This window comes from Citrobacter sp. Cpo069, from assembly GCF_030332785.1.
GTDB lineage: Bacteria > Pseudomonadota > Gammaproteobacteria > Enterobacterales > Enterobacteriaceae > Citrobacter > Citrobacter portucalensis.
The window spans coordinates 230687-288179 of sequence record NZ_JAOWHD010000042.1 but is presented as its reverse complement, the minus strand read 5'-3'; the positions used below and the strand labels follow the sequence as shown (position 1 = coordinate 288179).

Annotated in this window: 53 protein-coding genes (2 of these 53 cut by a window edge); 33 read left to right on the top strand and 20 right to left on the bottom strand. The window is 53.2% G+C overall.

What is annotated here, in order from left to right; all coding sequences use genetic code 11:
* Positions 1-27, bottom strand: partial view of a GSH-dependent disulfide bond oxidoreductase gene (gene yfcG / locus OGY08_RS05830; protein ID WP_020996685.1) — the 5' end (the start) only. 609 nt of this gene lie to the left of the window's left edge; only the first 27 of its 636 coding nucleotides appear in the window; the start codon lies at positions 25-27; its stop codon lies off the left edge, out of view.
* A 134-nt stretch (positions 28-161) separates the two neighbouring features.
* On the opposite strand from yfcG, the gene yfcF reads away from it, so the two are divergent.
* The 3 genes from yfcF to yfcD are packed head-to-tail and all read left to right on the top strand — an operon-like array spanning position 162 to position 2024.
* On the top strand, positions 162-806 hold the full coding sequence (gene yfcF / locus OGY08_RS05825; protein ID WP_003834778.1) for a glutathione transferase: 645 nt from the start codon (positions 162-164) through the stop codon (positions 804-806).
* A 55-nt stretch (positions 807-861) separates the two neighbouring features.
* Positions 862-1413 carry a phosphodiesterase gene (gene yfcE / locus OGY08_RS05820; protein WP_125363378.1) on the top strand — a complete coding sequence of 184 codons (552 nt, stop codon included), beginning with the start codon at positions 862-864 and terminating at the stop codon, positions 1411-1413.
* Between the two features lie 56 nt (positions 1414-1469).
* On the top strand, positions 1470-2024 hold the full coding sequence (gene yfcD / locus OGY08_RS05815) for an NUDIX hydrolase YfcD (RefSeq protein WP_003834775.1): 555 nt from the start codon (positions 1470-1472) through the stop codon (positions 2022-2024).
* Between the two features lie 56 nt (positions 2025-2080).
* On the opposite strand, the gene yfcC is transcribed toward yfcD, so the two are convergent.
* The 3 genes from yfcC to ackA all read right to left on the bottom strand — a co-directional run bounded on the left by yfcC (position 2081) and on the right by ackA (position 7220).
* The gene (gene yfcC, locus OGY08_RS05810) at positions 2081-3601 is read right to left on the bottom strand and encodes a putative basic amino acid antiporter YfcC (RefSeq protein WP_125363377.1); all 1521 of its coding nucleotides are present in this window, start codon (positions 3599-3601) and stop codon (positions 2081-2083) included.
* A gap of 199 nt (positions 3602-3800) precedes the next feature.
* Complete coding sequence (gene pta / locus OGY08_RS05805) at positions 3801-5942, bottom strand: phosphate acetyltransferase (protein ID WP_003834771.1); 2142 nt, start codon at positions 5940-5942, stop codon at positions 3801-3803.
* Between the two features lie 75 nt (positions 5943-6017).
* Entirely contained in the window at positions 6018-7220 is a 1203-nt protein-coding gene (gene ackA, locus OGY08_RS05800) for an acetate kinase (protein ID WP_003834770.1), read from the bottom strand.
* 339 nt (positions 7221-7559) lie between these two features.
* On the opposite strand from ackA, the gene yfbV reads away from it, so the two are divergent.
* From yfbV to OGY08_RS05780, 4 genes are all read left to right on the top strand, one after another.
* Positions 7560-8015, top strand: a complete 456-nt coding sequence (gene yfbV / locus OGY08_RS05795; protein ID WP_003028087.1) for a terminus macrodomain insulation protein YfbV — start codon at positions 7560-7562, stop codon at positions 8013-8015.
* A gap of 83 nt (positions 8016-8098) precedes the next feature.
* Positions 8099-8593: a YfbU family protein gene (locus OGY08_RS05790; protein WP_003028086.1), complete on the top strand. Its 495-nt coding sequence runs from the start codon at positions 8099-8101 to the stop codon at positions 8591-8593.
* Positions 8586-9263: a sugar phosphatase gene (locus tag OGY08_RS05785; RefSeq protein ID WP_100247211.1), complete on the top strand. Its 678-nt coding sequence runs from the start codon at positions 8586-8588 to the stop codon at positions 9261-9263. The genes OGY08_RS05790 and OGY08_RS05785 overlap by 8 nt, the downstream gene beginning before the upstream one ends.
* Positions 9264-9340: 77 nt before the next feature.
* Positions 9341-11173 carry an SLC13 family permease gene (locus OGY08_RS05780; RefSeq protein ID WP_032944084.1) on the top strand — a complete coding sequence of 611 codons (1833 nt, stop codon included), beginning with the start codon at positions 9341-9343 and terminating at the stop codon, positions 11171-11173.
* Positions 11174-11236: 63 nt separating this feature from the next.
* On the opposite strand, the gene yfbR is transcribed toward OGY08_RS05780, so the two are convergent.
* On the bottom strand, positions 11237-11836 hold the full coding sequence (gene yfbR, locus OGY08_RS05775) for a 5'-deoxynucleotidase (RefSeq protein ID WP_003028083.1): 600 nt from the start codon (positions 11834-11836) through the stop codon (positions 11237-11239).
* Between the two features lie 83 nt (positions 11837-11919).
* Entirely contained in the window at positions 11920-13137 is a 1218-nt protein-coding gene (alaA, locus tag OGY08_RS05770) for an alanine transaminase AlaA (RefSeq protein ID WP_003028082.1), read from the bottom strand.
* 926 nt (positions 13138-14063) lie between these two features.
* Here alaA and lrhA point away from each other — a divergent pair.
* The 14 genes from lrhA to nuoN all read left to right on the top strand — a co-directional run bounded on the left by lrhA (position 14064) and on the right by nuoN (position 30762).
* On the top strand, positions 14064-15002 hold the full coding sequence (lrhA, locus tag OGY08_RS05765; RefSeq protein ID WP_003834760.1) for a transcriptional regulator LrhA: 939 nt from the start codon (positions 14064-14066) through the stop codon (positions 15000-15002).
* Positions 15003-15629: 627 nt separating this feature from the next.
* Positions 15630-16073: an NADH-quinone oxidoreductase subunit NuoA gene (gene nuoA, locus OGY08_RS05760; protein WP_003028077.1), complete on the top strand. Its 444-nt coding sequence runs from the start codon at positions 15630-15632 to the stop codon at positions 16071-16073.
* A gap of 15 nt (positions 16074-16088) precedes the next feature.
* Positions 16089-16751 carry an NADH-quinone oxidoreductase subunit NuoB gene (gene nuoB, locus OGY08_RS05755; protein ID WP_003028075.1) on the top strand — a complete coding sequence of 221 codons (663 nt, stop codon included), beginning with the start codon at positions 16089-16091 and terminating at the stop codon, positions 16749-16751.
* 85 nt (positions 16752-16836) lie between these two features.
* Complete coding sequence (gene nuoC / locus OGY08_RS05750) at positions 16837-18639, top strand: NADH-quinone oxidoreductase subunit C/D (RefSeq protein ID WP_003834757.1); 1803 nt, start codon at positions 16837-16839, stop codon at positions 18637-18639.
* A gap of 2 nt (positions 18640-18641) precedes the next feature.
* Entirely contained in the window at positions 18642-19142 is a 501-nt protein-coding gene (gene nuoE, locus OGY08_RS05745) for an NADH-quinone oxidoreductase subunit NuoE (protein ID WP_003028069.1), read from the top strand.
* Positions 19139-20476 (top strand): NADH-quinone oxidoreductase subunit NuoF, encoded by a 1338-nt coding sequence (gene nuoF / locus OGY08_RS05740; protein WP_003834753.1) that lies wholly within the window; start codon positions 19139-19141, stop codon positions 20474-20476. The genes nuoE and nuoF overlap by 4 nt, the downstream gene beginning before the upstream one ends.
* Before the next feature lie 80 nt (positions 20477-20556).
* Positions 20557-23283: an NADH-quinone oxidoreductase subunit NuoG gene (gene nuoG / locus OGY08_RS05735; protein ID WP_032941985.1), complete on the top strand. Its 2727-nt coding sequence runs from the start codon at positions 20557-20559 to the stop codon at positions 23281-23283.
* Positions 23280-24257: an NADH-quinone oxidoreductase subunit NuoH gene (gene nuoH, locus OGY08_RS05730; RefSeq protein WP_003028063.1), complete on the top strand. Its 978-nt coding sequence runs from the start codon at positions 23280-23282 to the stop codon at positions 24255-24257. Before nuoG ends, nuoH begins: the two co-directional genes overlap by 4 nt.
* 14 nt (positions 24258-24271) lie before the next feature.
* Positions 24272-24814 carry an NADH-quinone oxidoreductase subunit NuoI gene (gene nuoI, locus OGY08_RS05725; protein ID WP_003028062.1) on the top strand — a complete coding sequence of 181 codons (543 nt, stop codon included), beginning with the start codon at positions 24272-24274 and terminating at the stop codon, positions 24812-24814.
* Positions 24815-24825: 11 nt separating this feature from the next.
* On the top strand, positions 24826-25380 hold the full coding sequence (gene nuoJ, locus OGY08_RS05720) for an NADH-quinone oxidoreductase subunit J (protein ID WP_003028059.1): 555 nt from the start codon (positions 24826-24828) through the stop codon (positions 25378-25380).
* A complete protein-coding gene (gene nuoK / locus OGY08_RS05715; RefSeq protein ID WP_000612644.1) occupies positions 25377-25679 on the top strand; it encodes an NADH-quinone oxidoreductase subunit NuoK in 303 nt (100 codons plus the stop codon). The genes nuoJ and nuoK overlap by 4 nt, the downstream gene beginning before the upstream one ends.
* Positions 25676-27517: an NADH-quinone oxidoreductase subunit L gene (gene nuoL, locus OGY08_RS05710; protein WP_003834744.1), complete on the top strand. Its 1842-nt coding sequence runs from the start codon at positions 25676-25678 to the stop codon at positions 27515-27517. The genes nuoK and nuoL overlap by 4 nt, the downstream gene beginning before the upstream one ends.
* Before the next feature lie 251 nt (positions 27518-27768).
* Positions 27769-29298 carry an NADH-quinone oxidoreductase subunit M gene (nuoM, locus tag OGY08_RS05705; protein WP_003027692.1) on the top strand — a complete coding sequence of 510 codons (1530 nt, stop codon included), beginning with the start codon at positions 27769-27771 and terminating at the stop codon, positions 29296-29298.
* A gap of 6 nt (positions 29299-29304) precedes the next feature.
* Positions 29305-30762, top strand: coding sequence for an NADH-quinone oxidoreductase subunit NuoN (gene nuoN, locus OGY08_RS05700; RefSeq protein WP_003027689.1), 1458 nt, complete (start codon positions 29305-29307; stop codon positions 30760-30762).
* Between the two features lie 58 nt (positions 30763-30820).
* Here nuoN and OGY08_RS05695 read toward each other — a convergent pair whose 3' ends face one another.
* A complete protein-coding gene (locus OGY08_RS05695; protein ID WP_032944079.1) occupies positions 30821-31825 on the bottom strand; it encodes a chemotaxis protein in 1005 nt (334 codons plus the stop codon).
* A gap of 64 nt (positions 31826-31889) precedes the next feature.
* Complete coding sequence (rbn, locus tag OGY08_RS05690) at positions 31890-32807, bottom strand: ribonuclease BN (RefSeq protein WP_079934574.1); 918 nt, start codon at positions 32805-32807, stop codon at positions 31890-31892.
* Between the two features lie 67 nt (positions 32808-32874).
* On the opposite strand from rbn, the gene OGY08_RS05685 reads away from it, so the two are divergent.
* The 9 genes from OGY08_RS05685 to pmrD all read left to right on the top strand — a co-directional run bounded on the left by OGY08_RS05685 (position 32875) and on the right by pmrD (position 41235).
* A complete protein-coding gene (locus OGY08_RS05685; protein ID WP_008785342.1) occupies positions 32875-33336 on the top strand; it encodes a GNAT family N-acetyltransferase in 462 nt (153 codons plus the stop codon).
* 63 nt (positions 33337-33399) lie between these two features.
* Positions 33400-33705 (top strand): stress response protein ElaB, encoded by a 306-nt coding sequence (elaB, locus tag OGY08_RS05680; RefSeq protein ID WP_003027683.1) that lies wholly within the window; start codon positions 33400-33402, stop codon positions 33703-33705.
* Between the two features lie 104 nt (positions 33706-33809).
* Positions 33810-35108 (top strand): isochorismate synthase MenF, encoded by a 1299-nt coding sequence (gene menF, locus OGY08_RS05675; protein ID WP_008785341.1) that lies wholly within the window; start codon positions 33810-33812, stop codon positions 35106-35108.
* A gap of 87 nt (positions 35109-35195) precedes the next feature.
* The gene (gene menD, locus OGY08_RS05670; protein ID WP_125362704.1) at positions 35196-36866 is read left to right on the top strand and encodes a 2-succinyl-5-enolpyruvyl-6-hydroxy-3-cyclohexene-1-carboxylic-acid synthase; all 1671 of its coding nucleotides are present in this window, start codon (positions 35196-35198) and stop codon (positions 36864-36866) included.
* A complete protein-coding gene (gene menH / locus OGY08_RS05665; RefSeq protein ID WP_125362703.1) occupies positions 36863-37621 on the top strand; it encodes a 2-succinyl-6-hydroxy-2,4-cyclohexadiene-1-carboxylate synthase in 759 nt (252 codons plus the stop codon). The genes menD and menH overlap by 4 nt, the downstream gene beginning before the upstream one ends.
* Positions 37622-37635: 14 nt before the next feature.
* The gene (gene menB / locus OGY08_RS05660; protein ID WP_125362702.1) at positions 37636-38493 is read left to right on the top strand and encodes a 1,4-dihydroxy-2-naphthoyl-CoA synthase; all 858 of its coding nucleotides are present in this window, start codon (positions 37636-37638) and stop codon (positions 38491-38493) included.
* On the top strand, positions 38493-39455 hold the full coding sequence (gene menC / locus OGY08_RS05655; protein ID WP_125362701.1) for an o-succinylbenzoate synthase: 963 nt from the start codon (positions 38493-38495) through the stop codon (positions 39453-39455). The genes menB and menC overlap by 1 nt, the downstream gene beginning before the upstream one ends.
* Positions 39452-40876: an o-succinylbenzoate--CoA ligase gene (menE, locus tag OGY08_RS05650; RefSeq protein ID WP_185757607.1), complete on the top strand. Its 1425-nt coding sequence runs from the start codon at positions 39452-39454 to the stop codon at positions 40874-40876. The genes menC and menE overlap by 4 nt, the downstream gene beginning before the upstream one ends.
* A gap of 95 nt (positions 40877-40971) precedes the next feature.
* Positions 40972-41235, top strand: coding sequence for a signal transduction protein PmrD (gene pmrD, locus OGY08_RS05645; RefSeq protein WP_079934570.1), 264 nt, complete (start codon positions 40972-40974; stop codon positions 41233-41235).
* A 2-nt stretch (positions 41236-41237) separates the two neighbouring features.
* Here the strand turns inward: pmrD and arnF are convergent, their stop codons facing one another.
* From arnF to nudI, 8 genes are all read right to left on the bottom strand, one after another.
* On the bottom strand, positions 41238-41624 hold the full coding sequence (gene arnF, locus OGY08_RS05640) for a 4-amino-4-deoxy-L-arabinose-phosphoundecaprenol flippase subunit ArnF (RefSeq protein WP_008785335.1): 387 nt from the start codon (positions 41622-41624) through the stop codon (positions 41238-41240).
* Positions 41624-41959 carry a 4-amino-4-deoxy-L-arabinose-phosphoundecaprenol flippase subunit ArnE gene (gene arnE, locus OGY08_RS05635; RefSeq protein WP_003834709.1) on the bottom strand — a complete coding sequence of 112 codons (336 nt, stop codon included), beginning with the start codon at positions 41957-41959 and terminating at the stop codon, positions 41624-41626. The genes arnF and arnE overlap by 1 nt, the downstream gene beginning before the upstream one ends.
* The gene (gene arnT / locus OGY08_RS05630; RefSeq protein ID WP_125362707.1) at positions 41956-43614 is read right to left on the bottom strand and encodes a lipid IV(A) 4-amino-4-deoxy-L-arabinosyltransferase; all 1659 of its coding nucleotides are present in this window, start codon (positions 43612-43614) and stop codon (positions 41956-41958) included. The genes arnE and arnT overlap by 4 nt, the downstream gene beginning before the upstream one ends.
* Complete coding sequence (gene arnD / locus OGY08_RS05625; RefSeq protein WP_103285577.1) at positions 43611-44513, bottom strand: 4-deoxy-4-formamido-L-arabinose-phosphoundecaprenol deformylase; 903 nt, start codon at positions 44511-44513, stop codon at positions 43611-43613. Before arnD ends, arnT begins: the two co-directional genes overlap by 4 nt.
* The gene (gene arnA, locus OGY08_RS05620; RefSeq protein ID WP_125362700.1) at positions 44510-46492 is read right to left on the bottom strand and encodes a bifunctional UDP-4-amino-4-deoxy-L-arabinose formyltransferase/UDP-glucuronic acid oxidase ArnA; all 1983 of its coding nucleotides are present in this window, start codon (positions 46490-46492) and stop codon (positions 44510-44512) included. Before arnA ends, arnD begins: the two co-directional genes overlap by 4 nt.
* Positions 46489-47472 (bottom strand): undecaprenyl-phosphate 4-deoxy-4-formamido-L-arabinose transferase, encoded by a 984-nt coding sequence (gene arnC / locus OGY08_RS05615; protein WP_008785329.1) that lies wholly within the window; start codon positions 47470-47472, stop codon positions 46489-46491. Before arnC ends, arnA begins: the two co-directional genes overlap by 4 nt.
* A 2-nt stretch (positions 47473-47474) precedes the next feature.
* A complete protein-coding gene (gene arnB, locus OGY08_RS05610; protein ID WP_020996681.1) occupies positions 47475-48614 on the bottom strand; it encodes a UDP-4-amino-4-deoxy-L-arabinose aminotransferase in 1140 nt (379 codons plus the stop codon).
* A gap of 286 nt (positions 48615-48900) precedes the next feature.
* Positions 48901-49326 (bottom strand): nucleoside triphosphatase NudI, encoded by a 426-nt coding sequence (nudI, locus tag OGY08_RS05605; RefSeq protein WP_008785327.1) that lies wholly within the window; start codon positions 49324-49326, stop codon positions 48901-48903.
* Between the two features lie 316 nt (positions 49327-49642).
* Here nudI and OGY08_RS05600 point away from each other — a divergent pair, with 316 nt between their 5' ends.
* Complete coding sequence (locus OGY08_RS05600) at positions 49643-50185, top strand: YfaZ family outer membrane protein (protein WP_008785326.1); 543 nt, start codon at positions 49643-49645, stop codon at positions 50183-50185.
* A gap of 79 nt (positions 50186-50264) precedes the next feature.
* Entirely contained in the window at positions 50265-51461 is a 1197-nt protein-coding gene (locus OGY08_RS05595) for a nicotinamide mononucleotide deamidase-related protein YfaY (RefSeq protein ID WP_008785325.1), read from the top strand.
* Positions 51462-51499: 38 nt separating this feature from the next.
* Here OGY08_RS05595 and OGY08_RS05590 read toward each other — a convergent pair whose 3' ends face one another.
* The 4 genes from OGY08_RS05590 to glpA all read right to left on the bottom strand — a co-directional run bounded on the left by OGY08_RS05590 (position 51500) and on the right by glpA (position 56701).
* Entirely contained in the window at positions 51500-52453 is a 954-nt protein-coding gene (locus tag OGY08_RS05590) for an Rpn family recombination-promoting nuclease/putative transposase (RefSeq protein WP_032944058.1), read from the bottom strand.
* 183 nt (positions 52454-52636) lie between these two features.
* The gene (gene glpC, locus OGY08_RS05585) at positions 52637-53827 is read right to left on the bottom strand and encodes an anaerobic glycerol-3-phosphate dehydrogenase subunit GlpC (RefSeq protein ID WP_003834686.1); all 1191 of its coding nucleotides are present in this window, start codon (positions 53825-53827) and stop codon (positions 52637-52639) included.
* The gene (gene glpB / locus OGY08_RS05580; RefSeq protein WP_032944057.1) at positions 53824-55083 is read right to left on the bottom strand and encodes a glycerol-3-phosphate dehydrogenase subunit GlpB; all 1260 of its coding nucleotides are present in this window, start codon (positions 55081-55083) and stop codon (positions 53824-53826) included. The genes glpC and glpB overlap by 4 nt, the downstream gene beginning before the upstream one ends.
* Complete coding sequence (gene glpA, locus OGY08_RS05575; protein ID WP_125362699.1) at positions 55073-56701, bottom strand: anaerobic glycerol-3-phosphate dehydrogenase subunit A; 1629 nt, start codon at positions 56699-56701, stop codon at positions 55073-55075. The genes glpB and glpA overlap by 11 nt, the downstream gene beginning before the upstream one ends.
* A 270-nt stretch (positions 56702-56971) precedes the next feature.
* On the opposite strand from glpA, the gene glpT reads away from it, so the two are divergent.
* Positions 56972-57493, top strand: partial view of a glycerol-3-phosphate transporter gene (gene glpT / locus OGY08_RS05570; protein WP_057066393.1) — the beginning only. 837 nt of this gene lie beyond the right edge of the window; 522 of the gene's 1359 nt are visible here — the first part of the coding sequence; it begins with the start codon at positions 56972-56974; the stop codon falls past the right edge of the window.

The following is a 57493-nucleotide window of genomic DNA, read 5'->3' as shown; positions in this document are numbered from 1 at the left end:
CGATGGCGTGTAATAGAGATCGATCATTTTCAGCATCCGTTTTGTCATGAACCGGGTCATTACAAGTATAGAGCCTGTTGGCGTGCGTGAGTTTTCATCAAGTGACAGCGAGAGAAAGACTCTATATTTTGAAGGCAAGCCAATACACTTCAGAGGACATTATGAGCAAATCTGCAATTACGCTGTGGTCAGATGCCAATTTTTTCTCCCCCTACGTGCTGTCTGTTTATGTCGCTCTGCAAGAGAAGGGGCTACCTTTCACGCTGAAAACCGTTGATCTCAATAGTGGTGAACACTTGCATCCTTCATGGCAAGGTTACGCCTTGACGCGCCGCGTACCGGTTCTTGAGATCGATGGTTTTGAACTGAGCGAATCATCAGCGATTACGGAATTCCTGGAAGAGAGCTTTGCACCGCCACAGTGGGAGCGTATCTACCCACACGATGTACAAAAGCGCGCTCGGGCGCGCCAGGTTCAGGCGTGGATCCGCAGCGATTTAATGCCTATCCGTGAGGAACGATCAACAGATGTCGTTTTTGCTGGCGTGAAGAAAGGACCGTTAAGCGAAGCGGGAAAAGCCAGTGCGGAAAAACTGTTCGCTACTGCGAGCAGTTTACTGAGCCACGGTAAGCAGAATTTATTTGGCGAATGGTGTATCGCTGACTGTGATTTAGCGCTAATGCTTAATCGCCTGGTCCTGAATGGTGATGAGGTTCCAGAAGCGCTTGCGGAATACGCCACCTTCCAGTGGCAGCGCGCTTCAGTACAGCGTTTTATCGCGCTTTCAGCGAAGCGTTCCTGCTGAAAAACGGGCCGTAATCCAGTATCATTACAAGGTGATTTTCAGCGAGGAGTGAGTGATGAAACTGATGTTCGCATCGGACATTCATGGTTCGTTGCCAGCCACGGAACGCGTACTCGAACGGTTTGCTGCAAGCGGCGCGCAATGGCTGGTGATATTGGGTGATGTTTTAAACCACGGGCCGCGTAATGCGCTTCCAGAAGGCTATGCACCTGCGCAGGTTGCTGAACGGCTGAATGAGCTGGCATCGCGAATTATTGCGGTGCGTGGTAATTGCGACAGCGAAGTGGATCAGATGCTCCTGCATTTTCCGATGACTGCGCCGTGGCAGCAAATTCTGACAGAAAACCAGCGACTCTTTTTGACGCACGGACACCTTTTTGGCCCGCAAAATATGCCGATGCTCAATGCGGGCGATGTTCTGGTTTATGGGCATACTCATCTGCCGGTTGCTGAGCGGCGCGAGGGTATCTATCATTTCAATCCCGGCTCGGTAAGCATCCCGAAAGGGGGCTTTGCGGCAAGTTACGGGATTCTGGATGATAATGTTCTCAGCGTAATGGCATTCAATGATCAAAGTGTTATTGCACAGGTCGAGATTAATCCGTAATTTACCCCACAAACATAAACGCGCCGTAAGAGCGCCAGAAAAAAGAAGGTTTCCTGATGGTGGAACAGCGTCGTTTGGCAAGTACTGAATGGGTGGATATTGTGAATGAAGACAACGAAGTCATTGCACAGTCCAGCCGGGAACAAATGCGGGCGCAACGCTTACGCCATCGTGCAACGTATATCGTTGTGCATGATGGTATGGGCAAAATTCTGGTTCAACGTCGCACTGAGACAAAAGATTTTTTGCCCGGCATGCTGGATGCCACCGCAGGCGGTGTGGTTCAGGCTGACGAGCAGATGCTGGAATCAGCGCGTCGTGAAGCAGAAGAGGAACTGGGGATTGCGGGCGTGCCGTTTGCCGAGCATGGTCAGTTTTACTTTGAAGATCAGAACTGTCGCGTATGGGGCGGGTTGTTTAGCTGCGTTTCCCACGGACCGTTTGCGCTTCAGGAAGATGAGGTCAGTGAAGTTTGCTGGTTGACGCCGGAAGAAATTACCGCGCGCTGCGACGAATTTACACCGGACTCCCTGAAAGCCCTGGCGCTGTGGATGACCCGCAACGCCAAGAATGAAGGGGCGAAAGCCGAAAAGCAGGAAGAAGCTGAGTAAACTCTGTTCATCCGGCCTACTGCGTCGAGAAATCGAGTAGGCCGGACGCACACTTTTTAATGGTAACCCATCATCTTCGCGCCAATCACCACCACGCTGGACATAATAAACAGCAGTCCCAACAGCGTAGCACCTACCTTCAGCCAGTTACGAAAATCCACCCGACAAACGCCTAACGTAGCCATCAGAGATGCTGACGTCGGATAGATAATATGACTGAATCCGTCGCCAAACTGGAAGGCCAGGACTGTGACCTGACGGTTTACGCCAACCAGATCGCCCAGCGGTGCCAGTAGCGGCATGGTTAACGCAGCCTGACCAGAGCCGGAAGTGACGAAGAAATTAAATACTGCCTGGAACAATAGCATAAACCACGCCGCGATGGCGTTATCCAGCCCGCTGATGCCATTGGCAATGCTGTGCAGCAGAGTGTTTAACACGCTGGCTTCACCCGCCTCTCCATTACCGACCAGCAGTAAAATGCCTTTAGCAAAACCAACCAGCAGGGCAGGGGCAATCATCATTCGTGCGCCCTCAGTGAATGAGGAGGCCATGATGTTGAGCGTCATGCCGTTGAGCCGAAACACGACGCCGATAATGCCAATCACCAGACCCATCGTGAAGAACTGACTGGCGATCTCAGGAATAAACCACGCGTTGACGATAACGCCCCAGACAACCCAAATCATCACCGCGGTCAGCACCACTAGCACTAACCAGTCTCCCAGCGTGAAGCGTCGTTCCACGACTTCGTCCTGCTGCTCGCGAAAGAAGCGGTCGGATTCATGTACCCGGGACAAAAGCGGATTCTTTTTGATACGCGCCGCATAGGCCAGCGTGAAGGTCAGCCCGATTAACGTAGCGATCACCCAGACCACGATGCGTAGCCCGGAACCAGAGAGCACCGGTACCCCCGCAATACCTTGCGCGACCACCACGCAAAATGGGTTCATCCATGAGCTGGCGAAACCAATCTGAGTCGCGATATAGGTAACCAGCACGGTGGTGATACTGTCGTAACCTAGCCGTACCATCAAAGGCGCGATGATAATGGCAAAGGCAACAGCCTCTTCCCCCATGCCAAACACCGCGCCGCCTAAGGAGAAGAGAATAAACAGCACTGGGATAAACAGGACCTCGTTGCCCCGCGTATGGCGAATGAGCGCCAGGATGCCGTTATCAATGGTACCGGTACGCATAACGATGCCGAATGCGCCGCCAATGACCAGCATAAACATAATGATGCCGACAGCAGTGCCGAATTTCGAGCCGGAGGTTAATCCTTCAAACGGGAAATTCATCAGGCCTGGGCGTTCATCTCCGGTGGTGAATAACTGCACCCGGTGATACTGCTCTTCACCTGCGTCGTTGGTCAGAATACGAAAGGAATGGGGGTCAACCACCTTACGGGTTTTGGTTTGTCCATCAACCTGATACTGCACTTCCTGGCTGTCGAACATCCCGACGGGAACAACCCATGTCGCCAGACTGGTTAAAACGGCGACGAAAAAAATAATCACCAGCGTGTCGGGCATCGCCCATTTTTTAGCTGGCTGTGATTCTGTTACTGCTGACATGAAAGACTATCCCTGTTGCAACGCAAAAGAGAGTAAGTATGCGAACAGAAGAATAGTTATTCATTGATGCAGCGCATCCAGGCAAATGTTTCAGATTATGCCAAAGGGGAAAAAGACATAAAAAAACCGGAAATATCAGCTATTTCCGGTTTGATAAGCAGATGTGTTGCCGGATAAGAGATCCGGCACACTCGGCAGATTACTGCTGCTGGGAAGACTGGATCGCGGTCAGTGCGATGGTGTAGACGATATCGTCTACCAGCGCGCCACGAGACAGGTCGTTCACCGGCTTGCGCATACCCTGCAGCATTGGCCCGATGGAGATCAGGTCGGCAGAACGCTGTACCGCTTTGTAAGTGGTGTTACCGGTGTTCAGATCCGGGAAGATGAACACGGTAGCGCGACCTGCAACCGGAGAGTTCGGCGCTTTGGATTTCGCTACGTCAGCCATAACAGCGGCGTCGTACTGCAGCGGACCGTCGATCATCAGGTCAGGACGTTTTTCCTGTGCCAGACGGGTTGCTTCGCGAACTTTCTCTACGTCACTACCTGCACCAGAAGTACCGGTGGAGTAGGAGAGCATCGCTACGCGCGGTTCGATACCGAAGGCAATTGCGGAATCAGCGGACTGAATCGCGATTTCTGCCAGCTGCTCTGCAGTCGGATCCGGGTTGATCGCGCAGTCGCCGTAAACGTAAACCTGATCCGGCAGCAGCATGAAGAACACGGAAGACACCAGAGAGCTACCCGGTGCAGTTTTGATCAGCTGCAGCGGCGGACGGATGGTGTTTGCGGTGGTGTGTACTGCACCAGAAACCAGACCGTCAACATCGTCCTGTTCCAGCATCAGGGTACCGAGAACCACGTTGTCTTCCAGCTGTTCGCGGGCAACGGTTTCGGTCATACCTTTGTTTTTACGCAGTTCGACCAGGCGAGCAACGTAGCTTTCGCGAACCACATCTGGATCAACGATTTCTACGCCAGCGCCCAGTTCAACGCCCTGAGAGGCTGCAACGCGGGTGATCTCATCCGGGTTACCCAGCAGTACGCAGGTTGCGATACCACGTTCAGCACAGATGGCTGCCGCTTTAACGGTACGCGGTTCGTCGCCTTCCGGCAGAACAACGCGTTTTCCCGCTTTGCGCGCCAGCTCGGTCAACTGATAACGGAACGCTGGCGGAGACAGACGACGGCTACGCTCAGAGGTTGCAGTCAGGGATTCAATCCAGTCAGCGTTGATGTAGTTAGCAACGTATTCCTGAACTTTCTCAATGCGCTCGTGATCGTCAACCGGAACTTCCAGGTTGAAGCTCTGCAGGCTCAGAGAGGTCTGCCAGGTGTTGGTGTTTACCATGAATACCGGCAGGCCGGTTTCAAATGCACGTTCGCACAGTTTAGTGATGCGCGCGTCCATTTCGTAGCCGCCAGTCAGCAGCAGGGCACCGATTTCCACGCCGTTCATGGCCGCTAGGCATGCTGCAACCAGCACGTCAGGACGATCTGCGGAAGTTACCAGCAGGGAGCCTGCGCGGAAGTGTTCCAGCATATGTGGAATGCTGCGTGCGCAGAACGTCACAGACTTCACGCGACGGGTGTTGATATCGCCTTCGTTAACGATGGTGGCGTTCAGGTGACGCGCCATATCGATTGCACGAGTAGCGATCAGATCGAAGCTCCATGGCACCGCGCCCAGAACCGGCAGCGGACTGGATTCTTGCAGTTTAGCCGGATCAACTTTGATCACTTTCGCTTTGGAAGAGTCGTCGAAAATCTCGGACAGATCCGGGCGAGTACGGCCCTGCTCATCAACCGGTGCGTTCAGTTTGTTAACGATTACGCCGGTGATGTTGGTGTTTTTCGCGCCGCCGAAGCTGCTGCGAGTCAGTTCAATACGCTCGTTCAGCTGTTCCGGGGTGTCGGTACCCTGAGACATAACGAAGACGATTTCCGCGTTCAGCGTTTTCGCGATTTCGTAGTTCAGAGACTGCGCGAACTGATGTTTACGGGTTGGGACCAGGCCTTCAACCAGTACAACTTCAGCGTCTTTGGTGTTCGCGTGGTAGTTCGCGATGATCTCTTCCATCAGCACATCTTTCTGATTGCTGGACAGCAGAGATTCAACGTGGCTCATCTTCAGCGGCTCAGCGGCTGGCAGAGAAGAGTTAGCACGGACGATGCTGGTAGTCTGGTCTGGCGCATCGCCACCGGCACGCGGTTGAGCGATCGGCTTAAAGACGCTCAGACGAACGCCTTTGCGTTCCATTGCGCGGATCACGCCAAGGCTGACGCTGGTCAGGCCGACGCTGGTTCCGGTAGGGATCAGCATAATAATACGGGACACGGTTTATCCTCTTTCGTTACCGCCAATTTAGACGGGTTACAAAACAGCACCGCCAGCTAGGCTGGCGGTGTGAAATCAGGCAGTCAGGCGGCTCGCGTCTTGCGCGATAACCAGTTCTTCGTTGGTTGGGATAACCAGCGCAGGACGGGTACCTTCTTTGTTGATGAAACCAGATTTGCCGAAACGTGCGGCCAGGTTACGTTCGTGGTCAACTTCAAAGCCCAGAACGCCCAGTTTGCCCAGAGACAGTTCACGAACCATCGCTGCGTTTTCACCGATACCACCGGTGAAGACAACTGCATCCAGACGACCATCCATCAGCGCAGTGTAAGAACCGATGTATTTCGCCAGACGGTGGCAGTAAACGTCCATTGCACGTTTAGCGTCTTCTTTAGTAGCGTAGTTATCTTCAACATAACGGCAGTCGCTGGTGACTTCGGTCAGACCCAGCAGGCCGGACTCTTTGGTCAGCATTTTGTTGATCTGGTCAACGCTCATGCCCAGGGTATCGTGCAGGTGGAAGATGATCGCCGGGTCGATGTCACCGGAACGCGTACCCATCACCAGACCTTCCAGCGGGGTCAGACCCATGGAGGTATCAACACATTTACCGTTACGGATAGCAGATACAGAACCGCCATTGCCCAGGTGGCAAGTGATGATGTTCAGCTCTTCAACCGGTTTGTTCAGCACTTTTGCCGCTTCCTGAGTGACGAAGAAGTGGCTGGTACCGTGCGCGCCGTAACGACGAACGCCGTGTTCTTTGTACAGGCTGTACGGCAGAGCATAGAGGTAAGACTCTTCCGGCATAGTCTGATGGAACGCGGTGTCGAATACAGCCACGTTTTTGTCTTTCAGATTAGGGAAGGATTTCAGCGCTTCTGCGATACCGATCAGGTGAGCCGGGTTATGCAGCGGTGCGAAAGAGGCAGAATCTTTGATGCCCTGAATAACGGAATCATCGATAACCACGGAGCTGGTGTACTTCTCGCCGCCGTGTACGATACGGTGACCAATAGCGGTCAATTGCGCAGACAATTCTGGTTTTTGTGCCAGAATAGTGTTAACGATAAAGTTCAGCGCTTCACTGTGAGCGGCGCCTGCACCTAAAGCCGCTTCTTGTTTACCGCCGTCCATTTTCCACTTGATACGTGCTTCTGGGAGATGGAAACATTCGGCTAAACCAGAGAGGTATTCTTCACCGTTTACTGCATCGATGATGGCAAATTTCAGTGAGGAGCTACCGCAGTTCAGAACCAGTACTAACTTACTCGACATGGAAGTACCTATTTATGATACGTGGCTAAAAAAACGTCAGGGAGTCATAGAGCGTAGCGCATGATGACACCGACGTTTATGATTAACATCATGCGCCATAGTCTTTTTGGGCACGATGGAATAAATACCTTTGAGTCTATGTCATTTTGCGTATTTTTCAGGCAATGGCATAATGTATGCCAATTTGACGACTCAATGATTTTGGACTACAGGCCTTACAGGCCGGCACAGGATACCTGAATGTGGGTATCAAAGACAAAATGTTTTGAACGATGTCCCTTGTAGTTGTTGTTTTGCACAAATTTTTTAATTTTTATATGTGAAGTTGAGGTAACCGCCATGTCGACACCGGATAATCGCTCCGTCAATTTTTTCAGCTTGTTTCGCCGGGGGCAGCACTATGCAAAGACGTGGCCAATGGAAAAGCGCCTTGCGCCCGTGTTTGTTGAGAACCGCGTGATCCGCATGACGCGTTACGCGATCCGTTTTATGCCGCCTATCGCCGTCTTCACCTTATGTTGGCAAATTGCGTTAGGGGGGCAGTTGGGCCCGGCCGTGGCGACTGCGCTGTTTGCGCTTAGCCTGCCGATGCAGGGGATGTGGTGGCTGGGAAAACGTTCTGTAACGCCGCTGCCGCCTTCAATTCTCAATTGGTTCTACGAAGTTCGGGGTAAATTGCAAGAAGCTGGGCAGGCGCTCTCTCCGGTAGAAGGAAAGCCGGATTACCAGGCGCTGGCTGACACGCTTAAGCGCGCCTTCAAACAACTGGATAAAACTTTCCTTGATGATTTGTAATTGACCCCTGATTACGCATATAAAAGAAGGCACAAGATGCCTTCTTTTTTTTCATCGCAGTAGTAGTGATACAGGAGTCCCAAATGGAAATGACCAACGCTCAACGTCTGATTTTGTCGAATCAGTACAAAATGATGACTATGCTCGATCCAACTAACGCCGAGCGTTATCGTCGTTTGCAGACGATTATTGAACGCGGTTACGGCTTGCAGATGCGTGAGCTGGATCGTGAGTTTGGTGAACTGACGGAAGAAACCTGTCGTACGATTATCGATATTATGGAGATGTATCACGCATTACATGTGTCCTGGACTAATCTTAAGGATGCGCAGGCTATTGATGAGCGTCGCGTGACCTTCCTCGGTTTTGACGCCGCAACGGAAGCCCGTTTCCTCGGGTACGTTCGTTTTATGGTCAATGTGGAAGGTCGTTACACCCACTTTGATGCGGGTACGCATGGCTTCAACGCCCAGACCCCAATGTGGGAAAAATATCAGCGTATGCTGAATGTTTGGCACTCTTGCCCGCGTCAGTATCACCTGAGCGCGAATGAAATTAACCAAATCATTAATGCCTGAGGGGGCGAGCGTGCAGTGCAAAGGTTTTCTGTTTGATCTGGATGGAACGCTGGTCGATTCCTTACCCGCAGTAGAGCGTGCGTGGTGCAACTGGGCCGATCGCTTCGGCCTCGATCACGCCGAGGTACTCGGCTTTATTCATGGTAAGCAGGCCATTACCTCCCTGCGACACTTTATGGCGGGCAAGTCTGAGGCAGAGATCGCCGCGGAATTTACCCGTCTGGAGCAGATCGAAGCGACGGAAACCGCCGGGATCACCGCGCTGCCGGGGGCAGTTGATTTACTCAACCATCTCAATAAAGCAGGTATTCCATGGGCGATTGTGACCTCCGGTTCTATGCCAGTCGCACGTGCGCGTCATCGTGTTGCCGGGCTTCCTGCTCCTGAAGTGTTTGTCACCGCCGAGCGGGTAAAAAGAGGGAAACCAGAGCCAGACGCGTATCTGTTAGGCGCTCAGCTTCTGGGCCTGGCACCGCAGGAATGTGCAGTCGTGGAAGATGCCCCCGCCGGGGTGCTCTCAGGACTGGCTGCTGGGTGTCATGTCATCGCGGTTAACGCGCCAGCGGATACGCCGCGTCTGGACGAAGTTGATTTTTCGCTGACCAGTCTGGAACATATTTCTGTGACCAAACAACCCAACGGAAATGTGGTCGTTATAAGAAATACCTGATCATGATTTAGCCCCAGATTGTTGGGGCTTTTTTATGGCAGAATCAGTCCATCCCTCTCATTTAACAAGGATATGTTGTGAACGGTGAATTGATATGGGTTCTCTCATTGCTGGCGATTGCCGTCGTCTTGTTTGCAACTGGCAGAGTGCGTATGGACGCGGTCGCTTTGCTGGTCATTATTGCCTTTGTTCTGAGCGGAACATTGAGCATCACAGAGGCTTTTTCCGGGTTCAGCGATCCTAACGTTATTTTGATAGCGGCTTTATTCATTATCGGCGACGGCCTGGTGCGTACCGGCGTGGCGACGGTAATGGGTGCCTGGCTGGTGAAGGTCGCTGGCAGCAGTGAAGTCAAAATGCTGGTGTTGCTGATGATAACCGTAGCCGGACTCGGTGCCTTCATGAGTTCGACCGGTGTGGTCGCCATCTTTATTCCGGTTGTCTTAAGCGTTTCCATGCGCATGCAAATCTCCCCCTCACGCCTGATGATGCCGTTGAGCTTTGCCGGATTGATAAGCGGCATGATGACGCTGGTGGCAACGCCGCCGAACCTGGTCGTCAACAGTGAATTGTTACGTGAAGGACTTAACGGTTTTAGCTTTTTTAGCGTAACCCCACTGGGACTGGTGGTGTTGGTACTCGGCATAATTTATATGCTGGTGATGCGTTTTATGCTGAAAGGTGAAGACTCTGGGCAGCCGGGAGACGGCTGGAAGCGCCGGACCTTTCGCGATCTGATCAAAGAATATCGCCTGACAGGGCGTGCCCGTCGCCTGGCGATTCGCCCCGGTTCTCCCATGATTGGCCAACGTCTGGATGACCTGAAATTGCGTGAGCGCTACGGGGCAAACGTGATTGGTGTTGAACGTTGGCGGCGTTTTCGCCGCGTGATTGTCGATGTTAACGGGGTTTCTGAGTTCCGTGCCCGTGACGTGTTGCTGATTGATATGTCAGCGGCCGACGTCGACCTGCGTGAATTTTGCAGCGAGCAACTGTTGGAGCCAATGGTGCTGCGCGGTGAATACTTCTCCGAGCAGGCGCTTGACGTGGGTATGGCCGAGATTTCATTAATCCCTGAATCGGAATTGATCGGCAAAACGGTACGGGAAATCGCTTTTCGTACGCGTTATGGCCTGAATGTCGTCGGACTGAAGCGTGATGGTACGGCACTGGCCGGAGCGGTGGTGGATGAACCACTGCTGATGGGCGATATCATTCTGGTGGTGGGCAACTGGAAACTCATCACTTTGTTGGGGCAAAAAGGGCGCGATTTCGTGGTGCTGAATATGCCCGTGGAAGTTAGTGAAGCCTCCCCGGCGCACAGCCAGGCGCCGCATGCGATTTTCTGTCTGGTGCTGATGGTCGCGTTAATGCTCACCGATGAAATCCCTAATACGGTTGCCGCGATTATCGCCTGTTTGCTGATGGGAAAATTCCGCTGCATCGATGCCGAAAGCGCCTATAAAGCCATTCACTGGCCAAGTATTATTTTGATTGTCGGAATGATGCCCTTTGCGCTGGCATTACAGAAAACGGGCGGTGTTGATCTGGTGGTTAAAGGGCTAATGGACGTTGGTGGAGGGTACGGCCCGTATATGATGCTGGGCTGCCTGTTCGTGCTGTGCGCGACCATTGGGTTATTTATCTCTAACACTGCGACGGCGGTACTGATGGCGCCGATTGCGCTGGCGGCAGCAAAGTCGATGGGCGTTTCGCCGTATCCTTTTGCGATGGTGATTGCGATGGCGGCTTCAGCAGCCTTTATGACGCCAGTTTCTTCACCGGTAAACACACTGGTACTCGGACCGGGTAACTACAGCTTTAGCGATTTCGTAAAAATTGGCGTGCCGTTTACCATCATTGTGATGGTGGTGTGCGTGGTGATGATCCCGATGCTGTTTCCGTTTTGATTTTTATGTGCCGGATGGCGGCTAACGCCTTATCCGGCCTACAAAGGCAATGTCGCCGCAAACTTACAATGGAGAATCCTGACTGATTTCATCTAATGAGAGGTGAAAACTCGGAACGAACACGTCCATAAAGTAGTCCATCTCTTCGCTGCGTCGTGACTCCAGCGTTTTTTCCAGACGTGTTTTCGCCAGCAGAAATTCGTTGTTACCGGCGGAGAGTTCTTCCAGGCACTTCAGATACGCGCACAGGGCATCGGCCTGTTTAACAATCGACCTCTCTTCTTCACTTAAGGCATGTTCATCAATGAGCGGCGCAAAAATATCGCGCAGCTCATCGGGAACCATATCGACCAGTTTTTGTTGGGCAATTTTCTCTATCGCTTTATATTCTTGGGCAATCTGCGAGTTGAAATATTTCACTGGGGTAGGGAGATCGCCGGTTAACACCTCTGACGCATCGTGATACATCGCCAGCAGGGCAATACGCTCAGCATTAACCTGACCACCAAATTTACGGTTTTTAATTGCGGCCAGCGCATGGGCAACCATGGCAACCTGCAGACTGTGTTCGGACACGTTTTCGGTGCGCACGTTGCGCATCAGCGGCCAGCGGTTAATGAGTTTCAGACGGGAGAGGTGGGCAAAAAAGTGGCTCTGCTTCATAACGACCCTTACTCAGTGACTTCAGTAACGGTATTTTGCGCAGAGAGTGCTACCGGATGCAAACCCGGCAGCACTTTGCGTGGTTACAGCTGGCGATACCCTGACAGGAAACGCTCAAATTTACTCAGCGACATTTCGATATCGTCAATACGCGGTAGCGTGACGATGCGGAAATGATCCGGCCACGGCCAGTTGAATGCCGTCCCCTGGACCAGCAGTACTTTTTCCTGCAACAGGAAGTCGAGTACCATCTTCTGGTCGTCATGAATATTAAAGCGTTTAGCATCAATTTTCGGGAACATATACAGCGCACCGCGCGGTTTTACGCAAGAGACGCCGGGGATGTCATTAAGCAGTTCCCAGGCGCGGTTACGTTGCTCATACAGACGTCCGCCTGGCATGATGAATTCGCTGATGCTCTGATATCCACCCAGTGCGGTCTGAATGGCATGTTGTGCCGGAACGTTGGCACACAGGCGCATAGAAGCCAGCATCTCAAGGCCTTCGATATACCCTTTGGCATGTTTCTTCGGTCCGTTCAGTACCATCCAGCCCTGGCGGAAACCGGCAACACGATAGGTTTTTGACAGGCCGTTAAAGGTAATAGTCAGCAGGTCAGGGGCCATTGCCGCAATCGAGTGGTGCTCGGCGTCATCGTAAAGAATTTTGTCGTAAATCTCGTCCGCAAAGATGATGAGATTGTTTTGGCGGGCAATCTCAACAATCTCCATCAGCAGCTCTTTAGAATACACCGCGCCGGTTGGGTTGTTTGGGTTGATGATGACGATCCCACGGGTACGCGGCGTAATTTTGGCGCGGATATCATCCAGGTCCGGGAACCAGTCTGACGATTCGTCACACAGGTAGTGCACGGCATTACCACCAGAGAGCGAAACCGCCGCCGTCCACAGTGGATAATCAGGTGCAGGAACCAGCATTTCGTCCCCACTGTTTAGCAATGCCTGCATGGCCTGCACAATCAATTCAGATACGCCGTTACCGATATAGATATCTTCCACGGTTACGTCGCGCATCCCACGGGCCTGGTAATGCTGCATGATTGCTTTGCGGGCTGAATAAAGGCCTTTGGAATCGCAATATCCTTGCGCAGTTGGCAAATTGCGGATCACATCCACCAAAATTTCATCTGGCGCTTCAAACCCGAAAGGCGCAGGGTTGCCGATGTTCAGTTTCAGAACTTTGTTGCCTTCTTCTTCCAGGCGCTTTGCTTCCTTCAGAACCGGGCCGCGAATGTCATAACAGACGTTTTCTAATTTGCTGGATTTTTCAATGGGGGACATGAACGTTGACCTTTTTAGCTGTGAATGCCACTCCCTGCCGTGGAAGTCAGCCCAGCACAATGTACTCCCACGACGGTGAGTTTTGAAGGGTCTTTAGTAGAAGATTTTGGAAAGCAGGAGGATTATAATTCACTGTTAATAACTAAATAATGTGATTTTTGTAGGGTAATAATCTGGATTGTTGTGTTTTTTGTGGTTTATATTTTTATTTGTTAGCGTGGGTATGGTGATTTGTCTGGTCAAAAAAAGTTAGGTCTGTAAAGACAAAGTAGCTGAGATCTCAGCTGAATGGCGTAATTCGAAAATACTGAGGTTTGGCCTGCGAAATCTGTTATCGGTCTGATCCCTGCGTGATGCGGTGTGAATCCATTGTTAAGCATAATTAATGAATTGAGGAATTCTTAATTAATTATTATTTATTATTTAAACGACATCAAATTGAGTTGGCCAATAATACGAAAACCGTTGCACTGACATAACACCAATTTGCCCGGAATTATTCGCGATAACACTTATAAATATAGTGGTTTTAGGTTAAGATAACTCCTATGAAATGGTGTGTAGTACGAATTTTACGATAATTCAAATGTTTGTTGGTTGTTCCTAACATCCTGAAAAGTTAGTTTTTAATGTGTAAATTATTGTTCGTTAACTATTTTTTAAATTTACAAAATTTACATGTTTCCCATTAGTCAGAATCATCCAGCAGCTAAAAATACGGCTCTTTCTCGTTGCTATATTCCGATGAATATCACGGGTATTAAAATAGCTCAGAAAGAGAATTGTTTCGTTTGTTAAACCAAATACATCCTTATTTTCACTTGGTTACACTAAGCGAAACTGAAGGGAGGCACATTACAAATGGAGTTGTTTGATTCTGAATGCACAGCATTAACCCGGTATGACCCGCGAGTAAGTGAAAAACTATGATAAATGCAAATCGTCCGATAATTAACCTCGACCTCGATCTGCTGAGAACCTTTGTTGCTGTTGCCGACCTGAATACCTTTGCGGCTGCGGCAGCTGCGGTATGTCGAACTCAGTCTGCGGTAAGTCAGCAAATGCAGCGTCTTGAACAACTTGTGGGGAAAGAGTTGTTCGCGCGCCATGGACGCAACAAACTGCTGACCGAGCATGGTATCCAGCTGTTGGGTTACGCCAGGAAAATACTGCGATTTAATGATGAGGCATGCTCATCATTGATGTTTAACAATCTTCAGGGGGTGTTAACTATCGGTGCTTCTGATGAATCCGCCGATACCATACTCCCTTTTCTGCTTAACCGTATAAGTTCGGTTTATCCGAAACTTGCACTGGATGTCAGAGTGAAACGCAACGCCTACATGGTGGAGATGCTTAAGTCGCAAGAAGTGGATTTAGTGGTCACCACTAACCGACCTGGCGATTTTGAGTGCCTGAATTTGCGAACTTCACCGACGCACTGGTATTGCGCAGCCGAATATATCCTGCAAAAAGGGGAACCGGTGCCGTTAGTTCTGCTGGACGATCCCAGCCCGTTTCGCGATATCGTGCTGGCGACGTTGAATGCCGCACAGATCCCGTGGCGTCTGGCTTATGTCGCTTCAACATTGCCTGCGGTCCGCGCGGCGGTAAAAGCAGGGCTGGGCGTTACTGCCCGTCCTGTCGAAATGATGAGCCCGGATTTACGCGTACTGGGTGCGGCGGACGGATTGCCACCTCTGCCTGATACCGAGTATCTGCTGTGCAGCGATCCGGCCACGCAAAATGAATTAGCTCAGGTTATCTTTAAGTCGATGCAGACATATCAAAATCCTTGGCAATACAATCAGTTTACCCCTGAAGGGGGAGATGACTCGCTGATTGTTGAAGGCGACTTTGAGTAAAGCGTCACAAAAAAACGTTTTAAAATGTAAGTGTAAAAAAGAGCCACTGATGATGAAAAAACATCCAGTGGCTCTTTTTTTATGCAAATATTACTGCTTTCTGTTCATTCATATACTAAAACTTAACAAAATCAGCAGGTAAAAAAACAGACTGACAATAGGATGAAAAATAATCAGCTGAGTTGCTAAATGTTTCCATGTTAAAAAACTAGAGAAATTGTTGCTGTTTTTTATGGTGAATTAACAAAAGCGTGTCACAGATCAAGAAAATACTCCCATTTAGGGGGAGGCATCTGGGTGAATTCCTGTCAAAATAGACGTGTGTTATCTTTTTTACTTCACTACGGACACGATTCAACAACATTAAAAATGACCGATGATGCAATCGAAATGGGTCTAAAGAGCACTTTATGTTAATGAAGTTGGAACAGTGTAAAATAATGTGAGGAAACTTTTGTTAAAGTTGACAAAAGGTTATAGAAAGGAGTAAAAAACCCCATCAATTAGCTGTATAAAATGATTTTTCACAGTGATTGTAAGGTTTTTTTTATTCCTCCCCATGAATCGATGTGGCGTTCATCTGCCGAAAAGAGCAGAAAATTTGGCGCTACTTTTGATGAGTAAGCAATGAGTATGTCAACATCCACTGAAATCATCGCTCATCACTGGGCATTCGCTATCTTTCTTATCGTTGCCATTGGCCTGTGCTGCCTGATGCTCGTCGGCGGCTGGTTTTTAGGGGGTCGCGCACGCGCGAGATCTAAAAACGTGCCGTTTGAATCAGGTATCGACTCGGTCGGCACCGCCCGCCTGCGCCTGTCTGCCAAGTTTTATCTGGTAGCCATGTTCTTCGTTATCTTCGACGTTGAAGCGCTGTATCTGTTCGCATGGTCAACTTCTATCCGTGAAAGCGGTTGGATTGGCTTTGTGGAAGCTGCAATTTTTATTTTTGTGTTACTGGCAGGTCTGGTTTATCTGGTGCGTATTGGCGCGCTGGACTGGACGCCCGCGCGTTCACGCCGCGAGCGTATGAACCCGGAAACGAACAGTATCGCTAATCGTCAACGCTAACCGCGAGGCATTAAGATGGATTATACGCTCACCCGCATAGATCCTAACGGTGAGAACGACCGTTACCCCCTGCAAAAACAGGAGATCGTAACCGACCCCCTGGAACAAGAAGTTAACAAAAACGTGTTCATGGGCAAACTGCATGACATGGTTAACTGGGGCCGTAAAAACTCAATTTGGCCATATAACTTTGGCCTTTCCTGCTGCTACGTTGAGATGGTGACCTCGTTTACCGCCGTGCACGATGTGGCCCGTTTTGGTGCGGAAGTACTGCGTGCATCGCCGCGTCAGGCTGACCTGATGGTCGTAGCCGGAACCTGCTTTACCAAAATGGCGCCAGTTATTCAGCGCCTCTACGATCAGATGCTGGAACCGAAATGGGTTATTTCCATGGGCGCATGCGCCAACTCCGGCGGTATGTACGACATCTATTCTGTGGTGCAGGGCGTTGATAAATTTATTCCGGTCGATGTGTACATCCCGGGATGTCCGCCGCGCCCAGAAGCGTATATGCAGGCTCTGATGCTGCTGCAAGATTCCATTGGCAAAGAACGCCGCCCGCTCTCCTGGGTGGTTGGCGATCAGGGCGTTTATCGCGCCAATATGCAGTCAGAACGCGAGCGTAAACGCGGCGAACGTATTGCTGTAACGAATCTTCGTACACCAGACGAGATTTAATTTGCGCCTGTCGGCAGCAGCACTTCCTTCGCTTATCACTACATAAATAGCGCGAAGCACTGCCGACCACCACGGACCATTTGCAATGGTGAACAATATGACCGACTTAACCGCGCAAGACGCCGTATGGCAAACACGGGATCACCTTGATGACCCGGTCATTGGCGAACTGCGCAACCGTTTTGGGCCGGATGCCTTTACCGTTCAGGCGACTCGCACCGGGGTACCCGTTGTTTGGGTCAAGCGTGAACAATTACTGGAAGTTGGCGATTTCTTAAAGAGACTGCCGAAACCTTACGTCATGCTGTTTGACTTACACGGCATGGACGAACGTCTGCGTACGCACCGCGAAGGGTTACCTGCCGCGGATTTTTCCGTTTTCTATCACCTGATCTCCATTGAACGCAATCGCGATATCATGCTCAAGGTGGCTTTGTCTGAAAACGATCTGCGCGTACCGACTTTCACCAAACTGTTCCCGAACGCCAACTGGTATGAGCGTGAAACCTGGGAAATGTTTGGCATCGATATCGAAGGTCACCCGCACCTGACGCGTCTGTTGATGCCGCATACCTGGGAAGGTCATCCGCTGCGTAAAGACTACCCGGCGCGTGCGACCGAATTCGATCCGTTTGAGCTGACTAAAGCCAAACAGGATCTGGAAATGGAAGCGCTGACCTTCAAACCAGAAGATTGGGGTATGAAGCGTAGCACCGAAAACGAAGACTTCATGTTCCTCAACCTCGGTCCTAACCATCCGTCTTCTCACGGTGCTTTCCGTATTGTGCTGCAGCTTGATGGCGAAGAAATCGTCGACTGCGTACCTGACATCGGCTACCACCACCGTGGCGCTGAAAAGATGGGTGAACGTCAGTCCTGGCACAGCTACATTCCGTACACCGACCGTATTGAGTACCTCGGCGGCTGCGTAAACGAAATGCCTTACGTACTGGCCGTTGAGAAGCTGGCTGGTATCACCACGCCGGATCGCGTCAACGTGATTCGCGTGATGTTGTCCGAACTGTTCCGTATCAACAGCCACCTGCTGTACATCTCCACGTTCATTCAGGACGTCGGCGCGATGACCCCGGTATTCTTCGCCTTTACCGACCGTCAGAAAATCTATGACGTGGTGGAAGCGATCACCGGTTTCCGTATGCACCCGGCCTGGTTCCGTATCGGCGGTGTGGCACACGATCTGCCGCGCGGTTGGGACAAGCTGCTGCGTGACTTCCTCGACTGGATGCCAAAACGTCTGGATTCTTACGAGAAAGCCGCACTGCGTAACACCATCCTGAAAGGCCGTTCGCAGGGCGTTGCCGCTTACGGTAAGAAAGAAGCGCTGGACTGGGGTTGTACCGGTGCTGCGCTGCGCGCGACCGGTATTGATTTCGACGTGCGTAAAGCGCGTCCGTACTCTGGCTACGAAAACTTTGACTTTGAAGTCCCGGTTGGCGGCGGCGTTTCTGACTGCTATACCCGCGTGATGCTGAAAGTTGAAGAGCTGCGCCAGAGTCTGCGCATCCTTGAGCAGTGCCTCAATAACATGCCGGAAGGCCCGTTCAAAGCGGATCACCCGCTGACGACGCCGCCGCCGAAAGAGCGCACGCTGCAACATATCGAAACCCTTATCACCCACTTCCTGCAGGTTTCGTGGGGCCCGGTTATGCCGGCAAACGAGTCCTTCCAGATGGTGGAAGCGACCAAGGGTATCAACAGTTACTACCTGACCAGCGATGGCAGCACCATGAGTTACCGTACCCGTATCCGTACCCCGAGCTATGCGCACCTGCAGCAGATCCCGGTAGCGGTACGTGGCAGCCTGGTGTCCGACTTAATCGTCCATCTGGGTAGTATCGATTTTGTTATGTCAGATGTGGACCGCTAATTATGCACGAGAATCAACAACCACAAACCGAGGCTTTTGAGCTGAGTGCGGCTGAGCGTGAAGCGATTGAGCACGAGAAGCACCACTACGAAGACCCGCGTGCGGCGTCCATTGAAGCGCTGAAAATCGTTCAGAAACAGCGTGGCTGGGTGCCGGATGGGGCGATCTATGCGATCGCTGATGTGCTGGGTATTCCGGCAAGCGACGTAGAAGGTGTTGCTACGTTTTATAGCCAGATCTTCCGCCAGCCGGTAGGTCGCCACGTGATCCGCTATTGCGACAGCGTGGTGTGCCATATCAACGGCTACCAGGGGATCCAGGCCGCGCTTGAGAAAAAACTCAACATCAAGCCGGGGCAGACGACCTTTGATGGTCGCTTTACGCTGCTGCCGACCTGTTGCCTGGGGAACTGCGATAAAGGGCCAAACATGATGATCGATGAAGATACTCATGCTCACCTGACCCCGGAAGGCATTCCCGAACTACTGGAGCGGTATAAATGAAAGACATTATCCGTACTCCCGAAACCCATCCGCTGACCTGGCGTCTGCGTGATGACAAACAGCCGGTCTGGCTGGACGAATACCGTAGCAAGAACGGCTACGAAGGTGCGCGTAAGGCCCTGACCGGGCTGTCACCGGACGAAATCGTTAATCAGGTAAAAGACGCTGGCCTGAAAGGGCGCGGCGGCGCGGGCTTTTCCACCGGTCTGAAGTGGAGCCTGATGCCGAAAGACGAATCCATGAACATCCGTTACCTGCTGTGTAACGCCGATGAAATGGAGCCGGGCACCTATAAAGACCGTCTGCTGATGGAACAGCTGCCGCACCTGCTGGTGGAAGGCATGCTGATTTCCGCGTTTGCGCTGAAAGCGTACCGTGGTTACATCTTCCTGCGCGGTGAATATATCGAAGCAGCTGTGCATCTGCGTCGCGCGATCGCCGAAGCGACCGAAGCCGGTCTGCTTGGCAAAAACATCATGGGCACCGGTTTCGACTTCGAACTGTTTGTCCACACCGGGGCAGGGCGTTACATCTGCGGTGAAGAAACCGCGCTGATCAACTCCCTCGAAGGTCGCCGTGCTAACCCACGTTCCAAGCCGCCGTTCCCGGCAAGCTCTGGCGCATGGGGCAAACCGACCTGCGTAAACAACGTCGAAACCCTGTGTAACGTACCGGCTATCCTCGCGAACGGCGTGGAGTGGTACCAGAACATTTCGAAGAGCAAAGATGCGGGCACCAAGCTGATGGGCTTCTCTGGTCGCGTGAAGAATCCTGGCCTGTGGGAACTGCCTTTCGGTACTACCGCGCGTGAGATCCTCGAAGATTACGCGGGCGGCATGCGCGATGGACTGAAGTTCAAAGCCTGGCAGCCTGGCGGCGCAGGGACTGACTTCCTGACCGAAGCACACCTCGATCTGCCGATGGAATTCGAAAGCATTGGTAAAGCAGGTAGCCGTCTGGGCACCGCGCTGGCCATGGCTGTCGATCACGAGATTGGCATGGTTCCTTTGGTGCGTAACCTCGAAGAGTTCTTTGCCCGCGAGTCTTGCGGCTGGTGTACGCCGTGCCGTGACGGTCTGCCGTGGAGTGTGAAAATTCTGCGTGCGCTGGAGCGTGGCGAAGGCCAGCCTGGGGATATCGAGACACTTGAGCAACTGTGTCGTTTCCTCGGCCCGGGTAAAACCTTCTGTGCACACGCACCGGGTGCAGTGGAACCGCTGCAGAGCGCCATTAAATATTTCCGCGAAGAATTCGAAGCTGGCATCAAGCAGTCCTTCAGCAATACCCATCAGATTGGTGGTATTCAGCCGAACCTGCTGAAAGAGCGCTGGTGATTACAGGGTTAGCCCTGTGTCGCGATAAGAAATTCGATTAACGCTCGGTTACGACCGAGCCAACTGGAAGCATGCTGACTATGGCTACGATTCATGTAGACGGCAAAGAATATGAGGTCAACGGAGCGGACAACCTGCTGGAAGCTTGTCTGTCTCTCGGCCTTGATATTCCGTACTTTTGCTGGCACCCGGCGCTGGGAAGCGTCGGTGCTTGCCGCCAGTGTGCGGTGAAGCAATATCAAAACGCGGAAGACACGCGTGGTCGCCTGGTGATGTCTTGTATGACACCGGCCACCGAAGGCACCTTTATTTCTATTGATGACGAAGAAGCGAAACAGTTCCGCGAAAGCGTCGTGGAGTGGTTGATGACTAACCACCCGCACGACTGTCCGGTCTGTGAAGAGGGCGGCAACTGCCACCTGCAGGATATGACCGTCATGACCGGTCACAGCTTCCGTCGCTACCGCTTCACGAAGCGTACTCACCGTAACCAGGACCTGGGGCCGTTCATCTCTCACGAAATGAACCGCTGCATCGCCTGCTATCGCTGCGTACGTTACTACAAAGATTACGCCGATGGCGCGGATCTGGGCGTCTATGGCGCACATGACAACGTCTACTTTGGCCGCCCGGAAGACGGTACGCTCGAAAGCGAGTTCTCCGGTAACCTGGTAGAAATTTGCCCGACCGGCGTCTTCACCGATAAAACGCACTCTGAGCGTTATAACCGTAAATGGGACATGCAGTTTGCGCCGAGCATCTGCCAGCAGTGTTCCATCGGCTGTAACACCAGCCCGGGCGAGCGCTACGGTGAACTGCGTCGTATCGAAAACCGTTATAACGGTACCGTTAACCACTACTTCCTCTGCGACCGTGGTCGTTTTGGCTATGGTTACGTGAACCTGAAAGACCGTCCGCGTCAGCCGGTACAGCGTCGTGGCGATGACCTGATCACGCTGAACGCCGAGCAGGCGATGCAGGGCGCGGCAGATATTCTGCGTCAGTCGAAGAAAGTAATTGGTATCGGCTCCCCGCGCGCCAGCGTTGAAAGTAACTTCGCGCTGCGTGAACTGGTGGGTGCGGATAACTTCTATACCGGTATCGCCCAGGGCGAGCAGGAACGTCTGCAACTGGCACTGAGCGTGCTGCGTGACGGCGGGATTCATACTCCGGCACTGCGCGAAATCGAATCTTATGATGCGGTTCTGGTGCTGGGCGAAGATGTCACCCAGACCGGCGCACGCGTTGCGCTGGCAGTGCGTCAGGCGGTGAAAGGTAAAGCGCGTGAAATGGCGGCGGCACAGAAAGTGGCTGACTGGCAGATCGCAGCAATCCTTAACATCGGCCAGCGTGCTAAGCACCCGCTGTTCGTTACCAACGTCGATAACACCCGTCTGGATGACATCGCCGCATGGACCTATCGTGCACCGGTTGAAGATCAGGCGCGTTTAGGTTTCGCTATCGCTCATGCGCTGGATAACAACGCTCCGGCGGTTGACGGTATCGACCGTGACCTGCAGAACAAAATTGACGTTATCGTTCAGGCACTGGCCGGGGCGAAGAAACCACTGATTATTTCCGGCACCAACGCCGGTAGCGCCGAAGTGATTCAGGCGGCTGCCAACGTGGCGAAGGCGCTGAAAGGCCGTGGCGCAGACGTCGGCATCACCATGATTGCTCGCTCTGTTAACAGCATGGGCCTGGGTATGATTGGCGGTGGTTCCCTTGACGATGCGCTGACCGAGCTGGAAACAGGTCGTGCTGACGCCGTTGTGGTGCTGGAGAATGACCTGCATCGCCATGCTTCAGCAACGCGTGTGAACGCTGCGCTGGCGAAAGCACCGCTGGTACTGGTCATTGACCATCAGCGTACGGCAATTATGGAAAACGCTCATCTGGTGCTTTCCGCCGCAAGCTTCGCCGAAAGCGATGGTACGGTGATTAACAACGAAGGCCGCGCTCAGCGTTTCTTCCAGGTCTACGACCCGTCCTACTACGACAGTAACACTGTGATGCTGGAAAGCTGGCGCTGGCTGCACTCGCTGCACAGCACCGTGCAGAGCCGCGAAGTGGACTGGACGCAGCTCGACCACGTTATTGACGCGGTCGTTGAGAAGCTGCCGCAACTGGCGGGTATCAAAGATGCCGCGCCGGACGCAAGCTTCCGTATCCGTGGACAGAAATTGGCTCGTGAACCGCACCGCTACAGCGGTCGTACCGCAATGCGCGCTAACATCAGCGTACACGAACCGCGCCAGCCGCAGGACAAAGACACTATGTTCGCCTTCTCTATGGAAGGGAACAACCAACCGTCTGCGCCGCGTTCACAAATTCCGTTTGCCTGGGCTCCGGGCTGGAACTCCCCACAGGCGTGGAACAAGTTCCAGGATGAAGTGGGCGGTAAACTGCGTCATGGCGATCCGGGCGTGCGTCTGATCGAAGCTTCTGCAGATGGTATGGATTACTTCACTACCGTTCCGGCGAGCTTCCAGGCTCAGGATGGTCAGTGGCGTATAGCGCCGTACTACCATCTGTTTGGCAGCGACGAAATGTCCCAGCGTGCGCCAGTCTTCCAGACCCGTATGCCGCAGCCGTACATCAAACTCAACCCGGCTGATGCCGCGAAGTTGGGGGTTAATGCCGGTACGCGGGTTTCTTTCAGCTACGATGGCAACACGGTTACGCTGCCGGTTGAAATCGCTGAAGGATTAACGGCAGGGCAGGTTGGTTTGCCGATGGGTATGCCTGGCATCGCGCCGGTTCTGGCAGGTGCGCGTCTTGAGGATCTGCAGGAGGCACAACAATGAGTTGGATTACACCCGATCTGATTGAGATCCTGCTGAGCATTCTCAAAGCGGTCGTGATCCTGCTGGTGGTGGTCACCTGCGGGGCATTCATGAGCTTTGGCGAACGTCGTCTGCTGGGTCTGTTCCAGAACCGTTACGGACCGAACCGTGTTGGCTGGGGCGGTTCGCTCCAGCTGGTTGCGGACATGATCAAGATGTTCTTTAAAGAAGACTGGATCCCGAAATTCTCGGATCGCGTCATCTTTACCCTGGCACCGATGATCGCCTTTACCTCGCTACTGCTGGCTTTCGCCATCGTGCCGGTGAGTCCGAACTGGGTGGTTGCTGATCTGAACATCGGGATCCTGTTCTTCCTGATGATGGCGGGCCTCGCGGTATACGCGGTGCTGTTCGCCGGCTGGTCCAGTAACAACAAATACTCCCTGCTCGGTGCGATGCGTGCGTCTGCGCAGACGCTGAGTTACGAAGTGTTCCTCGGGCTTTCCCTGATGGGCGTGGTGGCGCAGGCCGGTTCATTTAACATGACCGACATCGTCAATAACCAGGCTGATATCTGGAACGTTATTCCGCAGTTCTTTGGTTTTGTCACCTTTGCCATCGCGGGCGTGGCGGTGTGCCACCGTCACCCGTTTGACCAGCCAGAAGCCGAGCAGGAACTGGCCGACGGTTACCACATTGAATATTCCGGTATGAAATTCGGTTTGTTCTTCGTGGGTGAATACATCGGTATCGTCACCATTTCTGCACTGATGGTTACCCTGTTCTTCGGTGGCTGGCATGGCCCGTTCTTACCGCCATTCGTCTGGTTCGCGCTGAAAACCGCGTTCTTCATGATGATGTTCATTTTGATTCGTGCGTCGTTACCGCGTCCTCGTTATGACCAGGTAATGTCCTTCGGCTGGAAAGTCTGTCTGCCGCTGACGCTCGTCAACTTGCTGGTAACGGCGGCTGTCATTCTCTGGCAGGCGCAATAAGGGACACAAAGACCATGACCTTAAAAGAATTGTTCGTAGGTTTCGGCACCCAGGTACGCAGTATCTGGATGATCGGCCTGCATGCGTTCGCGAAACGCGAAACGCAGATGTATCCGGAAGAGCCGGTCTATCTACCGCCCCGTTTTCGTGGTCGTATCGTTCTGACTCGTGATCCAGACGGTGAAGAGCGCTGCGTTGCCTGTAACCTGTGTGCGGTAGCGTGTCCGGTAGGCTGTATTTCTCTGCAAAAAGCAGAGACCAAAGATGGCCGCTGGTATCCGGAGTTTTTCCGCATTAACTTCTCACGCTGCATTTTCTGCGGCCTGTGCGAAGAAGCCTGTCCGACTACGGCTATTCAGCTGACTCCAGATTTCGAGCTGGGTGAGTACAAGCGCCAGGACCTGGTTTACGAGAAAGAGGATCTGCTGATCTCCGGTCCGGGCAAATACCCGGAATATAACTTCTACCGGATGGCAGGTATGGCAATCGACGGCAAAGATAAGGGCGAAGCAGAGAACGAAGCTAAGCCTATCGACGTCAAGAGCCTGTTACCGTAAGGAGAGGGGCAATGGAGTTCGCTTTTTATATCTGTGGCCTGATAGCCATTCTCGCAACCTTGCGGGTGATCACCCACACCAATCCGGTACACGCGTTGCTGTACCTGATTATTTCGCTGCTGGCGATTTCTGGGGTGTTCTTCTCGTTAGGCGCTTACTTCGCCGGTGCGCTGGAAATTATCGTCTACGCGGGCGCCATCATGGTGCTGTTCGTGTTCGTGGTGATGATGCTCAACCTTGGTGGTTCTGAAATTGAACAGGAACGTCAGTGGCTGAAACCGCAGGTGTGGATTGGTCCGGCGATTCTGTCGGCCATTATGCTGGTGGTTATTGTTTACGCCATTCTGGGCGTTAACGATCAGGGCATCGACGGCACGCCAATTAGCGCGAAAGCAGTCGGTATTTCCCTGTTCGGACCGTATGTACTGGCGGTTGAACTGGCTTCGATGCTGCTGCTGGCGGGTCTGGTTGTGGCCTTCCACGTAGGGCGCGAAGAGCGTTCTGGTGAAGTGCTGAGCAATCGCACCGATGACCGCGCGAAAAGAAAAACGGAGGAGCACGCATGATCCCCTTACAACATGGACTGATCCTCGCTGCGATCTTATTCGTGCTGGGCTTAACAGGTCTGGTTATCCGCCGCAATCTGCTGTTTATGCTGATCGGGCTGGAAATCATGATTAACGCCTCCGCGTTGGCCTTTGTGGTCGCCGGAAGCTACTGGGGCCAGACCGATGGTCAGGTGATGTATATTCTCGCCATCAGCCTTGCGGCTGCCGAAGCGAGCATTGGGCTTGCGCTGTTGCTGCAACTTCATCGCCGTCGCCAGAACCTGAACATCGATTCAGTAAGTGAGATGCGTGGATGAACATGCTTGCCTTAACCATTATTCTGCCATTTATTGGCTTTGTATTACTGGCGTTTTCTCGTGGTCGTTGGTCAGAAAATCTGTCCGCTACCGTGGGTGTCGGGTCGATCGGTCTGGCTGCGCTGGTGACTGCGTTTGTTGGCGTTGATTTCTTTGCCAATGGCCAGCAGGCTTACAGCCAGCCGCTGTGGACGTGGATGTCAGTCGGCGACTTCAACATCGGTTTTAACCTGGTGCTGGACGGCCTGTCGCTGACCATGCTCTCCGTGGTGACCGGCGTTGGTTTCCTGATCCACATGTTCGCCTCCTGGTATATGCGCGGAGAAGAGGGCTATTCTCGTTTCTTCGCCTACACCAACCTGTTTATCGCCAGCATGGTGGTTCTGGTGCTGGCGGATAACCTGCTGCTGATGTACCTCGGCTGGGAAGGCGTGGGCCTGTGCTCCTATCTGCTGATTGGTTTCTACTACACCGATCCGAAGAATGGCGCTGCGGCAATGAAAGCCTTCGTGGTAACCCGCGTTGGTGACGTATTCCTGGCGTTCGCGCTGTTCATCCTCTACAACGAGCTGGGCACGCTGAACTTCCGCGAAATGGTGGAACTGGCGCCTGCGCACTTTGCAGACGGTAACAACATGCTGATGTGGGCAACCCTGATGCTGCTGGGCGGTGCGGTCGGTAAATCTGCACAGCTGCCGTTGCAGACCTGGCTTGCTGATGCGATGGCCGGTCCGACGCCTGTCTCCGCGTTGATCCACGCCGCGACGATGGTTACCGCTGGTGTCTACCTGATAGCACGTACGCACGGCCTGTTCCTGATGACGCCTGAAATCCTGCACCTGGTGGGGATTATCGGTGCGATCACGCTGGTGCTGGCGGGTTTTGCTGCGCTGGTACAGACCGACATCAAACGCGTTCTTGCGTACTCTACCATGAGCCAGATTGGTTATATGTTCCTGGCTCTCGGCGTACAGGCGTGGGATGCGGCGATTTTCCACCTGATGACGCACGCCTTCTTTAAAGCGCTGCTGTTCCTGGCATCTGGCTCGGTTATCCTGGCTTGCCACCACGAACAGAACATCTTCAAGATGGGCGGTCTGCGTAAGTCAATTCCGCTGGTGTATCTCTGCTTCCTGATCGGTGGCGCGGCGCTGTCGGCTCTGCCGCTGATTACCGCTGGCTTCTTCAGTAAGGATGAGATTCTGGCCGGTGCAATGGCGAATGGTCATATTAATCTGATGGTTGCAGGTCTGGTCGGTGCATTCATGACGTCTCTGTACACCTTCCGTATGATTTTCATCGTGTTCCACGGTAAAGAACAAATTCACGCCCACGCAGGGAAGGGGATTACCCATCATCTGCCGCTGATTGTGCTGATGATCCTGTCCACCTTCGTTGGCGCGCTGATTGTGCCGCCGCTGCAGGGTGTACTGCCTGCGACGACCGAGCTTGAGCATGGTCGCGTCATGACGCTGGAAATTACCTCCGGTATCGTAGCGATTGCAGGCATCCTGATCGCAGCATGGCTGTGGCTGGGTAAACGCACGCTGGTGACGTCGATTGCTAACAGTGCGCCGGGCCGCCTGCTGGGTACCTGGTGGTATAACGCCTGGGGCTTCGATTGGCTGTACGACAAAGTGTTCGTCAAGCCGTTCCTGGGTGTTGCCTGGTTGCTGAAACGCGATCCGCTCAACTCAATGATGAACATCCCGGCGATCCTTTCCCGCTTTGCAGGTAAAGGCCTGCTGTTGAGCGAGAACGGTTATCTGCGCTGGTATGTTGCATCAATGAGCATCGGCGCCGTCGTTGTGCTGGCACTGTTGATGGTACTGCGTTGAGTTTGTTGGCTGGATGAACGATTGCCGGATGGCGCTGCGCTTATCCGGCCTACAAACCCAAAAATAATTTTTAGAATTCGTTGAAAATCTGTTCCTGATGTACAGGCGTCATCGGCGAAGTCAGACCGGAGACCGCCAGCGCAGAGCAACCGGAGCGTACTGAAGTACGTGAGGATTGCGAGCACTGCCGGGATTTGGGCTGACGAGTGAGATAGCCTGAGCAGGAGTAAATATAAGGGACATACTTAGCTATGTTATTACCCTGGTTGATATTAATTCCCTTTATCGGTGGCTTCCTGTGCTGGCAGACCGAACGCTTTGGCGTGAAGGTGCCGCGCTGGATTGCGCTGATTACCATGGGATTGACGCTGGCGCTTGGCCTGCAACTGTGGTTGCAGGGCGGCTATTCACTGACGCAATCCGCTGGCATTCCGCAGTGGCAGTCTGAATTTGTCCTGCCGTGGATCCCACGTTTTGGCATCTCTATTCATCTGGCTATCGACGGTCTGTCGCTGCTGATGGTAGTGCTGACCGGTCTGCTCGGTGTTCTGGCGGTACTTTGCTCCTGGAATGAAATCGAAAAATACCAGGGCTTCTTCCATCTGAACCTGATGTGGATCTTAGGCGGCGTGATCGGCGTGTTCCTTGCCATCGACATGTTCCTGTTCTTCTTCTTCTGGGAAATGATGCTGGTGCCGATGTACTTCCTGATCGCGTTGTGGGGGCATAAAGCCTCTGACGGTAAAACGCGTATCACGGCGGCGACCAAGTTCTTCATTTATACCCAGGCGAGTGGTCTGGTGATGTTGATTGCCATCCTGGCGCTGGTGTTTGTGCACTACAAAGCGACCGGCGTGTGGACCTTCAACTATGAAGAGCTGCTGAATACCCCGATGTCCCACGGCGTGGAATACCTGCTGATGCTGGGCTTCTTCATCGCCTTCGCGGTGAAAATGCCGGTGGTTCCGCTGCACGGCTGGTTGCCGGATGCGCACTCTCAGGCACCGACCGCAGGTTCCGTTGACCTGGCGGGGATTTTGCTGAAAACCGCAGCCTACGGTCTGCTGCGCTTCTCTCTGCCGCTGTTCCCGAACGCGTCGGCGGAGTTTGCGCCTATCGCAATGTGGCTTGGCGTAATCGGCATCTTCTACGGCGCGTGGATGGCCTTTAATCAGTACGATATCAAACGTCTGATCGCTTACACCTCCGTATCGCACATGGGCTTCGTACTGATTGCTATCTACACCGGCAGCCAGCTGGCGTACCAGGGTGCTGTTATCCAGATGATTGCGCACGGTCTGTCCGCAGCCGGTCTGTTCATTCTGTGTGGTCAGCTGTACGAACGTCTGCACACGCGTGATATGCGTATGATGGGCGGCCTGTGGGGCAAAATGAAATGGTTGCCTGCGCTGTCGATGTTCTTCGCAGTGTGTACGCTGGGTATGCCGGGTACAGGTAACTTCGTTGGCGAATTTATGATTCTGTTCGGCAGCTACCAGGTGGTTCCGGTCATTACCGTGATCTCGACCTTTGGTCTGGTGTTTGCCTCTGTTTACTCGCTGGCGATGCTGCATCGCGCTTACTTCGGTAAAGCGAAGAGCCAGATTGCCAGTGTTGAACTGCCAGGGATGTCGCTGCGTGAGCTGTTTATCATCCTGTTGCTGGTCGTGCTTCTGGTACTGCTTGGCTTCTATCCGCAGCCGATTCTGGATACCTCGCATTCTGCGATGAGCAACATCCAGCAGTGGTTTGTTAATTCCGTTACTACTACAAGGCCGTAAATCGCCATGACAATAACTCCACAACACCTGATTGCGCTGCTACCGCTGCTGATCGTCGGCTTGACGGTGGTGGTTGTGATGCTCTCCATTGCGTGGCGACGCAATCACTTCCTCAATGCCACGCTGTCGGTCATTGGGCTTAACGCCGCGCTTGTTTCGCTCTGGTTTGTTGGCCAGGCGGGCGCCATGGACGTCACCCCGCTGATGCGGGTTGACGGTTTCGCCATGCTCTACACCGGGCTGGTGCTGCTGGCGAGTCTTGCCACCTGTACCTTCGCTTACCCGTGGCTGGAAGGCTACGATGACAACCGGGAAGAGTTCTACCTGTTGGTGCTGATTGCCGCACTTGGCGGTATTCTGCTGGCTAACGCTAACCATCTGGCGGCGCTGTTCCTTGGTATTGAGCTGATCTCTCTGCCGCTGTTTGGTCTGGTTGGCTATGCGTTCCGTCAGAAACGTTCGCTGGAAGCCAGTATCAAATACACCATTCTGTCTGCCGCAGCGTCTTCCTTCCTGCTGTTCGGTATGGCGCTGGTGTACGCGCAGTCTGGTAATCTGTCGTTTGTTGCGCTCGGTAAGAGCCTCGGCGACGGCATGCTGCACGAACCGCTGCTGCTGGCGGGCTTCGGTCTGATGATTGTTGGCCTCGGCTTTAAACTCTCGCTGGTTCCGTTCCACCTGTGGACGCCAGACGTATACCAGGGCGCTCCTGCTCCGGTTTCCACTTTCCTGGCGACGGCGAGCAAAATCGCTATCTTCGGCGTGGTGATGCGTCTGTTCCTGTACGCACCGGTAGGGGATAGCGAAGCGGTACGTATCGTGCTGGGCGTGATTGCCTTTGCTTCCATCATCTTCGGTAACCTGATGGCGCTGAGCCAGACCAATATTAAACGTCTGCTCGGTTACTCTTCGATCTCTCACCTCGGCTACCTGCTGGTGGCGCTGATTGCTCTGCAGAGCGGCGAGATGTCGATGGAAGCGGTTGGCGTTTACCTGGCCGGTTACCTGTTCAGCAGCCTCGGCGCGTTCGGTGTGGTCAGCCTGATGTCCAGCCCGTACCGCGGTCCGGATGCAGACTCTCTGTTCTCCTACCGTGGTCTGTTCTGGCATCGTCCGATCCTCGCGGCAGTGATGACGGTGATGATGCTGTCTCTGGCAGGTATCCCGATGACGCTGGGCTTTATCGGTAAGTTCTACGTACTGGCCGTCGGTGTACAGGCTAACCTGTGGTGGCTGGTTGCCGCGGTGGTGGTCGGTTCCGCGATTGGTTTGTACTACTACCTGCGTGTTGCCGTGAGCCTGTACCTGAGCGCACCGCAGCAGTTGAACCGCGATGCGCCGTCCAACTGGCAGTACAGCGCGGGCGGTATCGTGGTGCTGATTTCTGCTCTGCTGGTACTGGTGCTGGGTATTTACCCGCAACCGCTGATCAGCATTGTGCAGTTAGCGACTCCGCTGATGTAAACGAAATGCAGAAACGAAAAAACCCGCCTTGGCGGGTTTTTTTATGCGTGAAATACGGTCAGTTTAATAGCTGACGGCTCACCAGCGGACCGCTGATGCCTTTCGCTGTGCGATCCATCACTTCCTGGATCACTGAAGAAAGCTCATTGACTTCGAATTTGGCCACGTAGCCATCCGCTTTTACTCGGCGAACGTGATCTTCGTTCGCGCTACCGGAAAGCGAAGAGTGGATAACGACCGGGATTTTCTTCAGACGTTCGTCGGTTTTTATCTTACGGGTAAGCGTAAAACCGTCCATCTCCGGCATTTCGAGATCGGTGAGAACCAGAGCGATCTTCTCACTGACAGGCTTGCCCTCCGCCAGCGCTTCTGCGGAAAGCTGCTGTATTTTTTCCCACGCATCCTGACCTGTTACATGCATCAGATGCGGGATCTCCATGGCGTTAAGCCCTTTTTCCAGCATGGCGCGGGCCACTTTGGAATCATCAGCCACAATCGCCACCGCACCCGGCGTGATGTTGAATTTATTGGTTTTCAGATCGGTTGCGCGCAGGTCGTGGTTCGCCGGTACGATGTCGTACAGGATCTGCTCAACGTCGAGTACCAGCGCCAGGTTGTTGGTCTCTTTGTTGTCGTCCAGGCAAGCGATACTGGTGATATAGCGACCATTGACGGCTTTCTCGGCGGTATGCACCTGTTGCCAGTCCAGGCGCATAATATTTTCCACTGACTCCACCGCAAAAGCCTGGACGCTGCGGGCATATTCTGTGATCAACAGAATATTGAGTCCGGTCTCTGGCTTACAGCCCGCGACGGCGGGCAGGTCAATCACCGGGATCACCTGATCGCGAATGTTAACCATACCCAGTAACGGGGCCTTCATACCCGCCGGACGCGTAAAGGTCGGCATCGGCACGATTTCACGCAGCTTGAATACGTTGATGCCAAACAGCTCTGATTTCTGCTCCTCAACAGATTTGCCGAGGCGAAACAGCAGCAGTTCAAAACGGTTAGACAGGGTTAGGTTTGTCCTGTCATCAATATCTTTCTGGAAATTGTTCATCCTGTCCTCAGTGTGAAAGCCAGCCTTTCCACTGTTATCGGCACTGAGGCGGAAAAATAGAGCGTTAAACGGTGAAAATGGCGAAATCGTGAGCCAGTTCCGTGTCTGGAAATATTGCTTTGCACTCTTCGAGTAATCGCTGACAGCCTTTTTCATCGTAACGTGAGCTAACGTGGGTCATGATCAGGCGTCCCACTCCGGCATCCAGCGCCAGCTGTGCGGCTTGTCGGGTCGAGCTGTGCCCGCGACTGTTGGCTTTTTCCTCCATTGAAGCGTCCAGCGTGGTTTCGTGTACCATGACATCTACACCTCGAGCCAGTTCAATGGCGGACGCGCAGGGTCCTGTGTCACCGAAAATAGCGACTGATTTTCCCCTGGTGGGCGGGGAAAGAAAATCGGCACCGTTAATCGCTCGACCATCCTCCAGCACGATGGTTTTTCCGGCTTTCAAATCCTGAAACCACGGGCCCGCTTTAACGCCTGCCGCCTTCAGGGCGCTAGCGTCAAGCGCACCCGGTTTGTCGTGCTCTTGAATGCGAAAACCGTAGCATTCCAGCGGATGCACCAGCGGGTACGCCGTTACTTTTCGCAGGCCGTCATCCACAATCTCACCCGCGGTGATTTCTACAATATCCAGCGGATAATCGGTCCAGGAGCCGCTCAGACGCAATGCGGTTTCGGTAAACTCTCGCAACCCTTTTGGCCCGTAGAGCGTCAGAGGCTGGACATTGCCGGCCATTGAGCGACTGCACAGTAACCCCGGTAAACCAAACAGGTGATCGCCGTGCAGATGGCTGATAAAAATACGATCGAGTTTTCCTGGATTGAAAGGCGTGGTGAGCATCTGATGCTGTGTCCCTTCGCCGCAATCAAAAAGCCACAGCCCCGCCTGAGTCGGGTGTTGCAGATTCAGTAAAATTGCCGTTACATTGCGTGAGCGCGTGGGGACTCCCGCAGACGTGCCTAAAAATAGTAATTCCATCTTTGCGTTACACTTTTCGCCATCAATAAGGCAGGATGTTCAGGTTATCACAACATAGGGGCAGACAATGATTCACTGGCAAGATCTCCACCATGCAAAGCTGAGTACCCAACAACTGTACGCACTACTTCAGCTACGATGCGCGGTGTTTGTAGTTGAGCAACAGTGTCCGTACCAGGATGTGGATGGCGATGACCTGGCTGGAGAGAATCGGCATATTCTGGGCTGGCATAACGATGAGCTGGTGGCGTATGCGAGGATTCTGAAAAGCGATGACGAGCTGGAGCCGGTAGTGATTGGTCGGGTGATTGTAAGCGAAGCGCTGCGTGGTGAAAAACTGGGGCAACAGCTAATGGCCCAGACGCTAGCATCCTGCGCGCAACACTGGCCGCACAAGGCGTTGTATCTGGGCGCGCAGGCGCATCTGCAATCATTCTATGCACGCTTTGGCTTTGTTCCTGTTACGGATATCTATGACGAAGATGGTATTCCACACGTCGGAATGGCGCGGGAAGCACATCAGGCGTAAACAGGCGCAATCAGTCCAGGTTGTCTATAGTTAGCGGGTACGTCAATAGAAAGGGAGAATATAATGTCTTTTCATTCTTATGAATCACGTATCGATGATGATCTGGAATTATTAAGTGAAACGCTGGAAGAGGTGCTGCGTTCTTCTGGCGACCCAGCAGATCAAAAATACCTTGAGTTAAAAGCGCGGGCAGAGCGGGCGTTAGAAGAGGTGAGAAATCGCGTCAGCCATGCTTCTGACAGCTACTATTACCGTGCGAAAAAAGCCGTTTGTCGGGCGGATGACTATGTGCACGAAAAACCCTGGCGAGGAATCGGCGTTGGCGCCACGGTCGGTTTAGTGATGGGATTATTGTTAGCGCGGCGATAAATTCCGTTCTGTCATCGCATTTGTACGTACTCCCTAACTGGGGGTACTGCTTTTTCTGCTCAGTACCCCGTATAATGAGAGGTTTTTAACAGGGAGAGGTCCGCGTGCATTCAATCACTACTGCGCTGGAAAGTCTGATGCGTCATTTATCGCAAGAGATGCCAGCAGCACCTGGAATTCGTATTTACGATATACCTTTCCCACTGAATGATGCGTTTGACGCTTTAGGATGGCTGGCCAGTCAACCCGTCTGGCCCCAGTTTTACTGGCAGCAGCGTAACGGCGATGAAGAAGCCGCCGTATTAGGGACCGTCGCCGCATTTTCCTCGCTGGAATCAGCCCAGCAATTTTTACATCAGCATGATAATCATCCCGACCTGCGCATCTGGGGCCTGAATGCCTTTGAGCCTCAGAGTGGCAATTTACTGCTGCCGCGGCTGGAGTGGCGACGTTGCGCCGGAGTGGCGAGCTTACGCTTACATCTCTATAGCGACGTGTCGCTACGTGAAGACGCTGCACAAGCGATCGCCTTCATCTCATCGCTTGCTCCCGTAAAACCGCTCCCTGCATTGCGTTTGAGTTTGACGGGAGAACAGCACTGGCCGGAGAAAGCTGGCTGGATAGACCTGATAAAACTCGCCACTCAAACGATCGCAGGAGAAGACCTCGATAAGGTCGTGCTGGCGCGGGCGACCGATTTACAATTTTCTCAGTCAGTTAATGCCGCTGCCGTGATGGCTTCCAGCCGTCGCTTAAATCTGAACTGCTACCATTTCTTTATGGCATTCTCCGCCGACACCGCTTTTCTTGGCTCTTCTCCTGAACGTCTGTATCGACGACGTGATACGGCGCTGCGCACCGAGGCGCTGGCCGGAACCGTGGCCAATCACCCTGAGGATCATCGGGCCTGGCAATTGGGCGACTGGCTAATGAAAGATGATAAAAACCAGCGCGAGAATATGCTGGTGGTCGAAGATATTTGCCAGCGTCTGCAAGGCTGTACGCAAACTCTCGATGTGCTGCCACCGCAGGTGCTCAGGCTGCGTAAAGTGCAGCACCTGCGCCGTTGCATCTGGACGGAACTGAATCAGGCCGACGATATGCTTTGCCTGATGCAGCTTCAGCCCACGGCGGCAGTCGCCGGTATTCCGCGTGAGCTGGCGCGTGAATTCATCCAGCAAAATGAACCCTTTGAACGCGAGTGGTATGCCGGTTCAGCGGGTTATCTTTCTTTGCGCCAAAGCGAGTTTTGCGTGTCATTGCGTTCGGCGAAAATTAGTGCAAACGTGGTACGCCTGTATGCCGGGGCAGGGATTGTACGTGGCTCAGATCCTGAGCAGGAATGGCAAGAAATAGACAATAAAGCGGCAGGGTTACGTACTTTATTACAGATGGAAGGATAGTGATTTCGTGTATATTTCCGATTCATATCAAAAATCCATTTATTCGATTCTCTATACTGTGTCGCAATATTGATACCGGACAATCTCATGTCAGTAAGCGCATTTAACCGACGCTGGGCGGCGGTCATTCTGGAAGCACTCACTCGCCACGGCGTCAGGCATGTCTGCATTGCCCCTGGCTCTCGTTCTACACCATTGACGCTGGCGGCAGCGGAAAACCCCGCATTCATCCACCACACCCATTTTGACGAGCGCGGTCTTGGGCATCTGGCTTTAGGTCTGGCAAAAGTCAGCCGTCAACCTGTCGCCGTGATTGTGACGTCCGGTACCGCGGTGGCGAATTTATATCCCGCGTTGATTGAAGCGGGCCTGACCGGTGAAAAACTGATTTTACTTACCGCTGACAGACCGCCAGAGCTTATCGACTGTGGCGCGAACCAGGCGATTCGTCAGGCCGGAATGTTTGCCTCGCATCCATCGCAAACGCTCTCTTTACCGCGTCCAACTCAGGACATTCCGGCAAGCTGGCTGGTGTCCACGATTGATAATGCGTTAGCTGCCCTGCATAGCGGGGCGGTTCATATCAATTGCCCGTTTGCGGAACCGCTGTATGGCGATATGGACGAAACGGGGATTGCCTGGCAGCAGCGCCTCGGCGACTGGTGGCAGGATGATAAACCCTGGCTGCGAGAAGAGCGTCGGCTGGAAAGCGACAAACAACGCGACTGGTTTTTCTGGCGACAAAAACGCGGCGTAGTCATTGCGGGCCGCATGAGCGCGGAAGAAGGTAAGAAGGTTGCGCAGTGGGCGCAGACGTTAGGCTGGCCGCTGATTGGCGATGTTCTGTCGCAAACCGGACAACCGCTGCCGTGCGCCGACCTGTGGCTGGGAAATGCGAAAGCTGTAGCTGAATTGCAGCAGGCGCAGATTGTGGTGCAGCTTGGTAGCAGCCTGACTGGAAAACGTCTGCTGCAATGGCAGGCCAGCTGCGATCCGCAGGAATACTGGATTGTCGATAATATCGAAGGCCGCCTCGATCCGGCCCATCATCGCGGCCGCAGGTTGGTGGCGAAAGTTGGCGACTGGCTGGAGCTACATCCGGCGGAGAAACGTCATCCCTGGTGTATGGAGATCCCTCGTCTGGCGCAACAGGCCTGGCAGGCGGTAGAAGCCCGTCGTGAGGCGTTTGGTGAAGCGCAATTAGCCCACCGTATCCGTGACTACTTGCCGGAGCAGGGGCAGCTGTTCGTGGGTAACAGTCTGGTGGTACGCCTGATTGATGCGCTGTCGCAGCTTCCGGCTGGTTACCCGGTCTATAGCAACCGTGGCGCGAGCGGTATTGACGGCCTGCTGTCAACGGCAGCTGGTGTACAGCGTGCCAGCGCGAAATCGACGCTGGCGATTGTTGGCGATTTATCTGCATTGTATGACCTGAATGCGCTGGCGTTATTGCGCCAGGTTTCTGCACCGTTTGTCCTGATAGTGGTCAATAATAACGGCGGGCAGATTTTTTCCCTGCTGCCGACACCAGCCAGCGAACGCGAACGGTTCTATCTGATGCCGCAGAACGTACATTTCGAGCATGCTGCCGCCATGTTTAACCTTAAATACCAGCGCCCGGAAAACTGGGAGCAGTTGGAGAGCGCGTTGACTAACGCGTGGCGTACACCTGCGGCCACGGTGATTGAACTGGTGGTGAACGAAACTGACGGGGCGCAAACCTTGCAGCAACTGCTGGCGCAGGTAAGTCACCTATGATCCTGCATGCGCAGGCGAAAGAGGGCCAAACGGGATTTCCCTGGCTGGTTTTCCTGCACGGTTTCTCTGGCGATTGCCAGGAATGGCAGACGGTCGGCGAAGTGTTTCAGGATTATTCGCGGCTATACATCGACTTGCCGGGACACGGTGGCTCCGCTGACATCGGCGTGAGTGGGTTCGATGATGTCAGCGTTTTGCTGCGTAACACTCTACTTAGTTACAACATACTTAACTACTGGCTGGTGGGATACTCTCTTGGCGGCAGAGTCGCCATGATGGCGGCCTGTCAGGAGATGCCTGGGCTTTGTGGTCTGGTGGTTGAAGGCGGACATCCCGGCTTGCAAAGCGAGGAGGCGCGCGTTCAGCGTCGTCTCTCGGATGGCCGCTGGGCTGCACGTTTTCGCGCAGATCCGCTACGTGAGGTGTTTAATGACTGGTATCAACAGCCCATTTTTTCCTCGCTGAACGCGAAACAAAGAGAGGCGCTGGTCGCACTGCGTAGCCAGAATAATGGGCAAACGCTGGCGGCAATGCTGGAGGCCACCTCGCTTGCCGTACAACCTGATTTACGTGCGCAACTCACGACGCGCACATTTCCGTTTTATTATTTATGTGGTGAACGTGACGAAAAATTCCGTGCTCTGGCGGCGGAAATATCAGTACCAAACCATGTGATTCGTAATGCCGGACACAACGCGCATCGGGACAACCCCGCGGGTGTAGTGGACTGTCTGGCTCAGATTCTGCGTCGCTGACTATAGGACATTTTATGATCTATCCTGATGAAACAATGCTTTACGCACCGGTAGAATGGCACGATTGCTCTGAAGACTATACCGACATTCTTTACGAGAAATCCACCGACGGTATCGCAAAAATCACCATTAATCGTCCACAGGTACGCAATGCCTTCCGTCCGGTCACCGTGAAAGAGATGATCCAGGCGCTGGCAGATGCCCGCTATGATGACAACATCGGCGTAATTATTCTGACTGGTGCTGGCGACAAAGCGTTCTGCGCAGGCGGCGATCAGAAAGTGCGTGGGGACTACGGCGGATACCAGGATGACTCCGGTGTGCATCACCTGAACGTACTGGACTTCCAGCGCCAGATTCGTACCTGTCCGAAACCGGTAGTAGCGATGGTTGCAGGTTTCTCCATTGGCGGTGGCCATGTGCTGCACATGATGTGTGACCTGACCATTGCGGCTGAAAACGCCATCTTTGGTCAGACCGGCCCGAAAGTCGGTTCTTTCGACGGCGGTTGGGGCGCTTCCTACATGGCGCGCATCGTCGGTCAGAAAAAAGCGCGTGAAATCTGGTTCCTGTGCCGTCAGTACGATGCGAAACAGGCGCTGGATATGGGTCTGGTCAACACCGTGGTTCCGCTGGCGGATCTGGAAAAAGAGACCGTACGCTGGTGCCGTGAAATGCTGCAAAACAGCCCAATGGCGCTGCGCTGCCTGAAAGCCGCACTGAACGCCGACTGTGATGGTCAGGCTGGTCTGCAGGAGCTGGCAGGTAACGCCACTATGCTGTTCTACATGACGGAAGAAGGTCAGGAAGGCCGTAACGCCTTTAACCAGAAACGTCAGCCTGATTTCAGCAAATTCAAACGGAATCCGTAATGCGTAGCGCGCAGGTATACCGCTGGCAGATCCCCATGGACGCGGGGGTGATTCTGCGCGACAGGCGGTTAAAAACGCGTGACGGGCTGTACGTTTGTCTTTGTGACGGCGAGCGCGAAGGGTGGGGAGAAATTTCCCCACTGCCGGGCTTTAGTCAGGAAAGCTGGGAAGAGGCGCAAACCGAGCTGCTGGCCTGGGTGAAAGGCTGGTTGCAAGGGGATGACTCCTTACCGCAACTGCCTTCGGTCGCCTTTGGCGTAAGCTGTGCGCTTGCCGAACTGACTGGCGTATTGCCACAGGACGCGGACTATCGTGCTGCGCCGCTGTGTACCGGCGATCCTGACGATCTGGTGCTACAACTGGCGGATATGCCGGGCGAAAAAGTGGCGAAGATCAAGGTCGGTCTGTATGAAGCGGTCCGCGACGGCATGGTAGCCAATCTGCTGCTTGAGGCGATCCCGGAGCTGCATTTGCGACTTGACGCCAACCGGGCCTGGACGCCGTTGAAAGCTCAGCAGTTCGCGAAATACGTTAATCCGGAGTATCGCGGACGTATTGCCTTCCTCGAAGAACCGTGCAAAACCCGCGATGATTCTCGTGCCTTCGCGCGTGAAACCGGCATTGCCATCGCCTGGGATGAAAGTCTGCGTGAAGCAGATTTCACCTTCGAAGCTGAAGAGGGCGTCAAGGCCGTGGTTATCAAACCTACGCTGACCGGCAGTCTCGATAAAGTCCGTGAACAGGTGGCTGCGGCGCATGCGCTTGGTCTTACTGCCGTTATCAGTTCGTCAATCGAGTCGAGTCTGGGCTTAACCCAGCTGGCGAGAATTGCCGCCTGGCTAACGCCGCAGACCATTCCGGGTCTGGATACCCTGAGTCTGATGCAGTGCCAGCAGGTACGCACCTGGCCGGGTAGCACGTTGCCGTGTATCGACGTTGATGCGCTGGAACGTCTGCTATGACCCAGCAGGAAATGCCCGATAGCGTGAGCTTATCGGGCCTGGTGCAGTTCCGTGACTGGCCGTGGCGTCACTGGCGACAGGTTCGTGCGAAGGCGCCAGCCTTACGCCTCAACGATGAGGTATTAAGCTGGAGCGATCTCTGCACACGTGTAGATCATCTGGCCTGCGGTTTTGCCGCTCAGGGCGTGGAAGAGGGCGATGGTGTTCTGCTTCGCGCCTGGAATCATCCACGCGCTTTGCTGGCCTGGCTCGCGCTGCTGCAATGTGGGGCGCGGGTTTTACCTGTGAACCCACAGTTGCCTCAGCCGCTGCTTGATGCGCTTATCCCGGACTTAACGCTACGTTTTGCGCTGGATCTGGAGGCCGCTATCGCACTTCCGGAACTCAGCCCGTTGCAGATGCGGTCGTTACCAGGCGATCGCGCCGCTGCGTGGTTGCCTGAACGTTTGAGCACGATGACGTTAACTTCAGGTTCTACCGGATTGCCAAAAGCGGCTGTTCATACCTGTCAGGCGCATCTGGCAAGCGCGAAGGGCGTACTGTCATTAATGCCGTTTGGTGCTGAGGATGACTGGCTGCTCTCGCTGCCGCTGTTTCATGTTTCCGGTCAGGGTATTTTGTGGCGCTGGTTGTTCGCCGGAGCGCGAATGACCGTGCGCGACAAGCAGCCGCTGGAGCAAATGCTGGCTGGATGTACCCACGCTTCACTGGTGCCCACGCAGCTGTGGCGCTTGCTGGTCAACAACACGCCGGTCACACTCAAAGCGGTACTGCTGGGAGGTGCGGCAATTCCTGTTGAATTGACGGAGCAAGCGCGCGAGCAAGGGATTCGTTGCTGGTGCGGTTACGGATTAACGGAGTTTGCTTCTACGGTCTGTGCGAAAGAGGCTGATGGTCTGGCAGATGTGGGTTCCCCCCTGGCGGGCAGAGAGGTAAGAATCGTTGATGATGAAGTCTGGCTGCGTGCCGCCAGCATGGCGCAAGGTTACTGGCGTAACGGACAGCTTATTCCTTTAGTGAACGCGGAAGGCTGGTTTGCAACCCGCGATCGCGGCGTGCTAAAGGACGGCAAGTTAACGATTGTCGGTCGTATGGATAATCTGTTTTTTAGCGGCGGGGAAGGTATACAGCCGGAAGAAGTGGAACGCGTGATTGCAGCGCATCCGCATGTTCTACAAGCCTTCATTGTGCCGATAGAAGACAAAGAGTTTGGCCATCGCCCGGTGGCTGTCATTGAGTATGACGCTAATGCTGGAGAAACTAATCTCGAAGAGTGGGTAAAAGATAAGCTAGCCCGCTTTCAGCAGCCGATTTGTTGGCTAACATTGCCGCCCGAGCTCAAAGCAGGAGGAATTAAAATTTCGCGCCGTGCGTTATTGGATTGGGTAAGTGCTTCATCATTAACATTAAGAAAACATTAATAGTATTTCTCGTTATTGTCATTCCGCAGCTATTGTCCTTTTGTTTATGAGCTAATGTGTAACCTATTGTGAAATTTATTAACAATAGGTGCGCTATGGAATGGCATGTGAAGAAGACCTGCTGTCACAAAAAAGCAGGGAGGCTCTATATCGTACTTTGCGATAGCGGTGGTTCGCTCAAGATGCTTGCCCAGGCGCAATCTTCCGAGCGGATTAAGCCCGGCGATCTCCTTTCACCGCTGAAGGATGCACAGTATTGTATTAACCGCGATAAATCCCGTGTCATTAAGGTAATTGATGCCAGACAGTACATCTGTGATGAATGGGAACGTCTGTTACGACTGTCTGAAGATAAATAATCTCAGGACAGGTGTTTGCGTGAAGGCAGAAAAATCGTCATTAACCCTGCCATGATGCACAGTACCCCTGCCAGCGCTTTCACTGAAAATGTTCCCTGCCAGCCGGGCAGGATCATTGAGGCAACCCACACCAGCACATAGCTCAGGCTGAGTAGGGCATAGGCTTTGCTCAGCGCGAGTTGGTGTAGGGCTTTATGCCAGCAAATAACCGACAGCAAATACCCTGCCAGCCCGGCATATAAAGCAAACGCACCAATACTGACAGAGAATACGGCGGAGATGAACGCCAGCGGCTGCAGCATTGGCGGCAGATTATCCATCGCAAAGCCGAGGCTCAACTGGGCGATGGAGGTGATCATCACGCTACATAATCCCCAAAATACGCCCATTACACTGCGCTCCCAAGAATAAATATGCCGGTAATGATCAGCCCAACGCCCAGCCAGTGGCGGGTTGTGACGGGTTCGCGCCAGATTTTCCATGCCGCGAGAGTTACCCATACAAAGTTAAGACTCAGCATGGGATAGGCAATACCGACAGGAATGTTTTGTAAAACCGCCAGCCATAGCAGCATGGCCAGACCGAGGCTTGCCAGAGCAAGCCCAATCCATTGCGTAATGTAGCGTTTTCGCGCACGAACAGACACCGGTCGGGTCGCCTGCTTCTGGCATAGCTGGCCGCAGACGCTGAGCAGGCTGGCGAGGACTAAGGCTATCCAGATCATTTGGGCCGATACTGAATCAGGACCAGACGCCCCTGATTATCAATGTAGTCAGCGGGAGGGATGGCAAGCTGATTAATATCTTCATTCTTATCAATCGAGAGCACGAGCGTAATGTTTCCTTGCTGTCGATGTTGCGCTAACCAGTCGGCAAAATTCTCCCGACTGACAAAGCGGCCTTGAGCATCCGGGTAGTTGAGGCCGTATTTTAACTCGCCCGTTTGTCCGTACATCATGATGTCGTCGCGCTTCAGGCTCCAGGCCAGTCCCGCAGCGACGCCAACGCTGTCGGTGAGAATATAACGGCTCGGCTCCAGCGATTCTTTGGTCATCTCGACAAAAAACTGCGGCTGTTTAGATTCCATCACCCGGTCAGGAATGGAAAAGCCAAATAACAGCGCCAGCCCTAATGGGCATAGTGCTGCGAATTTCCAGTTCTTCTCGCGGTTATTTAGCGTATACCAGCCAAAAAGCGTCCAGATGATAAAGATGCCCCAGGCACAAAAAACCTTATACGTTTCGATATGCGACCAGACCGGCGTCTTCAATGGTCCCAGCGTGGAAACAATAAACGTAGCGACGATGCCGACGACACCAAATAGCACGTTGATCCAGCCATTGATGCGCAGGGATGCTGAGTCTTTTTCCGCAGCCTGCAGGCCGAAGCGCGCCGTTAATATCGCCAGCGGCGCGAAGCAGGAAAGAATATAGGTCGGCAGTTTTCCTTTCGCGATGCTGAAAAACAGGATTGGCATAATAATCCAGCTTAACAGGTACAGAGCACTGCGCGGAACATCCCGCTCACGCCAGCCCGTACGCAGCGCGCCGGGAAGCAGACCGAGCCACGGTAATGTGCCTGCCACAAATATCGGGATGTAGTACCAGATAGGAGCCTTATGCTGGGCATCATCCTGCGCAAAGCGCTGAATATGTTCAACCCAGAAGAAGTAATGCCAGAAATCCGGTTCGCGTTGTGCAATCGCTATACCCCACGGTAGTACGATCGCGATGCAGCCGATCACCGCCAGCAGACCGTAGAGAATGAGGTCTTTCCAACGCTTTTGGGCAAAAACCCAGGGTAATACGCTAAGCACAGGGACGGCGAGTGCCAGAAAACCTTTGGTCATTACACCCATACCGCAGGTCAGCCCAAGCAGCAAAAAAGCGATGATTTTGCGTGTTCTGGTGGTGGCCTGCATGCCTTCCCAAAAACAGCACATGCCCGCCATCAGCCAAAGCGCTATGATGGGATCAAGTACCGCGTAGGTGCCGATGCTGTAAACCGAAAAAAACGTTAAAAAGATAGCGGAGGAGAGTACGGCGGTACGCTTATCCTGCCACAGTCGCATGGCAAGCCAGGCTACCAGTAATGCGGTCAACAAAGTGGCAAAAATAGCACCCGCTCTGACGCCAAAATTGTTTGCGCCAAACAGCCATTGCCCAATGCTGTTCAACCAGTATCCGGCAATTGGTTTTTCAAAATAACGCAGCCCTAAAAAGTGTGGAACGATCCAGTCACCAGAGTTGAGCATTTCCCGGCTGATTTCAGCATAGCGCGTTTCATCAGGCTGCCAGAGCATACGGCTGTTGATAGGTAAAATAAAATACAGTGCGATTAAAGCGATAAATGCCAGAGTGTAGCGGGCAGCAGGTTTCATGGTGTCACACTCACCGGTTGTTGGCAGCCGAGCCATCCCTCTCTGCCGGGTATTTTTCCACGTACTATCTGTCCTAACGGCAGCGTACTGATGTCGTCAGGTAACAGCTCGCCAAGCGGGCAGAATGTCATGCCCATATCGGCAGCACGAATGAGCAACTCGTCAAAATTCTGATGAAAGGCGATACCTTCAACTTCCGCATGAATGGTGTACACCGGTGTTCCTCTGCTCATCTGGATGTGGGAGAGAATATAGGAGTTGAAGTCCACCGCCTGGACCTCCTGACCAACCACTTCATCCCATGTTGGTAGGGTGACGGGAATTTGTGGCGTCCCCGTTTTCCCGGATTCCAGCACCGGACGAAATAACGACGTTCCCCGACAGTCACTGTTATAGCGCAGATGGAATGCTTCTTTGGCATGGACGACACGGTTGTCGGCACGCCATCCGGCAACGGCAGAGCAGGTGACTGGCTGACCGATGATGGCTTCAAGTGCGATGATACCTTGCGAAATATCATCAATCAGCTGTTTGTCATTCCAGTTTCCGCTTCGCGCCTGCCAGGCGTGATGATCCCAGGCATGCAAACCGGTTTCATGAATCTGGGCGGTTTGTGCAATGATTGCCGCGTTGGCCTGGCCGATCTCTTTTCCCGGCCATGCGGTTCCCGCCAATAAAATATCCCATCCGTAGAGCGATGCTGCGTTTGAACGCAGCATTTTCCACAGAAATTGCGGCTTCACAAGACGCCAGAGATGGCGTCCCATGTTGTCAGGCCCAACGCTAAAGAAAAAACTTGCCCGAACGTTATGTCGGTTTAATGTCTCCAGCAGGCGGGGCACGCCTTCGCGCGTCCCCCTGAATGTATCGACATCAATGCGCAAGCCTACTTTGGTCATGATGTGTGTTCCGTGATATCCACACTGCGTAAGAAGAAGTCCAGCGTCTCTTCTACCGTTTCCTGCATCTCAATGGTCGGTTCCCAGTTCAGGCAGCGTTTTGCATTGCGAATGTTAGGCTTACGATGCTCAACGTCTTGATAACCTTTACCGTAGTAGCTGCTGCTTTCGACGTCACGGAAACCGGCAAACGGCGGGAAGTGGTTACGCAACGGATGTTTTTCAAAGCAGGAAAGCAGCATTTCTGCCAGTTCCTGAATACTTGCTTCGTTCTGTGGATTACCGATGTTGATAATCTCACCGTCACAGCGGCCACCTTCGTTTTCAATGATGCGGTACAGGGCTTCGATACCATCGCGAATGTCGGTAAAGCAGCGTTTTTGCTTACCGCCTTCAATCAGCTTGATCGGTGAACCTTCCACGAGGTTGAGGATCAGCTGTGTAATGGCGCGTGAACTGCCGATACGCGCGGCGTTAAGGCTGTCCAGACGCGGTCCCATCCAGTTAAACGGACGGAATAGGGTGAAGCGCAATCCCTCTTTTTCGCCGTAAGCCCAGATAACACGGTCCAGCAGCTGCTTGGATACGGAGTAGATCCAGCGTGGTTTATTGACCGGACCGACGATCAGATTCGAACTGTCTTCATCAAAGACTTTGTCGGTACACATGCCGTAGACTTCGGAGGTTGACGGGAAAATGATGCGCTTGCGGTATTTCACGCAGTAACGAATGATTTTCAGGTTCTCTTCAAAATCGAGCTCAAATACGCGCAGCGGGTTGCGGGTATATTCGATAGGCGTTGCGATCGCTACCAGCGGCAGCACAACGTCGCATTTTTTCACATGATATTCAATCCATTCGGAGTGAATGCTGATATCACCTTCGACGAAATGGAATCGCGGATGTTGCAGGAAACGCCCAATGGCGTCGCTGCCAATATCGAGTCCATACACTTCGTAATTATCTTCTTGCAGCAGGCGCTCGGTCAGATGGTTACCAATGAAGCCGTTAACGCCGAGGATCAGTACGCGAGTACGGCGTTTGCTGGTGGTCACTGACTGGCTGTTCAGGCGAGAACCTGGCACCAGACCCAGAACCTGCGCCAGTTGTGAACCCTGCATTGCAATACCATCGCCAGCTTGTCCGGTAATAATCTCCAGTGCGCCATCGACACAGGCGATCAGTAAAGGAGACACGGAGATGACGGTGCCCGGCTGGGCCGCAATGTCGTTTGTGCAAACGCGCGATGACCAGACGGTGAACTTTTGCGTGCCAACATAGCTAAATGCGCCCGGCCACGGATCGCTGACGGCACGGACCTGGTTATGTAACTCCGCGGCAGGTTTGTTCCAGTCGAGGAAGCTATCTTCCGGCGTACGGCGACCAAAACAGGTAGCATCTGCATCCTGTTGAGGGAATTCGGAGTAACTTCCCGCGTTGATGGCCGGCAGTGTCTGCTCCAGCAGGTGACGCGCAGCCTGGCACAATTTATGGTGCAGCGTTAACGCCACATCATCCGGTGAAATAGCGACACGCTGCTGGGCAACTATGGCACCAGCATCCGCGCGTTTAACCATGCGGTGAAGCGTGACGCCCGTTTCGGTTTCACCATTGACCAATACCCAGTTCAGCGGTGCGCGACCACGGTATTTCGGCAGCAGCGAGCCGTGCAGATTAAATGCACCCTTAGGGGCAAGACTGAGGATCTCATCACTCAGTAAATGGCGATAGTAGAACGAGAAGATAACATCGGGTGCCAGTTGGCTAATGCGCTCAATCCACAGGGGATGATTAACCTCGTCTGGGGCGTAAACCGGAATACCGGCGCTGGCCGCGAGGCGGGAAACAGATCCAAAAAAAGCTTTTTCACCCGGGTTGTCGGTGTGCGTAAAAATGGCAGCGATTTCATAACCTGCATCCAACAAGGCCTGGACACCCTGACATCCCATATCGTGATAGGCAAATACGACGGCTTTCATGCGCGGTTTTCCTCGGTTGACTGCGTAGTTTGTGGGCGGATAACGTGTTGAACAAAATAGCGGGGGCGGGCGCGGACATCGTTATAGATGCGACCGATATATTCGCCGAGTAAACCCATGCCAATAAACTGTGCGCCGATAAAGGTAAACAGGACGGCAAACAGCATGAATACCCCCTCCGCTGCCCACTGTGGGCCGAGCGTCAGGCGCAGAACAACAAGCAGGACTGATAAGGTAAAGCCCGTGGCAGCGATCACGCTGCCCAGCAGGCTCAACATGCGAAGCGGTGTTGTGGTAAGGCAAGTCACCAGGTCATACATCAGGTTGATCAGACGCATGAAGCTGTATTTGGAGTCACCAAATTCACGCTCTGCATGATGTACCGGGATCTCCGTGGCGCGACGGGCAAAAATGTTGGCCAGAATAGGGATAAAGGTGCTGCGCTCCTGGCAATGCAGCATGGCATCGACGATGTGACGGCGATAGGCGCGTAGCATGCAGCCGTAGTCGCCCATTGCTTTACCGGTGGTTCGTTGGATCAGATGGTTGATCATTCGTGAGGCGGTCTTACGAAATACGCTATCCTGACGGTTCTGGCGTACCGTGCCTACCACATCGAAACCCTCATCTGCAGTGGCGACCAACCGTGGGATCTCCTCCGGCGGGTTTTGCAAATCAGCATCCAGCGTGATGATCAAGTCTCCGGTGACATGGCTGAAACCGGCCATAATCGCCGAGTGCTGTCCGTAATTACGATTCAGTAAAATAGAGACAATATGGCTGTTCGGTGCCTGAGAGGCGTCCATCATCAACTGAGCGGAACGGTCGCTGCTGCCGTCGTCGATTAGCAGAATTTCATAGTCTTTGCCCAATTTCTCGCAGGCGTCGCTGGTGCGTCTGATTAACTCTGGCAGGCTTTCCTGTTCATTAAAAACGGGAATAACAACCGAGACTTTTTTAATCGGTGTGGCTTCAAACATGCTCATTGTCCTGCTATCTCGCGAAGCGCCGTAATGACCCGCTGAGTGTCAGCGTCGGTCATGTCGGGGAATAACGGCAGCGAACAGATGCGTGCGCTATTCCATTCTGTATTTGGGAGCGAAAGGGTAGTGAAGCGTTCGCGATAATATTTTTGCGTATGGGCTGCACGAAAATGCAGGCCGGTGCCGATATCTTTGGCCTTCAGCGCTTCCATCAGGGCATCTCTGCTCAACCCGCAGCGCGTTTCATCAACACGAATGATGAATAAGTGCCAGGCATGAACGTGCGACCACTGCGGTAGGCTCAGCGGCTGGAATGGCGTATCGGCCAGCGCTTTTTGATAGTGCTGGGCAATTTGCGCCCGGCGTGAGTTCAGTTGCTCCAGCTTATTGAGCTGTACCAGCGCAATAGCGGCGTTAATATCCGTCAGGTTGTATTTGTATCCAGGTGCAAGCACTTCGGCTTGTGGTGCCCGGCCGTAGGTTTGTCGATCAAAAGCATCAACGCCCAGACCGTGAAACTTCAGGCTGCGAAGCCGCTGAGCGAGCTGGCTGTCGTCGGTAACGATCAGTCCACCTTCCGCACAGGTGATATTTTTAATAGCGTGAAACGAGAAGATTGCCGTGCCGCGAGCACCGACATGACGGCCCTTATACAATGTCCCTACGGCATGGGCTGCGTCTTCTATTACCGGGATTCCATAACGCTCGCCAATGGCATAAATTGCGTCGAGGTCGGCGGGGGCGCCAGCATAATGTACTGGAACAATGGCTTTGGTTCGTGGGGTAATAGCGGCTTCAATTTGCTCAGGTGTCACCATAAGCGTATCGTGGTCGACATCGATCATGACGGGCGTCGCCCCCAGCAAAACAATCATGTTGAGGGTAGAAACCCACGTCATCGACGGCGTAATGACCTCGTCGCCCGCACCAATGCCCAGCGCCATCAGCGTAATGTGCATTCCTGCAGTGGCGGAGCAAACGGCGACGGCATGCTTATTCCCCGTGAGCTGGCAAAAAGCCTCTTCCAACTGTTGATTTTTCGGGCCGGTGGTTATCCATCCAGAGTCCAGAACCGCCTTCACTGCGGCAAGTTCTTCAGCGCCCATGGCCGGGCGAGAGAAAGGCAAAAAGTCAGACATCATTATTCCTTCAAGCCATTTAACGCCACCGAAGTTTTATTTTTAGTGATAAACAGGGGCGTCGTTAATTATTTCATCAGGCTACAAAGGTTAATGACTGAAGGTTAATTTATCCTTAAGAGTTTAAGGTTTTGGAACGACAGCTAAATAGAGTTATTTTTTATTTATATTAATGAAATTAAAGTTTTTTTTTGGTTTTTTTTGCGACATTGCTGTTTGCTATAAGTTGATGAGTGCAATGCCGCTATTCAGAATATTAATTTTATGCCGTTATTAAAATGATAACCTACAGTAACCCTTTCAAGGTTAACGTTTTACGCGTGGCGATATTTAAATCGTAGGCACTGAGATCTTCCGGTTTAACCCAGGCGAACGCCTGGAACTCTTCGTTAATCTTCACTTCACGATTCGCCGCGACACAATCGAAAATAAGATAAATCATGTAAATCTCTTCCTGGCTGCCATCAGCATAGGTTTTAGTGCGGATATCATCACTGAAGGTCCAGGGGGTAATTTCTGATAACACCAGCTGTTCGCCCAGCTCTTCCCTCACTTCACGGCGCAGAGCTTCTTCAATACGTTCGCCTGGTTCAACACCGCCGCCAGAAAGCGCCCACTGACCGGGAAACACACCGCGGTCGTCAGCCATTTTGCACAGCAAATAACAGCCATCGTTTTCAATTAATGGGCAAACAATCGTTCTTTGGCGCATAAGTTCAGTCCTTTAGGGGAGGTAGAGAAAATTCCATCATGCACGCATCTTACCTTTTGCTGACGCTAGAAAAAATGCTTCATCAATGAATAACGCCACTTTGGTTGGGAAAACAGGATGTTTGTTGAAAACGACCCTCTGCTACGCTCACATGTACAAATGACACAAGAATTTAACCTTATCCACATCTTCTGAGTAGTATTTAGTTACAATATGTCATTGCATCGCTTTTTTAGCTCATTGATTCCTCGCCATCTGACAGTACAATTCATCGGTTTTGGGGCTATGTTTTGATTCTTGCTGGAAAGGATAGAAAATGAAAAAAAGTTTAATGTTGGGTTTTGCCGGAATGCTGTTTGTTTCCGCGTCGGCGAGCGCGATTAGCATCAGCGGCCAGGCTGGCGAAGACTACACTAACCTGGGATTCGGTATGGGCACTGAGAGTACTGGTCTGGCCGTCAGCGGTAACTGGATGCATAACGATGACGACGGTGATGTTGCCGGGCTGGGTTTAGGTTTGAATATCCCACTGGGGCCGCTGATGGCGACCGTTGGTGGTAAAGGTGTTTATACCAATCCAAACGATGGCGATGAAGGCTATGCTGCCGCTGTCGGTGGTGGTTTACAATGGCCGATTGGCGATAGCTTCCGTCTGTTTGGTGAGTATTATTACTCTCCTGATTCACTTTCCAGCGGTATCGACAGCTATGAAGAAGCGAATGCCGGTGCGCGTCTGACCATTTTGCGTCCGCTGAGCATTGAAGCCGGTTATCGTTACCTGAACCTGGCAGGCAAAGACGGCAACCGTGATAACGCGATTGCTGATGGCCCGTACGTTGGGGTTAACGCCAGCTTCTAACATTTCTGGCGCGGCGTTCAGTCGCGCCTTCCCCCCTCCATGCGTTATAGTGTTTTCATCATAAAAGCAGGAGAACACGATGTTAAACGTGGAGATGCTATCCACAGGGGATGAAGTGTTGCACGGACAAATCGTCGACACCAATGCCGCCTGGCTGGCCGATTTTTTCTTTAATCAGGGTTTACCGCTAACACGCCGCAACACGGTAGGTGACAATCTTAACGATTTGGTCGCCGTTTTGCGTGAGCGTAGCGAGCACGCCGATGTACTGATCGTTAATGGCGGTCTGGGACCAACCAGCGATGATTTGAGCGCGCTGGCAGCGGCAACGGCAAAAGGCGAAGGGTTGGTGCTGCATGAAGCATGGCTGGCCGAGATGGAGCGATATTTCCGCGATCGTGGCCGCGTGATGGCGCCAAGCAACCGCAAACAGGCTGAACTTCCGGCCAGCGCTGAGTTTATCAATAATCCGGTGGGTACCGCGTGCGGGTTCGCCCTGAAGCTTAACCGCTGCCTGATGTTCTTTACACCGGGTGTACCGTCAGAATTCAAAGTCATGGTGGAGCATGAGATCCTGCCTCGTTTGCGTGAGCGTTTCTCTTTGGCTCAGCCCCCGTTATGCCTGCGATTAACCACCTTTGGCCGTTCTGAAAGCGACCTGGCGCAGAGCCTGGATCCGCTGCCGTTGCCTCCGGGAGTAACAATGGGTTATCGCTCCTCAATGCCAATTATTGAGCTGAAGCTGACCGGGCCGGACTCCCAACGGGAAGCGATGCTGGCGCTGTGGCCAGAAGTTAAGCGGGTTGCCGGGCAGAATATGATTTTTGAAGGTACGGAAGGCTTACCCGCGCAAATCGCCCGCACGTTGCAAGAACGGCAATTCAGCCTGACGCTGAGCGAACAATTCACCGGTGGTCTGGTGGCATTGCAGCTTTCTCGTGCGAATGCGCCACTGTTGGCGAGTGAAGTGGTTCCGCCTCAGGAAGAAACGCTGGCGCAAACGGCGCATTGGATAACCGAACGACGCAGCAAACATTATGCTGGATTGGCACTCGCGATATCGGCTTTCGAAAACGAACATATTAACTTTGCGCTGGCCACGCCTGATGGGACACACGCCTTGCGCGTACGGCTGAATGCAAATCGCTACAGCCTGGCGATTCGTCAGGAAGTGTGCGCGATGATGGCGCTAAATATGCTGCGCCGCTGGCTTAACAATCAGGATATCGCTAGCGAACACGGCTGGATCGAAGTGGTTGAGTCGTTGACGATTTAATTATTGATTGGGAAGGCTAAATGCCTTCCCAATCTGGCTCATGCGGTGGTATCGCCAGGCAATAGCCCGGTAATTATCTGAACTAAATCACGATCAATACCTTGTTCCAGCATTATGTGAGCGATACGTAAGGCTTCTTCTTGCGTACCTTTTTGCACCCCTTGTTCTAACCCTTTTTGCATTCCTTGTTCTAACCCTTGCTGTATCCCTTCTTGCAGTCCATTTTGGTGGCCTTCCTGCCTGAGTCTCTCTGCAATTGTCATCAGCTTCTCCTTGTGATGGGGGGATCGTTCGGCAACTTCGCGGATAAACTCGCTGACGCGAGAAACGTCGCCGTACCGTATCAGGTAATTAAATAGCGTTTGTAGCTGGCTGTCATTAGCAGTGCTTGTAACTAATAGCGAGACCAGTCGATCCACTAACCCCATTAAGTCACGATCGCGGATATGTTTTTGCATCAATTCAAGCAGCGCAACCCTGCGATGCTGCGCAATTTCATCGTCAGGTATTACGGTAATGTCGACCAGCGGAAAAGCCTCAGAATACAGTTGTCGCGCCAGTTGCGGATTATCAAATTCATCCAGCCAGTTGAGCGACCAGGGATAGGGACTTTGTTGACCGTGATAAAATAGCATGGGGATCACCAGCGGCAGCGTTTTATTCCCGGCATCAAGATGATGCTGCATCGCCGCGGTGGCATAACGCATCAGGCGAAATGCCATATGCGGTACCGCGGTACTCTGATGTTCAATAACACAATAAATATAGCCCTGACCTTCGCGGGTTTTTAGTGACCACACTACGTCGGAGTAGTATGCGCGGAGATCTTGTTCGATAAAACTGGTGGACTCCAGCTTCAGCGTTTGTAAATCACATATCTCACGTAATGCGATAGGAAGGTGTATCTCCAGAAAATCCCGAGCCATCTCAGGGTAAGACATTATCTTTTTAAAAACGGCATCATGCGGTGTAGATGTAGTGGATTTAGCCATGGTAGTCCGTCACCAGAAAGAGAAGATGGCGTGACGGTATCCACTTTTAATATGCGCTGCATGCGGGAAATGGGTTCTTTGTGTGGATGAATCAGAGATAAATATATCCGACTGCAACGTATTCAATTAAGCGGAACGGGCTACGCAAAAATGCCCGGTAGCAAACACCACCGGGCAACAGAGTTAACCCAACGCTTTGGCAAGCAGGGTGATAGGATGTTCGCAGCGTTTGCTTGTAGACATCTCAATCTGCCATTTACAGGTTTCGCAGTCGGTGACGACGATATCAGCGCCGCTTTCTTCAATTTGGCGGAATAACGGTGCGCCAATAGACTGTGAAGTCGGATAGTTTTCCTTTTTAAAGCCGTAAGTCCCGGCAATCCCGCAACACTGAGAATCCAGCACCGTCAGCTCCAGCCCTGGAATTTGTCGCAGTAGCTCCAGCGTATAGAGCGTCCAGCCCATTTTCTCCATGTGACATGGCGTGTGATAGACCACCTTCAGCGGCAGCGTCTTCAGCGGCAGCGTTTTACCTTCATCCAGCTTGCGCCATAGCCAGCGGGTTGCCAGTTCAATGTGTTCACGCAGGCCTGAGTTGTCGACATCCAGCACTTCCGGATATTCATCACGTAGCGCAAAGGTACAGGTTGATGAGGTGGCAATCACCGGAATGCCTTTGCCATCAATTGCCTCCCTGAGCGAGGCCACGTTGCTGACAGCCTGCTTACGCGCTTTATCGGTAAAACCGTTGGCAATCAGCGGTACGCCGCAGCATTTCTCTTTACTCAGCAGTTGCACGCCAGTACCCATCGCATTCAACACCTTGATCAGGTCTTTGCCGAGCTGGGGATGGTTGTAATTCACAAAACAGCCGTGGAAAAAGGCGACCTGATCCTGATACTGCGCCTGCTGTGCGGCAACGCTGCGATACCAGCGGCGGAAGGTGCCAAAGGAGTACTTCGGCAGCGTACGGCGATGATCGATTTTTAACGCGTAATCCAGCAACTGACGCACCGGTTTTAATGAGGTGGCGGTATTCACTATTGGGGCGAAGGGGGTGGATACGCTGCCCATTAAATCGGTATGACTTAAGACAAAGTTACGCAACGATGGGCGCGTCGTGTCGTATTTGGCGCGCGCGCGCTGGATAATATCGCCGATTTTCACGTCTGACGGACAGGCCACTTCGCAGCGTTTACAGTTGATGCAGTATTTCAGCGCGTCGTCATATAGCGCGCCATCTTTCAGGCGCAGACGTTCACCGTCCGGGCCGGCCTGCTTAGGACCCGGGTAGCTCGGATTGACGCGGCTTACCGGGCAGGCGGTGGTGCACACCGTACATTTGATACAACTTTCAAAACGTGTGTCGCTCATTGCTGTCCTCCTGCACGTTTCGCAATATGATGTGCGGCATGTAAGGCGCTAACTGCACACACGCCGCCTCCGCAACCCTGGGCGATAGGATCGAATCCGCCGAGAACGGAACCAATGGCATACATGTTCTCTATCGTTTTTCCCGCCAGTGATGGGCGTAATGCGGAATCGGTAGTCACGCCAAACTGTTGCCACGGTTGTGGATCGAAAACATCACGCTGATACCACTCGGCGCGAGTAGCTGTTTGCTGTACATCCAGTCCCAGGATTGGTTCATGGATTGCCTCACGCGTGGCGACCAGCCCGCTGCTGAAGAAGCTGCCGCTGGCGAGCACGGCGAAACGTGGCCGCAAGGGGATATCGGCATGATTTCGGGTCCAGATTTCGCTGACCACGCCATCCTGACAGGTGATTTTTTTCACTTCATCACCCGGCATCCACACACCGCCCTGGCGCACAAACTGGCGCTGCAATTTGTTGTGCAAACGCATGCCCAGCACCGAAGGTGGTAGGGTCGGTAACAGTGTCAGCGAGCAGGGGAGGCGCTCGTTAAGCCACTGCCAGAGCCGCTCATCGGCCAGACCAAAGCATGCCGGCATGATTATCATGTCGCAGGTTTTTGCCATTGGCAGCAATGCGTCATAAAGCAGCGACCATTTATCTTCGTTATCCAGCAGGCGCGCAATATTAACGGCGCGAAACTCGGTTGGGTTATCACGCAGGACATCCAGCTCCGGTAGCTCGATTTCTGCCGTCTCGACGCTGAGATTGCGTTGGCGTAATGACGCTGCGGCGAGATGCGCCTGAAAATCCAGTAACCCGCTAATCCCTACAACGCAGATACGCTGTGCGGACAGCGGCCAGACCGGCACTTCCGGGGAACTTAACCAGGTTGAGCGCAGGGTGCCCAGCGGGGTAACACGTTGATGTGCCTGATGCACTTTGCCCTGCAAATGCGTTCCGCATTCTTCCAGTAAATTTTGCGCCTGTTGGGCCAGTTCCAGAACGTTCTGCGTTCCGATGGTGCTATACGGATGTGCGGGTGCCTGAGTGCGCAGCGCATTCAAACCCGCTTCTATATCCGTCACCGGCTGACCATCGGGTAAGCTGCTGAGCAAATCCAGTGAGCCGGAGGAAAAATGCAGGGCGCTTTGGCCGCGGGTAACAATCGTGCAGCGCAGTCCGCTTTTTTGCAGTTGCAGGCCACATAGCAGTCCGGCGAGGCCGCCGCCGATAATGACGGTATCAAATTTCATCCTGGTGCTCCTTTTCCAGACCACACAACCCTTGATAAACCCAGCGCGTGAATTCGCTTTCGCGCAGCGCATCTCCCCAGGCGATAGGCTGCACGCCTTTCCAGCGTTCGTTGATGAAGTCGGAAAGCTGGGTAATGGACTGCGCTGCGGTAGTGACATTGAAACGTTGCAGCAAACCTGCGGCGCGACAGGCACACAATTCGCCCTGGCAGGTCCCCATTCCAACACGGGTACGGCGACGCAAATCGAGCAGGCTGTTGACGGTTAAATTCTCGACGGCGTATTGCACTTCGCCTGCGGTGACTGCTTCGCATTCACAGACCAGACTGCGGTGCTGGCGGCCTTCGCTAAGCCACGCAGGGGTGCGATCGCCGTGACGGTAGACCGCCGAGCCGCGCAGTGGAGCTGGCAATGAGATCACGCGTTTAAGCGTATGCTCGGTAGATTCCTGTGAGCCAGGCAGCGCGGTGTCTGCCGTTGTGCAAGGCTGGGTATTGCCCAGCTTACGGCAAACGGCATCGGTGGCCCATTCCGCCATCAGGCGGTAGGTCATCAGTTTGCCGCCGGTAATGGTGATAAACCCTTCCAGTCCGTCACGTTCAGCGTGATCGAACAGTACAATCCCACGGCTGACGTTACGACCGCTTGGGTCGTCGTCGCTAGCCACCAGCGGGCGTACGCCGGAGTAGGCGCGTAAAATGCGCGTTTTCGCCATAATCGGCGCCAGCTTCTCGCCTTCACGCAGCAGAATATCGACCTCTTCTGCGGTGACGCGGTTGCTGTCGATATCGTCGTAATCAATGTGCTGTGAGGTGGTACCGATCAGTGAAATGGTATCGCCAGGCACCAGAATATCGGCGTCAGAGGGCTTACGGCAGCGGTTAATGACATGCTGGTTAATGCGATGATCCATAATCAGCAACGAACCTTTGGCCGGGAACATACGGATGCTCAGATCGGCATATTCCGCAATGCGTTGACCCCAGATCCCAGCGGCGTTGACGACAACCGGTGCATGCAGGGACTGCATTTCGCCTGTCAGATGATTGCGCACGTTAACGCCGCAAACCGTTGCGCCTTCGCGGATCAGTCCCGTCACTTCATACGCCGTTAAGATAACCGCGCCATGCTCACGCGCATCCAGCATGTTAGCTGCTGTTAAGCGGAAAGGATCGACCGTGCCGTCTGGTACTTTTACTGCACCAATCAGCTGTGGATTCACAGAAGGTTCGATAATACGTGCCTGCTGAGGGTCAATCGCTTCTGCGCGAATCCCTGCCTCTTCACAGGCGCGAATAAAGGTAGCCTGGAAGGACAGCTCATCCTCCGGCAGAGTAATAAACAGACCGTCCGTTGGCTCAACGCAATGACGGGCGATACGTTTCAGAATTTGGTTTTCGCTGATGCACTCACGGGCAGATTCAGCGTCGGTGACGGCGTAGCGTGCACCGCTGTGCAGCAGACCGTGGTTGCGCCCGGTCGCACCTGTGGCGATATCGTGGCGTTCCACTAAGATGACGCGCAACCCGCGCAGCGCACAGTCACGTGCGATCCCTGCACCTGTTGCTCCTCCACCAATGATAATCACGTCACTTGTTTGCGAGTCGCGAGTTTTCATTGTTTTTCCTCACAGTTCGTTTTTTATCATTTAGCCACATAAAAAACATGGATTGTTTGATTTCGCGCATAATCGCTCATTATTCGAAAATGAAACGTGATTTCGTGCGCCTTTATGAACATTTGTCATAAATCTGTAACAATATGTGCTGCGTTTCACATTTTTGTTATGTATCTTTCCTTAACATCGCGGCCACACTGGGAGCGGTAGGGTAGTAATGACGAACTGCAGTGTTTACTTCGAATGAAAGACGGCCACGGAGGCTACACTATGTTGAGCATTTTTAAACCAGCGTCACACACGGCGCGTTTACCTGCAGCGGAGATCGACCCGACATATCGTCGATTACGTTGGCAGATTTTTCTGGGGATTTTCTTTGGTTATGCCGCGTACTATCTGGTACGTAAGAACTTTGCCCTTGCGATGCCGTATCTGGTTGAACAAGGTTTCTCGCGTGGCGATCTGGGTTTTGCGTTGTCCGGTATCTCCATTGCTTACGGATTTTCGAAATTCATCATGGGGTCCATTTCGGATCGCTCGAATCCGCGCGTTTTCCTGCCAGCCGGTCTGATTCTGGCCGCCGCAGTGATGCTGTTCATGGGCTTTGTGCCGTGGGCGACATCGAGCATCGCGGTAATGTTTGTGCTGCTGTTCCTCTGCGGATGGTTCCAGGGGATGGGTTGGCCGCCGTGTGGCCGTACTATGGTGCACTGGTGGTCGCAGAAAGAGCGTGGAGGCATTGTTTCCGTCTGGAACTGTGCGCATAACGTGGGTGGCGGTCTGCCTCCGCTG

Excerpts from the sequence above, each read along its gene's own strand:
- pmrD (WP_079934570.1), top strand. The coding sequence starts at position 40,972 with ATGGAATGGCATGTGAAGAAGACCTGCTGTCACAAAAAAGCAGGGAGG.
- nuoL (WP_003834744.1), top strand. The coding sequence starts at position 25,676 with ATGAACATGCTTGCCTTAACCATTATTCTGCCATTTATTGGCTTTGTA.
- ackA (WP_003834770.1), bottom strand. The coding sequence starts at position 7,220 with ATGTCGAGTAAGTTAGTACTGGTTCTGAACTGCGGTAGCTCCTCACTG.
- nudI (WP_008785327.1), bottom strand. The coding sequence starts at position 49,326 with ATGCGCCAAAGAACGATTGTTTGCCCATTAATTGAAAACGATGGCTGT.
- OGY08_RS05600 (WP_008785326.1), top strand. The coding sequence starts at position 49,643 with ATGAAAAAAAGTTTAATGTTGGGTTTTGCCGGAATGCTGTTTGTTTCC.
- lrhA (WP_003834760.1), top strand. The coding sequence starts at position 14,064 with ATGATAAATGCAAATCGTCCGATAATTAACCTCGACCTCGATCTGCTG.
- nuoA (WP_003028077.1), top strand. The coding sequence starts at position 15,630 with ATGAGTATGTCAACATCCACTGAAATCATCGCTCATCACTGGGCATTC.
- arnE (WP_003834709.1), bottom strand. The coding sequence starts at position 41,959 with ATGATCTGGATAGCCTTAGTCCTCGCCAGCCTGCTCAGCGTCTGCGGC.
- nuoJ (WP_003028059.1), top strand. The coding sequence starts at position 24,826 with ATGGAGTTCGCTTTTTATATCTGTGGCCTGATAGCCATTCTCGCAACC.
- nuoC (WP_003834757.1), top strand. The coding sequence starts at position 16,837 with ATGGTGAACAATATGACCGACTTAACCGCGCAAGACGCCGTATGGCAA.
- nuoI (WP_003028062.1), top strand. The coding sequence starts at position 24,272 with ATGACCTTAAAAGAATTGTTCGTAGGTTTCGGCACCCAGGTACGCAGT.
- OGY08_RS05695 (WP_032944079.1), bottom strand. The coding sequence starts at position 31,825 with ATGAACAATTTCCAGAAAGATATTGATGACAGGACAAACCTAACCCTG.
- yfcD (WP_003834775.1), top strand. The coding sequence starts at position 1,470 with ATGGTGGAACAGCGTCGTTTGGCAAGTACTGAATGGGTGGATATTGTG.
- arnB (WP_020996681.1), bottom strand. The coding sequence starts at position 48,614 with ATGTCTGACTTTTTGCCTTTCTCTCGCCCGGCCATGGGCGCTGAAGAA.
- menD (WP_125362704.1), top strand. The coding sequence starts at position 35,196 with ATGTCAGTAAGCGCATTTAACCGACGCTGGGCGGCGGTCATTCTGGAA.
- yfbV (WP_003028087.1), top strand. The coding sequence starts at position 7,560 with ATGTCGACACCGGATAATCGCTCCGTCAATTTTTTCAGCTTGTTTCGC.
- arnD (WP_103285577.1), bottom strand. The coding sequence starts at position 44,513 with ATGACCAAAGTAGGCTTGCGCATTGATGTCGATACATTCAGGGGGACG.
- nuoF (WP_003834753.1), top strand. The coding sequence starts at position 19,139 with ATGAAAGACATTATCCGTACTCCCGAAACCCATCCGCTGACCTGGCGT.
- nuoB (WP_003028075.1), top strand. The coding sequence starts at position 16,089 with ATGGATTATACGCTCACCCGCATAGATCCTAACGGTGAGAACGACCGT.
- glpB (WP_032944057.1), bottom strand. The coding sequence starts at position 55,083 with ATGAAATTTGATACCGTCATTATCGGCGGCGGCCTCGCCGGACTGCTA.
- glpA (WP_125362699.1), bottom strand. The coding sequence starts at position 56,701 with ATGAAAACTCGCGACTCGCAAACAAGTGACGTGATTATCATTGGTGGA.
- menC (WP_125362701.1), top strand. The coding sequence starts at position 38,493 with ATGCGTAGCGCGCAGGTATACCGCTGGCAGATCCCCATGGACGCGGGG.
- OGY08_RS05685 (WP_008785342.1), top strand. The coding sequence starts at position 32,875 with ATGATTCACTGGCAAGATCTCCACCATGCAAAGCTGAGTACCCAACAA.
- nuoM (WP_003027692.1), top strand. The coding sequence starts at position 27,769 with ATGTTATTACCCTGGTTGATATTAATTCCCTTTATCGGTGGCTTCCTG.
- arnT (WP_125362707.1), bottom strand. The coding sequence starts at position 43,614 with ATGAAACCTGCTGCCCGCTACACTCTGGCATTTATCGCTTTAATCGCA.
- arnA (WP_125362700.1), bottom strand. The coding sequence starts at position 46,492 with ATGAAAGCCGTCGTATTTGCCTATCACGATATGGGATGTCAGGGTGTC.
- nuoK (WP_000612644.1), top strand. The coding sequence starts at position 25,377 with ATGATCCCCTTACAACATGGACTGATCCTCGCTGCGATCTTATTCGTG.
- OGY08_RS05785 (WP_100247211.1), top strand. The coding sequence starts at position 8,586 with ATGCCTGAGGGGGCGAGCGTGCAGTGCAAAGGTTTTCTGTTTGATCTG.
- yfcF (WP_003834778.1), top strand. The coding sequence starts at position 162 with ATGAGCAAATCTGCAATTACGCTGTGGTCAGATGCCAATTTTTTCTCC.
- elaB (WP_003027683.1), top strand. The coding sequence starts at position 33,400 with ATGTCTTTTCATTCTTATGAATCACGTATCGATGATGATCTGGAATTA.
- nuoH (WP_003028063.1), top strand. The coding sequence starts at position 23,280 with ATGAGTTGGATTACACCCGATCTGATTGAGATCCTGCTGAGCATTCTC.
- OGY08_RS05595 (WP_008785325.1), top strand. The coding sequence starts at position 50,265 with ATGTTAAACGTGGAGATGCTATCCACAGGGGATGAAGTGTTGCACGGA.
- menB (WP_125362702.1), top strand. The coding sequence starts at position 37,636 with ATGATCTATCCTGATGAAACAATGCTTTACGCACCGGTAGAATGGCAC.
- arnC (WP_008785329.1), bottom strand. The coding sequence starts at position 47,472 with ATGTTTGAAGCCACACCGATTAAAAAAGTCTCGGTTGTTATTCCCGTT.
- nuoN (WP_003027689.1), top strand. The coding sequence starts at position 29,305 with ATGACAATAACTCCACAACACCTGATTGCGCTGCTACCGCTGCTGATC.
- yfbR (WP_003028083.1), bottom strand. The coding sequence starts at position 11,836 with ATGAAGCAGAGCCACTTTTTTGCCCACCTCTCCCGTCTGAAACTCATT.
- arnF (WP_008785335.1), bottom strand. The coding sequence starts at position 41,624 with ATGGGCGTATTTTGGGGATTATGTAGCGTGATGATCACCTCCATCGCC.
- yfcE (WP_125363378.1), top strand. The coding sequence starts at position 862 with ATGAAACTGATGTTCGCATCGGACATTCATGGTTCGTTGCCAGCCACG.
- rbn (WP_079934574.1), bottom strand. The coding sequence starts at position 32,807 with ATGGAATTACTATTTTTAGGCACGTCTGCGGGAGTCCCCACGCGCTCA.
- alaA (WP_003028082.1), bottom strand. The coding sequence starts at position 13,137 with ATGTCCCCCATTGAAAAATCCAGCAAATTAGAAAACGTCTGTTATGAC.
- OGY08_RS05590 (WP_032944058.1), bottom strand. The coding sequence starts at position 52,453 with ATGGCTAAATCCACTACATCTACACCGCATGATGCCGTTTTTAAAAAG.
- yfcC (WP_125363377.1), bottom strand. The coding sequence starts at position 3,601 with ATGTCAGCAGTAACAGAATCACAGCCAGCTAAAAAATGGGCGATGCCC.
- menE (WP_185757607.1), top strand. The coding sequence starts at position 39,452 with ATGACCCAGCAGGAAATGCCCGATAGCGTGAGCTTATCGGGCCTGGTG.
- menH (WP_125362703.1), top strand. The coding sequence starts at position 36,863 with ATGATCCTGCATGCGCAGGCGAAAGAGGGCCAAACGGGATTTCCCTGG.
- OGY08_RS05790 (WP_003028086.1), top strand. The coding sequence starts at position 8,099 with ATGGAAATGACCAACGCTCAACGTCTGATTTTGTCGAATCAGTACAAA.
- nuoG (WP_032941985.1), top strand. The coding sequence starts at position 20,557 with ATGGCTACGATTCATGTAGACGGCAAAGAATATGAGGTCAACGGAGCG.
- glpC (WP_003834686.1), bottom strand. The coding sequence starts at position 53,827 with ATGAGCGACACACGTTTTGAAAGTTGTATCAAATGTACGGTGTGCACC.
- nuoE (WP_003028069.1), top strand. The coding sequence starts at position 18,642 with ATGCACGAGAATCAACAACCACAAACCGAGGCTTTTGAGCTGAGTGCG.